Below are 57,671 nucleotides of genomic sequence, written 5' to 3'. Positions count from 1 at the left end.
CGCAGGCGGTCGGCGACGGGGTTGAAATCGACGCCGAACTCCGTGCCGGCCAGCGCCGTGTAAGGCGCCGTCGCGTCGGCCGCATCGGCCGCCAGGGTGGCTTTGACGGTGGCGGCGCCCGTCACGCCATTCAGGGTATAGATGCGTCCCGTGCTGCCGACGCCGTACAGCTGGCCATCGGCGGGACGGAAATCGATGCCCAGCAGGTTTTCGCCAGCTTGCAAGCCCGTGACGGTGACCGTGGTGCGGATGGTGGCTGGCGTGGCGCGGTCGAACGACAGCAGTTTATTACTGGCGGTGAGCACGAAGACGTCGCCGGGCACCACCACGGGTGGCGGTGGCGGAACAACAACATCGTCATGGTCGCTGCCGCCGCCGCAGGCGGAAAGCGACATGGCGACGGCGGAAACGAGCAGCAGCTTGGCGTATGGCAAGGTTGGCAAATGTGGCATGGTCGTGGCCCCTGTAAGAGTGAGTGAAGGTGCCGCTCATGCCGCGTTTGCGGCGAGCGCACCCCTGTACTACTTGCCATGCGCGCGTTTGGATGCAGCGGCGCAAAAAAAGTTTTGCCGTCGCAGCTGGTGGTTGTCTTTAGACAACTTAATCGGTGTATAGTCGCAGGCACGATTGAAACCGGGGTCAGGAAAGTGGCGCGCATCTATCAAACCAACAACATGGGCGAAGCCGACGTACGGGTCGCCATCGTGCAGCGTGGCAACGCCGACTTGCTGGTGCACCGCGCGGCCAGCTACGGCCTGGCGCATGGCGACGCGCAGTGGTTCATCACCCGTGAGCGCCAGGATGCGACGGCCAGCATGTACTTCACCTCGCCAGGCTTCGCGCAACTGGCCATCTGTTTTGTCGACAGCGCCAGCGAAGCGGGCTGGACCAAACCACACCGGCTGAAAGGCTGCCTGTCGTAGAAAGGCGCCAAGCCCGCAAGGCCGCTACTCTTCCAGCCCTCCCCCCAGCGCCTTGTACAGGGCCACGGCCGACTTGAACTGGTCGCGCCGCGCGTCGAGCAGGATTTGCTGCGCCGCATACGACTGGCGCTGCGCATCGAGCAATTCCAGACGGCTGTCCTGGCCCGCGTCGTAGCGCAGCTGCGACAACCGCTGACGCTGCCGCGCCGCCACCACCACGCGTTCTTGCGCGGCGATCTGCTGCGCATACGTGGCGCTGCCGGCCAGGCCGTCGCGCACGTCGCGGAACGCCGCCTGTATCGCCTGTTCGTACTGCAGCACGGCCACGTCCTTGCGCAGGCGCGACAGCTGCAGTTCCGCGCGCAGCTGGCCGCCCTGGAACAGCGGTTGCGTCACTTGCGGCGCGAACGACCAGCTGCGCGCGCTGCCGCGGAACAAATCACCCAGTTCCGGGCTGGCAAAGCCCAGCGACGCCGTCAGCGACAGGCGCGGGAAGAAGGCTGCGCGGGCGGCGCCGATTTCCGCATTCGCCGCCACCAGCGCATATTCGGCCTGCAGGATGTCGGGGCGACGGGCCAGCAAGTCCGATGGCAAGCCGGGCGGCAGCTGCGTCAGCACGGGCTGGCCATCGAGCGGCCGGCCTGCCGGCAAGTCCGTTGGCAGCGGCGCGCCGAGCAGCAATTCCAGGTTGTTGCGCGAAAGTAGACTGGCCCGTTCACGCGCCTGCACGTCCGCTTCCGCCGTGGCGGCCTGCCCTTCGGCTTGCGCCACGTCAAGGCCACTGCCCTGCTGCGCGCCATGCAGGCGCTGAGTCAGCACCAGGGCCTGGCGCCAGTCAAGCAGGGTTTGCCGCGCCAGCGCCAGCTGTTCCTCGGCCAGGCGCTGTTCCAGATAAGCGTCGGCCACGGCGCCGATCAGGGCCATGTGCGCGGCCCGCTGACCCTGCTGGGTGGCCAGGTAACGGGCAAAGGCGGCATCGGACAGCGAGCGCAGGCGGCCGAACAGGTCGATCTCGAACGCGCTCATGGCGATGCCCGCAGTGAACTGATTTTGCGTCACCGCATCGGCGCCGCGCTGGCGCACGCCACCCGCATTCGCGCCGATGGCCGGAGTGCGGCCCGCATCCTGGATCTGGTACTGGGCCCGCACGGCTTCCACGTTAAGGGACGCCACGCGCAAGTCGCGGTTGTTTTCCAGCGCGATGCCGACCAGGCGCTGCAGGCGCGCATCGAGCAGCATCTGGCGCCAGCCCAGGTCCGCGGCGCTACCCTGCGCAGCGAGTTCGCCATAACTGGCAGGGATCGGCGCGGCCGGCTTGACCAGCGGCGGCGTCAAGGAACACGCCGACAGGGCCAGCACGGCCAGGGGTGTGATAAAGAATAAACGCATTACAACTCTCCTTCCACCGCCTTGACGGCGATGCGGTTACTGCGTTTGTTGAAGTACGCGCCCATCTTGTCGACGGCGCCCAGCACCACGACAAAGAACACGGGCACGAAAAACACGGCCAGCACGGTGGCGGTGATCATGCCGCCGAACACGCCCGTGCCGATCGCGTGCTGCGTCTCGGCGCTGGCGCCCGTGGCCAGCATCAGCGGCACCACGCCCAGCGCAAACGCCAGTGACGTCATCAAAATCGGGCGCAAACGCAATCTAGCCGCTTCCACCGTCGCCTCGACCAGTCCACGCCCTTGCGCCTGCAGCTGGCGCGCATATTCGACGATCAAAATGGCGTTCTTCGCCGACAGGCCGATGATCGTGATCATGCCCACCTTGAAGAACACATCGTTCGGCATGCCGCGCAACATCACGGCCAGCACGGCGCCCAATAATCCCAAAGGCACGACCAGCATCACGGAGACGGGAATCGACCAGCTTTCATACAGGGCCGCCAGCACGAGGAAGACCACCAGCATCGACAGCGCCATCAGCATGGGTGCTTGCGACGCCGATTCCTTCTCTTGCAGCGACTGGCCCGTCCACGCCAGCGCGAAGCCCGGTGGCAGTTGCTTCACGAGGCGTTCCATTTCCAGCATGGCGTCGCCGCTCGATACGCCCGGTGCGGCGCTGCCGGAAATGCGCGCCGCAGGATAACCCTGGTAGCGCACCAGCTGCAGCGGCGACTCGCTCCACACGGGGCGCACCAGTTCACCCAGCGCCACCATGCCGCCCGCGTTATTACGGATGCGCAGGGCCAGCACGTCGTTCAACTGCATGCGCGACGGCGCATCGGCCTGGATGATCACCTGCTGCATGCGGCCAGCGTTGGGGAAATCGTTGACATAGGTCGAACCCATGGCCGCCGTCAGCATGTCGGCAATGGCCGTAAACGACACGCCCAGCGCTTCCGCCTTGGTGCGGTCGATGTCCAGGCGCACGCTGGCGCCCGGTGGCAAGCCGTCCGGATACACGCCCGCCACCTTGCCGCTTTGCGCGGCCAGTCCCAGCAGCTGGTTCTGCGCCGCCTGCAGGGCAGCGACACCCTGGTTGGCGCGGTCTTGCAGGCGCATGGAAAAGCCGGAAGAATTGCCCAGTTCATCGATGGCGGGCGGCATCAGGCTCATGATCACGCCCTCCTTCGCCTGCGACATGGCCGCCTGCGCCAGTGCCACTTCTTCCTGCGCCGTGGCGCCGTTGCGCTGTTTCCAGTCCTTCAGCATGGTGAACGCCAGGCCCGCGTTCGGCCCCGCGCCGGAAAAGCTGAAGCCGAGGATCGATTGATTTACCTCAATGCCGGGCCGCGTGGCCACGTGCTGCTCGTACAGTTTGACGACATCGAGCGTGCGCTCCATCGTCGCGTCGGACGGCAGCTGGATCGAGGTGATGAAGTATCCCTGGTCTTCTTCCGGCAAAAAGGCCGACGGCAGCTGCATGAAGGCCACGCCCAGCGCCGCGACGATGGCGCCATACACGACCATCGAGCGGCCGGCGCGTTTGAGCATCGCCACAACACCCTTTTCATAGCGGGCCGTCATGCGCTCAAACTGGCGGTCGAACCACAGGAAGAAGCCCTTCTTGTCATGGTCGTGCGGGCCTATCGGTTTGAGCATGGTGGCGCACAGCGCCGGCGTCAGGGTCAAGGCCAGGAACGCCGAGAACAAAATCGACACGGCCATGGCCAAGGTGAACTGGCGGTAGATCGCACCGACGGAGCCGCTGGCCAGCGCCATCGGGATGAACACGGCCGTCAGTACCAGGGTGATGCCCACTACCGCCCCCGTGATTTCACGCATGGCTTTCGACGTCGCTTCCTTCGGCGACAAGCCCTCGGTCGCCATCAGGCGCTCGACGGCTTCCACCACCACGATGGCATCGTCGACGATGATGCCGATGGCCAGCACCATGCCGAACATGGTCAGCACGTTGACGGAATAGCCGGCCATCAGCATCACCGTGAAGGTGCCCATCAGGGCAATCGGCGCGACGATGGCGGGAATCAGGGTGTAGCGTATCTTTTGCAGGAACAGATACATGACGAGGAACACCAGCACCATCGCTTCCAGCAGGGTGACGATCACCTTTTCGATCGAGATTTTCACGAACGGCGCCGTGTCGAACGGTACCGAATACTTGATCCCGGCCGGCATGGTGTGCGCCAGTTCGGCCATGCGCGCACGCACGGCGGCCGCCGTCTGCACGGCGTTGGCACCGGGCGACAGCATGATGGCAGCGCCCGACGCGGCTTGCCCGTTTTCGCGGATGCTGAAGTTGAAGCTTTGCGCGCCCAGCGACACTTTCGCCACGTCGCCGATGGTCACTTTCGAGCCATCCGCATTCGCGCGCAGCACGATGGCGGCAAATTCCGCCGGCGTTTGCAACTGGCCCTGCACCGTCAGCGGAATGGTCACGCGCTGGCCGTGCACGGCCGGCGAATCGCCCAGGCGGCCCGGCGCGATCTGCGCATTTTGCTGCGCGATGGCGGCCGTCAGCTCGCCCATGGCGATGTTGTACGACACCAGCTTGGCCGGATCGACCCAGATGCGCATGGCCCGCTCGGAACCGAACAGCTGCACCTTGCCCACGCCGGGAATGCGGCGCAGTTCTTCCGTCACGTTGCGCGCCAGGTAGTCGCCCAGCGCCACTTCATCGTGCTGACCATTCTCGGAAATCAGGCTGACGATCATCAGGAAGCCGGACGACGCCGACTCCACCGTCAAGCCGTTTTGCCGCACGGCCTGCGGCAAACGCGGTTCGATGGCCTTCAGGCGGTTCTGCACGTCCACCTGCGCCATTTCCGGATTCGTTCCCGGCTGGAAGGTGACGGTGATCGAGGCCGAGCCCGACGTGTCGGTGGACGACTCGAAATACAGCAAGTGCTTGACGCCCGACAGTTCGCGCTCGATCAGGCCCACCACGGAATCGTTCATGGTTTGCGGCGTGGCGCCAGGATAGTTGGCGCTGATGCTGACGCTGGGCGGCGCCACCGAAGGGAAGCGCGCAATCGGCAATTGCGGTATGGCGATCAGTCCGAACAGGACGATGAAGACCGCCACCACCCACGCAAAAACGGGGCGGTTGATGAAAAATTGAGGCATGTCGTTAGGCTTTCATTGTATTCAAAGTGGGCATCAACGGGCCTTGGCGGCAGCCGCCGTTGCCACGACGGCCGGCTTCCACGGCTGCGGCGCGGCGGTGGCGCCCGGCTGCAAACGTTCCTGGCCTTCGATGACGACGGTTTCGCCGGCCTTCAGGCCGCCGTTGACCACGTACTGGTGCTCGATCACGTCGCCCACGGCGATCGTTTTGAGGCTGGCTTTGTTCGTGCCATCGAGCACCCAGGCCTGCGCCTGGCCGCCGCTGCTGTGCAAGACGGCTTGCTGCGGCAACAGCACGCCATTTGCCTGCACGGCGCGGGCGATGCGGGCGCGCACGAACATGCCGGGCAGCAGCTGGCGCTGCGGATTGTCGACCAGCACGCGGATGACGGCGTCGCCCGTGCCCGCATCGACGCTGATGCCCGAGAACAGGATGCGGCCCGTGACGGGATGCGCCTGGCCGTCGGCGCCCAGGATGGTCACGGGCAGCTTGTCCGCGCCACCGTTGCTGTCCGAACCTGAGGCCCGCAGCGCGGCCAGCGCGGCGGCCGGCTGGCGCACGTCGACGTACACCTTGTCGATCTGCTGGATGCGCGCCATCGGCGTGGCATCGGCCATGCCCACGAGCGCGCCTTCCGTCACCAGTTCGGAGCCGATGCGCCCGGCAATCGGCGCCTCGATGCTGGCAAAAGCCAGGTCCAGGCGGCGGCGCGCCAGGCTGGCCCGCGCCTGCGCCACGGTGGCCACGGCTTGCTCGCGCTGGGCCACGGCATCGTCATATGCCTGGCGGCTGATGGCGTCCGCCTCGACCAGCGGTTTCAATCGGTCGGCCTGGCTGCTGGCGCGCTTCGCCGTGGCCACCGCATGCTGCAGGGCGGCGGCGGCCGAATCGACGTCCGCCTGGAATGGGGCCGGGTTCAGCTGGAACAGCTTCTGCCCCGCTTTCACTTCGGCCCCCTGCTCGAATTGGCGGCGCAGCACGATGCCGCCCACCTGCGGGCGGATATCGGCCGTGCGGAAGGCGGCCACCCTGCCCGGCAATTCATCGCTGAGGACGACGGGCGCCGCTTGCAGCTTGAGCACGGTGACGGCGGCGCGCGCCGCGGCGCCTTCTTCCGGCGCGGGTTTGGAACAGGCGGCAAGGCTGAGCAGTGCCGCGGCGATCAACATGTTTTTCTTGGTGAAATGGCTCGGATGCATGGTCTTTCTCTATGGCAGATCCCAACCGGCGGTCCGGTCGACAGATAGGCCGCAGCATAAAAGCCTTGCGTGGATGTTTCGTCAAAGAAATGTGGAGATTCGATGGAGACAGCGAAGAATGCTAGACTATTTATATGAACTATCATCACAGCGCCAGCCAGCCCTCCTTCCTTGCCACCACGCCGCCTTCCGCCCTCGTCCTGATCGCCGAAGATGAACCGCAAATCGCCCGCATCCTCGCCGGCTACCTGGAGCGCGACGGCTACCGCACGGCCTTTGCGCACGATGGCCAGGAAGCGCTGCAGCAGCACCTGGCGCTGGCGCCGGACCTGCTGCTGCTCGACGTGCAAATGCCCCGTGTCGATGGCTGGGGCGTGCTGGCGGAAGTGCGGCGGCGCGGCGAAACGCCCGTCATCATGCTCACAGCCCGCGACCAGGATGCCGACAAGCTGGCTGCCCTGCGCGTGGGCGCCGACGACTACATCATCAAACCCTTCAATCCGGCCGAAGTGGTGGCGCGCGTGGCGGCCGTGCTGCGCCGCTCGCGCGTGCGCCACCACCCGGTGGGCGGCCAGCGCCTGCGCTGCGGCCCCATCGACATCGACCAGGAAACCTATGTGGCCAGCGTGCTGCGCGAAGGCGCGTCCGTGCCCTTGACCCTGACGTTGACGGAATTTCGCCTGCTGGCCCACCTGGCGCGCACGCCGCGCCGCGTCTGCAGCCGCCTGGAATTGCTCGAGTCGTGCATGCCCGAGAGCAATTCGATGGAACGCACGGTGGATAGCCACGTCAGCAAGCTGCGCAAGAAGCTGGAGGAAGCGGGCGTGCTGAACATGCCGGCCAGCCTGCGCGGCGTGGGCTACCGCCTGGAAAGCGATCTCTGATGCGCTTCACAGGCTTGAACCGGCAAATCATCCTGTCGATGTCCGTGCTGATGGTCAGCAGCATCCTGATCATCTGGATCGGTTCCTGGACCTTCTTTGCCATCGCCTTCAAGATCGATCCCGGCATGCTGTCCGAGCCGGACGACTGGTCGCCCAGCACCGTCGAATGGCTGTGGATTTTCGCCATCACCATCTTTGGCCTGGGCCTGGCCGCGTTTTTCGCCCTCAAGCTCGCTTCGCGCATCCTCAAACCGATCAATTCCGTGATGGACAGCGTGCGCCGCGTGGCGCATGGCGACCTGTCCGCGCGCGCCTTCGCCGGCGACCGCAGCCTGGGCGAGACGGCCATGCTAGTCGACGATTTCAACAGCATGGCCGAGCGCCTGCAGCGGGGCGCCAAGGAAAGTGAAACGTGGAACGCGGCCATCGCGCACGAATTGCGCACGCCCGTGACCATCCTGCGCGGCACCTTGCAAGGCGTCGTCGATGGCGTCTTCAAGCCCGAGGAAGTGCCGTTTTCCAGCCTGCTGGCGCAAGTCGAGGACCTGGGCCGCCTGATCGAGGACTTGCGCACCCTGAGCCTGGCCGACAGCGGCCACATGCAGCTGCGCATGGCGTGGACGGACCTGACCCTGGAAATCGGCGAAGTGCGCCGCCTGCTGGCGCAAGAGATGGAAGCGGCGGGCTTTACGTTGCAACTGCACCTGTCCGACCATCCCGTCTGCTGCGACGCGGCGCGCATCCGGCAAATCGTGCTGGCCCTGCTCGACAACGCGCGCCGCTATGCGCATCCGGGCCTGCTGCGCGTGCGCACCCGCGTGCAGGCCGGCCAGTACTACCTGAGCGTCGAGGATGCGGGTCCCGGCATTGCAGAGGAACTGGCGCCGCATGTGTTCGAAGCGTTCCGCCGCGGCGACAGCGCCAGGGTCGACCTGAACGCGGGCAGCGGCCTGGGACTGGCCGTGGTTGAAGCCATCGCGCGCGCGCATGGCGGCAGCGCCGTCTGCACGCGTGGCAAGGCGGGCGGCAGCGTGTTTACCGTCAAGTGGCCGGTCGAACATGCCGCCCCGCCGCCCGCCGGCTGACTACGCCGGCGCGCGCAGCATGTCGACAAAGGCGCGCAGCACGGCCGGCATCTGCCGCCGGCTCGGGTAATACAGGAAGTAGCGCGACGGCGGCGGCATGCAGTGCTCCAGCACGCACGCCAGGCGCCCTGCCGCGATATCGGCACGCGCATCGGCTTCGTACACGTAGGCCAGCCCCGCGCCATCGCGCGCCGCGTACAGCATCAATTCATCATCGTCGAACACCAGCGGCCCGCCGACGGCGATGCTGACACCCTCCCCGTCCTGCCCGAACTCCCACGCATACTGGCGCCCGCTGGGGAAACGCCGGCCTATGCAGGCGTGTTCCAGCAAGCCGCGCGGCGTGCTTGGCGCTCCATGCGCCGCCAGGTAGGCGGGCGAGCCCACCACCACGAACGGTTGCGGCGCGCCCACGGGCACGGCGATCATGTCGGCCGCCACCTGCTCGCCGAAGCGGATGCCCGCGTCAAAACCGTCGCGCACGATATCGATCATGCCGTCATCGGTGACCAGTTCCACCTGTACGCGCGGATAACGGGCGACAAAACTGGCCAGCATGGGCGCCAGCAGCAGGCGCGCGGCCGGACGGGGCACGTTCAGGCGCAGCTTGCCTGTGGGCACATCCTGCAAGGTGCTCAAGTCCAGCAAGGCATCATCAATTTCGCGCATGGCCGGCGCCAGCCGCGCCAGCAGCATCTGCCCCGCCGCGGTCGGCGTGACGCTGCGCGTGGTGCGGTTCAGCAGGCGCACGCCCAGTCGCTCTTCCAGCGCGCGCAGCGCATGGCTGAGGGCGGAGGCGGACACGCCCCTTTCCAGGGCCGCCTTGCGAAAGCTGCGCAGGCGGGCGACGGCCGCAAAGGCCGCCAATTCGTTCAGATCAGCCATCATTCATGAGTTTCATTCAGCAATACATGCAGGATTAACCATCTTATCGCATGCTGTTGCTTCACCCATACTCCTTGCATCTTTTTTTGAAGAGGAGTGAAAAATGGAACACAGAACACTGGGCAACTCCGGCTTGCGCGTCGCCCCCATCGGCCTGGGCTGCATGGGCATGAGCTTTGCCTACGGCGGCGCGGACGAGACCAGCTCGCTGCGCGTGCTGCACCGCGCCGTGGAACTGGGCGTGACCCTGATCGACACGGCGGAAGTCTACGGCCCCTACGCCAATGAGGAACTGGTAGGCCGCGCCCTGAAGCAATTGCGCGGCAAGGTCCACATCGCCACCAAGTTCGGCTTCAGGATATTGCCCCACGGCACAGGCGTGGAACGCATGGCCGGTGTCGACAGCCGCCCCGAGCATATTCGCCAGGCGGTGGAAGCGTCGCTGTCCAGGCTCGGCATCGAATGCATCGACTTGCTGTACCAGCACCGCGTAGATCCCGCCGTGCCCATCGAAGACGTGGTGGGCGCCATGGCGGAGCTGGTGCGGGCGGGCAAGGTGCGTCACCTGGGACTGTCGGAAGTGTCGGCCGCCACCCTGCGCCGCGCCCACGCAGTGCACCCGATCGCGGCGGTGCAGTCCGAGTATTCGCTGTGGAGCCGCGACGTGGAAGCCGAGGTGCTGCCCGCCTGCGGCATGCTTGGCATCGGCTTCGTGCCCTACAGCCCGCTGGGCCGGGGATTTTTGACGGGCCAGCTAACTTCCAGCGCCGCACTGGCGCCCGACGACTACCGCCACAGCCTGCCCCGCTTCCAGCCGCCCGCGATGGCCGCCAATGCCCATCTCGTTGCCGAACTGCAGCGCCTGGCGGCCGCGCGCGGCGCCACGGCGGCCCAGCTGGCGCTGGCCTGGTTGCTGGCGCAAGGTACTGACATCGTGCCGATACCAGGCGCCCGCAGCCTGGCGCACCTCGAAGAGAACGTGGCCGCCGCGCAGATATTTCTGAGCGACACCGAGCTGGCCGCCATCGGCGCCGCCATCACGCCCGCTGCCGTGCAGGGCGCCCGCTACCCGCAACATGAGCTTGCCATGCTTGGCCTGTAGACAACCGCGCATGAGTGCGCTATACCGGTACTTTTTTGTCCAGCGCACTTGAAATGCCCGAATCCGCTATCATTTCCAATCTGAACTATTCATTATGAAAGAGATTGACATGTCCGCACTGCTCGAAACACTGCAATGGCGCTACGCCACCAAGAAGATGGATCCGACGAAAACGGTGCCGCAAGACAAGGTCGAGCGCATCCTGGAAGCCGTGCGCCTGACGGCCAGCTCCAGCGGACTGCATCCTTACGAAGTCTTCGTCGTGACGAATCCGGCCCTGCGCGAGCAGATCAAGCCGCACGCATGGAACCAGTCGCAAGTGACGGACGCCTCGCATCTGCTGGTGTTTGCCGCCTGGGACAATTACACGGTAGAACGCATCAACGCGCGCTTTGACCTGGTCAATGAAGTGCGCGGCTTCAAGAACGAAGGCTGGGAAGCGTACCGCCAGCAAATCCTGGCCACATATCCGCAGCGCGATGCGGAAACCAACTACCAGCACGCGGCGCGCCAGGCCTACATCGGCGTGGGCACGGCCCTGATCGCCGCAGCGCAGGAAAAGGTCGATTCGACGCCGATGGAAGGTTTTGATCCGGCCAAGGTCGACGAAATCCTGAACCTGCGCGAAAAAGGCCTGCGTTCCGTCGTCATGTTGCCGCTCGGCTACCGCGCCGACGCAGGCGACTGGCTCGTGGACTTGAAAAAAGTGCGCCCTGCGCGCGAGCAATTCATCACCGAGCTGGCGTAAGCGTTTTCAGCGCCTCGCCCGTGACTGAAAAGCGGATGCCCTCGCCGGCATCCGCTTTTTTTGCTTTCAGGCTGGCTGCGGGAAGCGCACCGTCACTTGCAGGCCCCGTCCCTCTTCCCCATCGGCCAGCGCGATGTCGGCCTGGTGGTGCTCGGCGATGTGGCGCACGATGGACAGGCCCAGGCCGCAGCCCCAGGCGTCGTTGCCGTCGGGACGGAAGAAGCGGTCGAACAGACGCGCATGGTGCTGCTGCGGCACGCCCGGGCCGTTGTCGGACACGCGCAGCAGCGGCCGGCCCTCTTCCAGCGCCGCCTGCAAGTCGACCCTGCCGCCCTGCTGCGTGTAGCGCAAGGCGTTGTCGATCAGGTTATTCAGCAACACTTGCAAGCCGTCGGGATCGGCCTGCACCAATACCCTGGCCGGCGGCGCTTCCACCACGCCCAGGTCGATCGCCCGGCTGTCGGCCAGCGCGCTGTGGTCGGCCACGGCCGCTTCCAGCAATTGCCCCAGGTCCACCGTGTGCAGCTGGCTGGAAGTCAACGCCGTTTCATGGCGCGCCAGACTGAGCAATTGGCGCACGAGGTGCGTGCTGCGATCCAGCCGTTCGTGCAGCCGCGCCAGGGCCACGCGGCGCTCTTCCTCGGTGCCGGCCCGCTCGGCCACCTGCAGCTGCAGTTTCAGCGCCGTCAGCGGCGAGCGCAATTCATGCGCGGCATCGGCGACAAAGGTGCGCTGCGCCGTCAGCGCCGCCTCGAACTGCCCCATCAGGCTATTCAGCGCCAAAGCCACGGGCCGCAGTTCGGGCGGCATGTCGTCGGCCGCCAGCGGCGTCAGGGCGTCCGGCGAACGGCCCGCCACGGATTCGGCCAGCCGGTGCAGCGGCGCCAGCGCGCGCCCGACCACGGCGACGATCAGCAGCGCCAGGATCAGCGCGAACACCAGCAGCGGTGCGCCAGCGCGCGTGGTCATCTGCCAGGCCAGCTGGTCGCGCACGGCCTGCGCCTGCGCCACCTGCACGTAGCGGCCGCGCCGAGTTTCGCCGTACAGGCGCCAGTCCTCGCCGTGCAGCACGACATCGGCAAAGCCGGCCAGCGCATAGCGCGGCAGTGCCGGCTGGCCCTGCAAGACGGGCAAGGGCTGGCCGTCTTCATCCCACGCCTGCAGCACGAACGCTTCTTCCGGGTCTTGCGCGGCGGCCAGGCCCGTCTGCGTCTCGAACTCGTCGGGCAAGGCCACGGCCAGCTGGCGCAGCTGCAAGTCGGCCAGTTCATTGGTTTCTTCCAGCAGAGAGCGGAACAGCGAAATGCCGGCGCCCAGCACGCACAGCAAGGTGGCGGCCAGCAAACCGAGCAGCAACTGACGGCGGATGGTCAGCATGCTGCCACCCGCATCTTGTAGCCCACGCCGCGCACGGTCTGGATGCTGTCAGCACCGAGCTTCTTGCGCAACTGGTACACGTACACGTCGACGGTATTGCTTTCCACTTCGCAATCCCAGCCGTACAGCTTTTCGCTCAGCTGGCGCTTCGACACCACCTTGCCCGGATGGTCGAGCAAGGCACGCAGCACGGAAAACTCGCGCGGCGGCAGCTTGATCAGCTCACCTTCAAACGTGACGTCGTGGCTGGCCAGGTCGAGGATCAGCGCGCCATGCTCGATGACGGAGCGCGAACGGCTGACCCGGCGCCGCAGCAAGGCGCGGATGCGCGCCAGCAGCTCGTCGAGGTCGAAGGGCTTGACCAGGTAATCGTCGGCGCCGCTGTCCAGGCCTTCCACGCGGGCCGGCGTGCCGTCGCGCGCCGTGATGATCAGCACGGGCAACTCGGCGCCCCGCGCACGCATGCTGCGCAGCACGTCCATGCCCTGCTTGCTGGGCAAGCCCAGGTCCAGCAGCATCAAATCGTAGGCGAAACCAGCCAGCGCCAGCTCCGCATCGTGGCCGTCGCGCACCCAGTCGACGGCGTAGCACTCGCCGCGCAAGCCCTCGACCAGGCTTTCCCCGATCATCGGATCGTCTTCCACTAGCAATACGCGCACCCAGGGCCTCTCAAGGTCTTGAAAATGCCACCATCTTACCTTGAGCGGCGCCGCGCCGCATGGGCGGCCGCGGCGGCCTTACTTGGAGCCGGAACCGCGGAACGGCGGGATATTGCCTTCTTGGGGATACAGCGCCACGCCATTCGATAGCGGTGCCGCCGCAGCGAGCGCCTCGCCAGGCTGGGCCGCTTGCGATACGGGCAGAAAAGCCAGCAGGGATACCGCGCCAACACAGAAAATAGCCTTGATTTTCATATCATTCCTTAAAGGTTGGGTTGGAAATATCCGATGAATATACTATTTTATATATTTACAAACAAGCAATATGTGTCAGGCCCTGCACAGCGCAAGGCCTGGTATTACGATTACTGTGCCAGGTAGCGTTCCGAACGGGGACCGTACAGCAGGCCATTCGGCACGCCGGCCGACAGCATGCGCGCATTCGCCGTGCCAGCCAGCGGATGGCTGGCGTCGGTGCTGGTGTTGATGATCTGCTTGACGGCCGCCGTCACCAGCATGCCGACCAGGCCGCCGCCACCGCTGTTGTTGCCTTCGTTGCTCGACGCGCTGGCCGCGCCCTGCCACAGCAAGGCGCCCGTCTTCAGGTCGACCAGCTTGGCATCGACCGAGACCACCGTCACGCTGTCGATCACGGCGTAGGTCGTGCCGTACTTGGAGATCGTCACGTACAGGCCCGCATCAGCGCCAAAGATCTCGTTGAGCTTTTTCGCATCGACGCCGTGGATATCGGCGGCGTTCGTCAAGCCGTTCTGCTTGAAGGTTTCACCGACCACGGCCACCGGCAGCACATAGTAGCCCGCTTCGGCCAGCGGATAGGTCACTTGCGCGTAGACGCTGTTGCCGGCATTGACTTCCGGCGAATTGTTCAACGGCGGCAAGACCACGATCGAGCGGGGCTTAGCTGCCTTGAAGGCGGTGTAATCGTATGCCGCCTGCTTGGTGGCGCAACCGACCATGAAGATGGCGGGACCCAGGCACAGGGCCATTTTCAACATGCGCGACATCATAATTTCTCGCCTTTTTTCAATTTACCCAACAGGAAGTCCATGTACGGCGTCGATTCCGGGAACAGTTTTTTCTCGTCTTCGAACTGCGCGGCGACCTGCTCCGGCTTGCCCGCGATCGAGTACAGCATGCCCAGGTGGGCGTGGTAACCCGGCGGCGCGTGATTGCCCTTGGCGCCGATCACTTGCAAGTCTTTTTCCATGGCGGCGATCTGCTGCTCCGGGCTTTCACCCTTCAGGTATTCATACACTTGCGGCTGGTAGCCTTCCCATTGGTACAGGGTCTTCGATTGCGTGGCGCAACCGGTCAGGGCGGCACAGGCGAGCAGCGCCAGCAGGGCTGCGCCCTTGTTCATCATTGTTTTCATGGGATACCTTATTGTTTGCGCAGTGCGCCCGCTTCGACGCCAGCCACCAGGCGCTCGACCGCTTCGCGCATGGCCAGGTCCAGGACTTTGCCGTTGAGGGTGGCGTCATAGCTGGCGGTGCCGCCAAAACCCAGTACTTCACGGTTCGACAGGCTGTATTCGCCGGCGCCGCCAGCCGAGTACACGACTTCCGAGGTCGCGATATTGACGACGTTCAAGGTAACCTTGGCATAGGCCACTTGCGTCTTGCCGCGGCCCATGATGCCGAACAATTGCTTGTCGCCCACTTCCTTGCGGCCGAATTCGGTCACGTCGCCCGTGACGACGAAATCGGCGCCCTTGATATTCTGGCCTTGCTTCTTGAACTCGGCTTCCTGCTTGAGTTCTGCCATGTTGTCGCGGTCGAGCACGTTGAAACGGTTGGACGTCTGCAGGTGCGCAATCAAAATCGTTTTCGACTGGCTGCCCAGGCGGTCGACGCCATCGGAAAAGATGCCGCGCATGAAATTCGAGCGATTGTCGAACTTGCCGACAGCGATCAGCGTGCGTGGACCAACGTAGGGACGGGCTGCGCTGGCAACCGTAGGGACAGCCAAAGCTTGCGAGGATTCGGAAGCGCAGCCAGCCAACGCCGTGCCAATCAGCGCTGCAATCAACAACGCGCCGGGTTTATTCTTGTTCATAGTGCCCTTATGAGATGGAAGATCAGGAGCCACCTGCAAAATTGATTTTTAGCAAGTTAATTTCCTAATGGCAATTATATGGTATTGCATGTCTCACAATTCTCTCCAAAAGTAACGATGGCAAGGATTGCATGATTGCCCGCCATACACAGGCGTGGCCCTGCTTGACTTCCCAGCGCCAATTCATTAACTTGATAGTAAAAAAGCGTGTCGTCAGCGCCCTATGCCACTGTCCCACACAGACCTCGCCCGCCGGCCTGCCCCGGCGCCAACGCCACGCTGTTCACATAGACGGATCCCAAGGCCATGCCGACACACGATCATTCCCCGGCCCATCCGCTGGCCACGGCGCTGGCGCTCTCGCTGGGCGCCGCCGTCGCCCTCGGCCTGTCGCGCTTTTCCTACGGCTTGCTGCTGCCGCCCATGCGCGCCGACCTGGGCTGGTCCTACCTGCTGGCCGGGGCCATGAACACCTTCAATGCGCTCGGCTATTTTCTCGGCGCCCTGGCCACGCCCGCCCTGATGCGCCGCCTGGGCGTGTGGCGCTTGCTGATCATCGGTTCCGTGCTGGCGAGCATCTTCATGCTGATGTCGGGCCTCGTCAGCGACACGGCCACCCTGTTCCTGCAGCGCGTGTGCGCGGGCGTGGCCAGCGCCTTCATGTTCATCGCCGGCGGCGTGCTGGCGGCGCGGCTCGGTTCCATGCACAACCAGCGCGCCGGCTTCTACATCGGGCTGTATTACGGCGGTACGGGTTTCGGCATTGCTTTGTCTGCCCTGCTGGTGCCGGCCGCATTGGCCGCTGCACAAGAGCACGGCGCTGCGCATGCCTGGCAGTGGCCCTGGCTGGCACTGGGCATCGCCTGCCTGCTCGCCACTGCCATCATGGCCTTGCCGGCGAAGGCGATCGGCGAAGCGCCGCGCGCCGTCGACACGCCGCGCCCCTTCGCCTGGCGCGACTTTGCCCCCAGCCTGGCCGGCTATTTCATGTTTGGCGTCGGCTATATCGGCTACATGACCTTCGTCATCGCCCTGCTCAAGCAGCAAGGCATGAGCGCCACCTTGATTACCGTGTTCTACACCTTGCTGGGGCTGGCGGTGGTGGCGTCGTCGCGCATCTGGGCGCGCATGCTGGACCGCTACAAGGGCGGCGAATCGCTGGCGATATTGAATGGCGTGCTGGGCGCAGTGACCATCCTGCCCGCGCTGACGAGCTTTGCGCCCGTCGTGTTCCTTTCAGGCCTCGTCTTCGGCGCAGTATTCCTGTCGGTGGTGGCGTCGACCACGGCCCTGGTGCGGCATAACCTGCCGCCACAATCCTGGACGGCTGGCATCAGCGCCTACACGACGGTGTTTGCGCTGGGCCAGATCGCCGGCCCCATCGTCGTCGGCTGGATCGCCGATGGCCCGGCCGGCCTGGAACGGGGCTTGATCGCCTCGGCCATCGCCCTCTTCATCGGCGCGGCGCTGGCCGCGCGGCAAAAGGCGCTGGCAACGGCCGCATAGTAGACTTATGGCATTAACCACCTTCGCGGAAAGAACACGATGACCAACGACGCACGAAAAATCCCTACAACGATGGATGCCGAGACGCTGGAATTCATCCAGGGCCTGTTCGCCCTGGTGCGCGAAGGCGACACGCAGCAACTGGGCGCCATGGTAGCCCAGGGCGTGCCAGTGAACTTTCGCAACGAAAAAGGCGACAGCCTGATCATGCTGGCCAGCTACCATGGCCACTTGGAAACATCGCGCCTGCTGCTCGCAGCGGGCGCCGACGCCAACGTGCCCAACGACCAGGGCCAGACGCCGCTGGCCGGCGTGGCCTACAAAGGCTACCTGGACATCGCAGAGCTACTGCTGCAGCACGGCGCCAAGGTGGAAGGCGCCAGCCCGGACGGCAAGACCCCCTTGATGATGGCCGCCATGTTCAACCGCCTGCCCATCCTCGACCTGCTGCTGCAACACGGCGCCCGCATTGATGCCGTGGACAGCCGCGGCATGAGCGCGGTTTCGCTGGCCAAGAGCATGAATGCGCAGGAAACGCTGGGCCGCCTGGTCAGTTTGGGGCAGACTGCGTAGTCCATGCAGATATCGCCAGCGGTTTTGCGACTGGCGTTTAAAAAAACTGAGAATCAGAGGCTTAGCTGCTTCATTGATCCGGTATTAGCTTACGGCGCCGGATGGGAGATTATTCCCACTCGATTGTCAATGAGGTTGCTAAGCGGTTGATTTTTCGGTGTTTTCTACGTTATTCAGTTGCCGATACCCTCAAAAATACCCTCACCAGCAAAATCCGTCATTGCCCGTTTGTCGCAGTCAGGATCGAAGAAACTGGTCCGCTCGTTCGCACTTGTCACTAGATTCTTCTGGGCGATGATCCCTTCGTGTCGGCACATCAGCAATCGCAGCGTTCCGATGCATTCAAAGATACGCCAAGGCAGCAGCGCCGCGCTGTCACACTGTCACACTGTCACTCGCGCAATATCACGCTCGCTATCGCGACAGAGACGAGGCAATGGCACGCGCTTATCTTTCAGCCGCTTTTACCATGTCCCACATCGCCGCCGCTTTTCACGTCTCGAGCAAGACAGTCAGTCGGGCCGTATCGGCATTTAATAAAGCGCAACTTGCTGTGGATCGAGACGGCAAAGGTTGAGACCGTGTACGCAAGGCGGACCTGGACCTGGCCCCTGCTCACACCTGATATACAACTAATCAATAATTTTTGCTTTACGCAAAACTCTTGGCAAAAAAATAAATGACAAAATACTAAATATAAAAAAACACGGCCCCCCAATCCAAATAAACGCAATATCTTCCTTCATACTGAATATCATGCGAAAAATAGCCGCAATAACAAAAGAATAGAAACCAGAAGTACCAAATGACACGCAAATAATTACAATGCCATTCCTCAGAAAATTATGAAAATCACCTCTTAACACCATTCCCTCCGCGCTTATCAAATTCATCAAAAATAGCTTTCCCTTTTACTCCAACACCAAACAACATGACATCTTGATTGGTTCCATTTGGGAAAGGAAGTTTTGTAATTGGAATAAGCTTTGGATTATTAAACATAGGTACTTTTACATCAAACATGGATTTTTCTCGATTCAAGCCATCGGCTTTACCAACGGTTAAAGGCACTTTTGCCTGCATTGCAGCAACCCCAAACATAAAATCAAAACTAGAATATGCCACACCGCCCCACTCAGGACTAACTTTATTAAAACCATCTTTCATGAAATTTGTTCCAATTACACCACTTCCATTATTCTGCTTATATAATCCAGTCAATCCTTCTTGTATATTTCCTGCACCAAATCCCATCATTGGTAATCCGGGGACACATCCAATTAGCGTAGTTTGACATAAAGTATAGCCTGTCGAAACAGTAAGCCCACCCGTCACAACTTTCACCCCATTCAAAATAGCAGGAACAGCTTCACCTCTCAGATCATCAATAAACTTCTCTCCACCAGAATAATTAAAATAACCATCCTCTTTTTTATTTTTAACCCACTCTGACTCCTTCCTTAAGCCCAAAACCTCTACAGCACCAACATAATTTTCGTTATATTCAGCGCTACCGATTGGATATTGTGCCCAGCACTTTACCTCGTAACACGCAGCTTTTTTTAATCTATTCTCCCCCTCAATATTTCCATTTGATTTTTTTTCAATTAATTTTTTTTCATCATCATGCAATTGCCTATTGTACAAGTCAACAACCGTAGCACTATCGCTTCCTTGCAATATATTAGCCAATACACTAGTTCCACTTTGCCCAGTAGCGCCTGTCACCACAATGCCACCGATCGCGCCCCCCAAACTTGCCATCGTCTGCTGATAAGAATTAATCAATATCTGCCGATCAACCTCACCTAACTTCAGTCGATCGGTCTCCTTCTCCGCCAATTCCTTGCCTAGTTTCTGGCCGAGATTCCCACCCACAACTCCGGAAGCGCTTCCAAGTGCGCCAGCCCCTCCGCCAGCCAATGCACCAATCAGACCCTGCGTTCCAGCGTGCAAAGCAATACGATTTGCACCATTATCCCCCCACGATTCATAGTTTTCTTTCGCTTGCGTGGCCAATTTCTCGAAGCGCGTAACTTCTTCTTCGTTACCGCTTCTCTTCGCTTCTTCAGCCAAACTTTTATTTCTGTCTAATTCTTTCTTGGCGGCGTCTTGCTTTTGTGCGCCAATGTCCCCTACCCAGTTGGCAACCAAAGGTGCCGCCGCCTTGATGAATTCCTTCGTCACCTCCATCGTCGCCTGCAAGGCGGCCTTGTCAAAGTTGTTGCCAATCTTGCCGCTGGAATCGACCCCGGTCGTCACATCGCGATTCACACCGGCAATAGCTTCATCCGCGCCCTTGCCCGTCGCCGAGCGCTGGGCCGCGTCATCTGTGATGACGAGTGTGCCGCCGCTGATGCCGCTACGCGTGGTGCTGCTGGAATTTTCGCTAGTCCCCACGATAATTGGCAAACCTGCGGTTTTGGCATCCTTCTCACCGCCGACGTTGGTGAGGTTATCGTTTTTAGGCCCCGTACCTGCGAACGACATTCCACCCGACACCCCCACACTGCTGCCCTTCGAAATCGCATGGTTGACAATGTCGCTATGCGTCAGGGTCGCGGTGGTCAAACTGCTGTTCAGCTTGCCCGCCTCCGTGGCGCTGATGACGGCTCCCTTCAAGTCCGTATTGTCGCCCACCTTGATCTGGAAGCCGCCGTCGCCCGCCTTGATGCCGCTCTGCTCCTGCACGCTGGCGTAGTCGTTGTGCATATTGCTCTGGCTATAGCTGCCGCTGACGCTGGCGCCAAAGCCCACGGTACCGCTGACGGAAAGGCTCTGGCTCTTGCTGTCAAACTTGGCCGTGTCCTGCAGGCTTTCCAGGTTCAGGTTGCCCTTGATGTCGGCAATGACCTGGTTGGCGCTGGCGACGGCGCCCTTGATGTTGGTGTCGCCACCGCTTGTGATAACCAGCTTGTCGCCCGCATTCACATGCGTATTGAGCTGCGTCGTGCCGTCGCCGTCCTCATGCCCCTTGCTGCCGCTGACGCTAGCCGTGAAGCCGAAGGACATGCCCTTGCTGCTGACGCTGGCCGCCACGCCAGCCGACGCGCTCATGCTGGAACTCTTGCTGTGCTGGCTTTCCGTATCCTGTGCCGCCAGCAAGTTGACATTGTTATCGGCATGCAGGCGGATATCGTTCTTCGCGTTCAGGTCGCTGCCCAGAATATTGATATTGCTATCCTTGCCACCGCCCAAGGCCGTGATGTTGATATTGTTACCCGTCAGCACACTGCCGCTATGCGTGGTGCTGGCCGTCGTTTGCGTCTGTATACTCTCCGAATGGCCCGCCGTCAGGCTGATGCTGATACTTGGCCCGCCTTCCTTCATCATGTCCTTGGCCGCACCGTTCGCCGCCATCGCCGTGGTCGCCGCCGCCATCGCCGTGACACGGCCATCCTTGGCCGTGCTGGCTGCCTTGCTCATGGTTTGCAGGGTCTGGATGGCGCTGATCACGCTGCCGCCCAGGGCCAGGGTCAAGCCATCCTGCGTGGTCTTGACTTCGAACTTGCCCTTCTCATTGTCCTGCCCCGGCTTAATGGTGACGCTCTTGCCGATGATGTCGAGATCGGTGGCGGCAAGAATATCGCTGCCGCCTATCGTCACGTTATTGCCTGCGACCATCGTCAACGCACCGCCCGTAGCGCCGATCGAGCTGCGCGCCTCGCCGCTTTGCAAGGTGGCGTCGCGTTCCTGGTCCACCGTCGTGGTCTTGGTGCCATAGCTGAAGCCAATGCCACCACTGCTCATGAAGCCGCTTTTCTTGGTACTCGTGTGATGCAGTTCGTATACCGTATTGGTAGCCGCGTCGATCGTGATGTTATTACCTGCGAGCAATCGTGTCGCATCGTCGCTCAAAATGCTCGACCCCGTGACTTGCAGATCGCGCCCGGCCTGCACCGTCACGCTGCTGCCGCCAAGCGAAGTGCCGATCGCCGTGGTGGTATCGACCACATCATGCTTGGTGGTGGTAGTCTTGTTCCAGAAACCCTTCTTCGTCGATTTGCTGGCGACATCGCTCACTTCGTTCTGGAAACCATTGACCAGGCTGATGTCATTGCCCGCCACCAAGCCCAACGTTCCCTGAGCCTGCACATCCGCCGCGCGCGCCAGCAGATCATGCCCCGCCTGCAAATTGACATTGCCAGCCCCCATGATCTGGCTGCCTACTTCACTGGTTTTGCTTTGCTTGCTGTAATTGTCGGCATTGCGTATCTCATTGTGGGTGGAGGCGACGGTGACGGTATTCAAGGTCAGGTTATTGCCTGCGATCACGCTGGTCTGGCCATTCACGCCCGCGTTGGCGATGACGCCGCCCGTCACCGTCACATCGCGCCCTGCCTGGACGATCAGAGCGGCACCCTCATCCGTACCCGTCACGTACATGCCTGCCGTCGTGCCGACGCTGGTGCTGGTCGACGTGTTGCCCGTCCATCTCTGGCTGGCGTTGCTGACGGTGGTGCTGACCACATTGATATCGCGGCCAGCACTGGCCAGCAACTGGGATTCGGCCACGACACTGCCGCCGCGGTTACTAATGTCATTGCCAGCGATCAGCGCCACTTTGTCGCCGTGTACTTCACCTGCCTGCTGCTCGATGCGCTTGGCCGACAAGCCGCTACCGGAGGTGGCGACCACTGTCTCCACGCTCAGGTCGCGCCCGGCAGAGATTGCCGTGACGCCGCCCTGGCCGGTATTGCTGACAATACCGCCGGCGATACTGACATCCCTTCCCGCATTCAGCACCAGACTGCCGCCACCGGCGGTATCGCCGTTGACGTACAGCCCCGCCACGCGCCCCAGGTAACGCCCGTCCTCAAGCGTGCCCGTGGAAATATTAATGTCGCGTCCGGCACTTGCCTGCAGTGCGCTATTCGCCGAGATGGTACCTCCGAGATTATTCAAGTCCTTGCGCGCCGCGATGCCGACGTTATCGGCACCGACACGGCCACCCAAATTGCTGACATTCTCGGCATTCAACAATACGACTTCACGGCCGGCAATGGTTCCGCCATTCACCAGGTCGCCCGACAGGCGGATATCGACTTCTTTGCCTGCCAGCAGACTGCCTGCGCCATCAAGGTCATCTTCACGTACGCGCACGTAAACTTGCGGCACAAGCACCTTTTGCGTGGAACCATCGGCCAAGGTCACGTCCTGCTCCACCAGCCAGACGATATCGCTGGTCAGCGCCGCCATCTGTGCCGGCGTCAGCGCCAAGCCGGGACGCAGGTCCCAGGTCTGGGCAAAGGCAGCACCGGCATCCATCAGTCCTCGATACTGCTGATCATCGGTGGAATAATCGCCGGTAAAGCGCTGCCCTGTCAGTTCCGCGATCTGCTCGCGCACCAGGCGTTGCTCGTAAAAACCATCACCCAGGCGCTTTTGAGTCACTGTCGGATCGAGCTGGACCTTGCTGGTCAGGTAATCCGACCCCGTCCAGTCCTTGTAATTGGCAAAACGGGGATCCGTTTCCACGAGGAAGCGCGACGCAGGTCCGGGACTCGTCCTGAACAGGCTGGCATTCGGAATTTGCGTGGAAGGCGACGTCGTACGCACCACCTGGGCGCGGCCGGAAGGATTCGCCAATGTAACCTGGCCGATGACCGTCATGCGTCCGGCGGAAGTGCCACTGGCCCCGGCAACATGCGATGCACCACCGGTGGCGCTCGAGACTGTGGCGCCATTCACTGCGGCCATGCCAGACTGCGTGACCGTACCCGGCCCCGTGGCGCCGGCCGCAAGCACCTGCTTGACGCCGTCCAGGCCCAGCGCCTGGCCAGCATTGCCGGCACGCTCGCTACCCTGCAAACCGCTGCTGCCGCCTACCGCTGCAGGACCGCCTTGCGCATTTTTTGCCAGCAATCCCGCATCCACCTTGCCGGCGCCAGCCACTCCGCTGACGGCATCAACGCCGCCATCTTGCACACTGCCATGCCCTCTGGCTTGACCGGCGCTGCCAAGGCGTCCGCTGCCTTGCAGGCCGCTGCCGCCGCCGACTGCGCCCGAACCGCCTTGCGCCTCGCGCGCAAGCAAGGCGGAATCGACAGCGCTGGCGTCGCCATTGCCCGTGGCCGCGCCGATGGAACCGCCCTGCACCGCGCCATGACCGGCTGTTTTCCCCGCATTGCCGATCCGGCCACTGCCATCTTGCATGCCTTGCGCGGCAACGGCGTCCGCGCTCCTGCTGTCGACGCCCACTGTGGCACGGCTAGTGTCGATGCCAGACGTTGATGTTTGTCCGCCCGCCCCGGTGGCACCAGCGACGGTCGATCCGCTGAGCGCGCCGACATTTCCCGCCTGCCCCGCATTGCCCGTCCCGCTGGCGCCGCTCAATGCCCCCGTGCCACTGGCTGTCGCGGCGCCTGTCCCGCCAGCAGCATTCACACCTGCAACGCTCCCAGGCGTGCCATTCACTGCCGTGTGCGTCACATTTGCACTGGTGGCGCCGGTGGCGCTGGTGCTGCCGTTGACGCCGCTCACGCCTGTCGATGATGGAGAGGTATAACTCGCTTTTTCATAGATCTGCTTGACGATATCCGACGAACTCTTCTCGACAGGGTCGTACCGGTATGATCCCTTGGCCATACTCATGGCACCGCCGGTAGCCGATATTGGCCCGTACAGAATATTCTGCACCGAGCCGGATTCACGAAAGTATGTCTGCAGCTTCACCTCTGGAGCAAGCAGTGTCGTTCCCTCGACTTTCAGCACTCCACCAGCGATAACGTGACTCTGGTCATTAAGAGCACTGCTGGCGTGAATCGTGATATTTCCGCCAGCCAGCAATTTCCCGGGATCTGTCTCAACGACCGTATCCTTGCGCGAGGTGCGGGTAAGCACATATCTTTTGTAATCCCTCACGTTGTTCACACCATTGACGACCAGATGGTAGTATTCACCCGTTTTATTTTCGTAGACGCCCTCAGCACCTAGCCGATACCGCTTACCTTCTTCTCCAGGGGCCAGGCTCTCAAATTCCACAACGGATTCAGGTCCGCTATCGAGCGTCTCGATCCTGAAATGCATATTTAAATTTCGGAACTGACTCGCACTCAAATCCAGACTCCCCAGCGCCTCGATCGTCGCGCTGGCATTTGTCACTGATCCCGCCCAGCCCGTGGCGATGCGGTTACCGTCCAGATAGCCGCCGATGGCCATGTCGCCGCCGCTGAAGATCAGGCCGTGTTCGCGGTTGTTCAGTGTCGTGACGCCGATATCGAGGCGCTCGCGCGCCGCGATGGTGGCTGCCACGCCGCCTTCCACGTCGTTGTTGACGGTGCCGCCCCCGATGCTCAGATGATCACCGTAGATGCGGCCCGTGCCCATGTTGTTCAGTGTGCCGACGTTAAGTTGTGTGCTGATGCCGTCGATCACGCCACGGTTGTTCAGCAGACCGCCGACGTTGACGCGCGTCGTGCCCGCGTTGATGTCGCCCGTGGCCGTGTTATCGAAATTGGCGGCGCCCAGGGTCAGCATGCTGAGCGCCTGAATTTTCCCGGCGTTGGTCAGTTGTCCCCCGATGGTGATATCGGCATTGCCGTTGGCCATCAGTTCTGCCCCGGCATTCAGCGTAAAATTGCCGGCCAGGTCCAGTGCCAAGTCCTTCTGTGACAACACCTTGCCGTCGCCGCTCAGGCTGCCCGCGCGGATGTCGGTACGCACACCACCGATGATGGTGCCGCCCGAGTTGGTCACGGCCAATCCACGGCCGGAACCGGCATCGTGCAGCGCCAGCGTGCCACCGGCGCTGAGCATGCCCAGGGTATTGTTGACGCTGCCCGCGCTGTTGATCGCCAGGTTGCCGTCCGCGCGCACCGCGCCTTGCACATTGCTGACGTTGGCACTGTTCAGGGTCACATGGATGCCTTCGATGCCTTGGTTGGCGCCCAGCGTGTTGGCATTGTCAATTGCGCCGCCTGTTAATGTTACCGCCGCGCCGGAGCGGATCAAGCCTTGCTGGTTATTAATACTGCCGCCACCCGCGTTCAGGCCGATATTGCCCAGCACCTGGATTTGCCCGCCTTGGTTTTGCAAGCCGCTCAGGGTCAGGTCCAGCGCCGACTTGCCGACGACCTGGCCGCCACGGTTATCCAGCTGGCCTACGCTGCCCGTGATGTTGCCAGCGGCGCCCAGGTAGCCACCCGCATTGTTCCAGCTGCCCGCTTGCAGGCTGAGGCCGGCGCCGCTGCTGATGCCACCAGCGCTGCCAGGATGGCGCACGGCATACGCGCCCGCATTGGTATTGAGCAAGGCGTTGCCGTGCGTATCGATGTTCATGGCGCCGCCCGACTGCAGCAAACCGCCATCGTTGTCCAGGATACCCGTCTGCAAGTTGACGGTTCCTGCACCCGCCAAGGTGCCCTGGTTGTTGTTGAATACCTGGCCATGCGTGTCGAGCGTGACGTTCGCGCCGGCAATGGTGCCTTGCCCGTTCCACAGGCCGCCATTGCGCAGGATGATGTCGCCACCCGCTTGCAGGGTGCCGCCACTGTTGATGGTGGCGCCGGTAGAGATCACCTGCAACTGGCCCTGCACCGAGGCCAGCTTGCCGCCGGCGCTGTTGTCGACACTGGCCGCGTTCACGGTCATGTTGCCCGTGGCGGCCAGCAAGCCGCCCGCATTGTTGAATGCCTGCGCCACGTTCGCCGTCAGCTGCCCGCCTGCCGTGGTGCTGCCGCCCTGGTTCAGCAGATTTCCGGCACCCAGCATGACATTGCCGCCCCCGGCGATAGCGCCGCCATGGCGGTTGTCGAGCACATTGCTTGCCGTCACCGTCAGGTTGGCCGTGCCAGCCGCCTGCAGCTTGCCGCCCTGGTTGTTAAGGGTCGGTGCGACAATCGTCGTGTTGCCGTTGCTGGCGATAGTGCCGCCGCGGTTGTCCAGGCTGGTCGTCAATTGGATGCTGGCATCACCTTTACCCAGCTGCGTCAGGTTGCCGCCCCCATTGTCCAGGGTCGCGGCCGTTATGCTCAGTTGCTGCGCGATGGTGCTGGCATTACGGTGGTCGATGGCGCCGGCTGTGACGACCAGGGCGCCATTGCCCGTGATCTGGCCGCGCAGGTCATTGAGCTGCGTGGCTTGCAGGCTCAATGTACCGCTGCCCGCGTGTTCGATCTTGCCATCCGTATTCGTCAGGGTGGCCGCTTTCAGGCCCAGATTGGCGCTGTTGACGGCGATGCGTCCGCCCGTGTTGTCCAGCACGCCGGCGGGCGCCGTCATCTCGATGGCCGTATTGCCGGCACCCGTCTGCACGATGCTGCCTTGCTGGTTGTTCAGGTTACCAACGCCAACGGCCAGCTGGCCGGCACTGATATCGCCGCGCTGGTTGTTCCAGGTCTGGCTATTCGCACTGGCCGTGATCGTCAAGGCCCCCGGCGTGGTGACCACGGCGCCGCTGGTGCTGACGTCGCCTGTCGTCGCCGTCAGGCTGATATTGCCGGCACTGCTGCGGCTGCCGCCGAGGTCGACGCTGCCGCCACCCAGGACGGCAATGCCTGCCGCCAGCACTTGCCCATGCGCTCCCAATGCCTGCTGCGCCGTGACTTGTAAGTTGCCGCTCGTTTGCAGGCTGCCATCTGCTTTCACACCCGCGCCGATCAGGCTGGCCGCGCCGCTGTTGACGCTATTGGCGCTGATCGTGTTGTTGCCCTGGGCCAGGATCACGCCGTCATTCTCCAGCGCCCCGCTCAGCTTCAGCACTTGCTCGCCACCGGCAAACAGGCTGCCGCTGTTGCGCACACTGCCCGCCGTCGTCGTCAGATTGCCGCTGGCAATGACGCTGCCCTGTGCATTGAGCAGCTCGTCCATCGTCAATTGCGCATTGCCGCCCGCTGCCTGCAATTGTCCGAGCGTATTGTCCACCTTGCCACCGGCCAACGTCAGGTCGCGCCCGGCAATGATCACGCCGCTGGTATTGTCCAGCTTGCCCGTCGCTGCCACATTGACATCTTGCGCAGACGCAATACGACCATGATCGTTGAGCAACTCGCCCGTTTCCACGCGCACGTTGCCGTTCGCTTCGATCTTGCCGCCGCTATTGTCCAGGCGCGTGCTGGCCAGTACCGTTGCCGCACTCGTGCCCAGCTGCGTGATCTGCCCCTGGCGATTGTCGAGGATGCCAGCAGAGACGCTCACCTGCTGCGCCAGCAGGCTGGCGTTGCGATGATCGATATAATTGGCCGCCACCTGCAGCGCGCCATTGCCTGTCAGCTGGCCACGTTGGCCGTACAGATTCGTGGCGCGGATGTCCAGCACACCCTTGCCCGCATGCTCGATCTTGCCGTCGATATTCGTCAGGTCGCCCGCCTGCAGGCGCAGATTGGCGCTGTTGACGGCGATGCGCCCGCCTGTATTGTCCAGCTTGCCCGTTTCGATGACCGTGTCGCCAGCGCCCGTCTGGATCAAGGTGCCCTTGGTGTTGTCCAGGTTGGCAACGCGCAGGGACAGTTGCCCGGCGCTCAGGCTGCCGCCCTGGTTCACCAGTGCCTGCCCGTTGGCGGCATTCGCCATGATGGCCAGCAAGCCGTTGGTCGACACAACGGCCTTGCTGGTCGTCACATTGCCCGTCAAGGCCGTCAAGCCGACATTCGCCGCGCTGGTCTGGCTGCCGCCCACGTCGACCGATGCGCCCGTCAGCTGCAACTGGCCCGCCGCCATGTTCTGGCCACCGGCTTGCAAGGCGCCACGGGCTGTCACCGTCAGGTCACCGGCCGAGGCAAAGCTGCCATCGGCGCGCATGCCTGCCGCCAGCAAACCGTTGCCGCTGAGCTGTCCTACCGTAATCGTCGTATTGCCCAGTGCGGCCAGCGAGCCGGTATTACTCAGCACGCCACCGACATCCAGGGTCTGGTTGCGCCCCGCATACAGCACGCCAGCGTTGAGCACGTCGCCGCTGACCTTGGCCGCGATATCCGTGCCCGCGCTGAGCGTGCCCTGCGCATTGCGCAGACTGGCCGCATCCAGTCGCAAGGCGCCAGTGCCCGCCTGCAGCAAGCCGCGCGTATTGTCGATGGCACCGCCCAAGTGCAAATCGGTCGCCGCCGCGATCACGCCGTCGGTATTGACGAGTGCGCCAGTGCTGGCGATGTCGGCGGACGTTGCCGAGGTGATCTTGCCTTTGGTGTTGTCCAGGCTGCCGGTCTGCACCGACAGCACGCCGTTGCCGGCGATTTCCCCACTCGTATTGTCGAGCTGGCCCGTGACGGCGACCGTCATGCCGCCCACGCCCGTTTGCAGCAGATGACCGCCCCGATTGCTCAAGCTGTCTGCCTGCACGTTCAGGGTATGGCCCGTGGTGGTCGCGTTGGCGTGGTCCAGCAAGCCAGCCTTGAGATCGACGGCGCCATTGCCGATGATGCTGCCGCCGGCTCCCTGCAAGTTGGCCGCCGTGATGGCCAGGGTGCCGGCCCCCGCATGCTCGATCTTGCCGCCCGTATTCGTCAAGGTGGCCGCACCCAGGGTCAAATTATTGCTATTGACAGCGATGCGCCCGGCGCTATTGTCCAGCTTGCCCGTCTGCATGACGGTATCGCCCGAGCCCGTCTGTATCACGGTACCCTTGGCGTTGTTCAGATTGCCCACGTGCAGATCGAGTTGGCCAGCCTGCAAGGTGCCTTCCGTGTTGTGCAAGGTGGCATTGCTCATGATGTTGAGCGTGCCTGGCGTCGTAACCACCGCCTTGTTCGTGCTGACATCGCCCTGTGTTGCCGTCAGGCCGATGTTGGCGGCACTGGTCTGGCTGCCTGACATATCCACGCTGGCGCCGGTCAGATTGGCGCTGCCTGCTGCCAGGACTTGGCCATGCGCAGCCAGCGTTTGTGTAGTGCTGATCGTCAGGTCACCGGCTGTGCCCAGCTTGCCATCGGCCTGCATGCCGGCGCCGATCAGGCTGCTTGCACTGCTGTCGAGGCTATTCGCCGTAAGACTGTTGTTCCCCTGCGCCGCGATCACGCCCGTGTTGACGATGGCGCCGCTGGCGTTCAGGGTGTGATTGCCGGCCGCGTACAGGTTGCCGGTATTGTTCAGGCTAGCCAGGGTAGCGTTCAGGTTGACGCCGGCAAACACGCTGCCCGCGTTGTTGTTCAACTTGCTCACGTTCAAGGTCGCATCGCCAGCCACGGCTTGCAGTTGTCCCTTGGTATTGTCGATGTCGCCACCGTTCAATGCCAGATTGCGGCCGGCGCCCACGGTGCCTTCCGTGTTGTCCAGGCTACCGAAGTTCAATGCGGCATCCTGCGCCGCCACGATGCGGCCTGTGCTGTTCAGCAAGGTTGCGGCTTTTACCAGTGCGTCGCCATTGCCCTCGATCTTGCCGCCCGTGTTGTCGAGCTGGCCTGTGGCCGCGACCGTCATCAAGCCAGTGCCCATCTGCGCCAGGCTACCACTGCGGTTGTTCAGCGTACCGGCATTGATGGTCAGCTGATTGGCCACCGTCGTCGCATTGCGATGATCAAAGGCGGCTGCCGTGATGTCGAGCTTGCCATTGCCCGTGATCTTGCCATGCTGGTTGTTGAACTGACCCGCGTTGATGGCAAGGAGGCCCGCGCCTGCGTGTTCCAACTTGCCATTGATGTTCGTCAAGACCGTGGCGTTAAGGACCAGGTTATTGCTGTTGACAGCGATGCGGCCAGCCGTGTTGTCCAGCTTGGCTGTGGTGATGACGGTGTCGCCTGCGCCCGTCTGCACGATGTCGCCGCTGGCGTTGTTCAGATTGGCCACGTTCAGCTGTAACTGCCCTGCCACCAGTTGCCCTTGGCTGTTCACCAGCGACTGGGCGTTATTCGCGTTGGCCGTAATGGCCAGCACGTTGCTGGCCGAGATAACGGCTTTATTCGTCAATACGTCGCCGCTGCGTGCGGTGATGGCGATGTTGGCGGCGCCCGTCTGGCTAGCCGAGAAATCAATGGAATCGCCCTTCAGCACGGCGCTGCCCGCCGCCAAGTTCTGTCCGCTCGCTTGCAGCACGCCATCGGCACTAACCGTGAGATCGCCCGCCGTACCCAGGCTACCGTCCGCGTTCACGCCGGCGCCCAGCAAGCCGCTGCTGGTGACTTTGCCAGCCGTAATATGGGTGTTGTTGACGGAGGCAATCGATCCCGTGTTGCTCAGCAAGCCGCCCACCGTCAGCTGCTGGTTGCGGCCCGCATACAGCAGGCCCGCATTGTTCAAGTCTGCGCTGAGGCGCGCCGTCAGGTCCTTGCCGGCGCTTACTGTCCCCTGCTGATTCAGCAAGGTTGCCGCATCAAGCTGCAAATTATCCGCCTGCAATACACCGCGCGTGTTGTCGACAGTGACGCCGCCGACGTACAAGTCGGCGACCGCAGCCAGCACGCCATCGGTATTGTTCAGCGCCGCCTTGCTGACAATTTCCGCCGATGCGGCGGACGTGATACGGCCCTTGCTGTTGTCCAGCACGCCTGCTTGCAGATCCAAGATGCCCGTACCCGCGTGCTCGATCTTGCCTTCTTTGTTGGTGACCTTGACGGCATCGATGTTCAGATTACTGCTGTTGACGGCGATGCGCCCGGCCGTGTTGTCCAGACTGCCGGTGACGATCCTCGTATCGCCCGTGCCAGTCTGCAGTACCGTGCCCTTGGCGTTGTCCAAGTTACCCACATGCAGGTTGAGCTGGCCTGCCTGCACCGTGCCGTCCATGTTATGCAGGGTCGTGGTGCTCGTCACATTCAATGTACCCGGTGTCGTCACCACCGCTTTATTCGAGCTGACGTCACCCTGGGTTGCCGTCAGGCCGATGTTGGCGGCGCTGGTCTGGCTGCCAGACAGATCCACATTAGCGCCAGTGAGATTGGCGTTGCCCGCCGCCAGATTCTGCCCATGCGCAGCCAGCGTTTGCGCGGTATTGATAATCAAGTCACCAGCCGTGCCCAGCTTGCCATCGGCCTGCATGCCAGCGCCGATCAAACTGCTTGCACTGCTATCGATGGACTTCGCCGTGATGCTGTTGTTGCCCTGCGCCGCGATCACGCCCGTGTTGACGATGGCGCCGCTGGCGTTCAAGGTCTGATTGCCGGCCGCGTACAGGCTGCCCGTATTGTTCAGGCTAGCCAAGGTGGCGTTCAGGTTGCCGCCGGCAAACACGCTGCCTGCGTTGTTGTTCAACTTGCCCACGTTCAAGGTCGCGTCACCGGCCACGGCTTGCAGTTGTCCCTTGGTATTGTCGATGTCATCGCCGGTCAATGCCAGATGACGGCCTGTTGCCACCGTGCCATCCTTGTTATCCAGGCTACCGAAGTTCAACGCGGCATCCTGCGCCGCCACGATGCGGCCCGTACTGTTCAGCAAGGTTGTGGCCTTTACCAGCGCATCGCCATTGCCCTCGATCTTGCCGTCTGTGTTGTCGAGCTGGCCCGTGGCCGCGACCGTCATCAAGCCGGTGCCCGTCTGCGCCAGGCTGCCGCTGCGGTTGTCCAGCGTACCGGCATTGATGGTCAGCTGATTTGCCACCGTCGTCGCATTGCGATGATCCAAGGTGATCGCCGTGATATCGAGCTTGCCATTGCCCGTGATCTTGCCATGCTGGTTGTTGAACTGGTTCGCGTTGATGGCAAGAACGCCAGCGCCTGCGTGCTCCAGCTTGCCGTTGATGTTCGTCAACACCGTCGCATTCAGGGCCAGGTTCGCGCTGTTGACAGCGATGCGGCCGGCCGTGTTATCCAGCTTGGCCGTGGTGATGACGGTATTGCCTGTGCCCGTCTGCACGATGTCGCCGCTGGCGTTGTTCAGATTGGCCACGTTCAGCTGCAACTGGCCAGCCACCAGCTAGCCCTGGGTATTCACCAGTGACTGGGCGTTGTTGGCGTTGGCGGTAATGGCCAGCAGATTGCTGGCGGAAATCACTGCTTTGTTCGTCTGTACGTCGCCGCTGTGTGCGGTGATATTGATGTTGCTTGCCCCCGTCTGGCTGCCCGACAGGTCCACATTCGCGCCCGTCAACACGGCGTTGCCTGCCGCCAGGTTTTGCGCGCTCGCCTGCAGCACGCCATCGGCATTGATCGTGAGATCACCAGCCGTGCCCAGGCTGCCATCGGCTTTGACGCCGGCGCCCAGCAAGCCGCTGCTGGTCACTTTGCCAGCGGTAATATGGGTGTTGTTGACGGAGGCAATCGATCCTGTGTTGTTGAGCAAGCCGCCCACCGTCAGTTGCTGGTTACGGCCCGCATACAGCAAGCCCGCGTTGTTCAAGTCTGCGCTGATGCGCCCCGTCAGATCCTTGCCTGCGCTCACCGTGCCCTGCTGGTTCAGCAAACTCGCCGCATCAAGCTGCAAATTATCCGCCTGCAATACACCGCGCGTGTTGTCGACAGTGACGCCGACGACATGCAAGTCGGCGGCCGCAGCCATCACACCCTCCGTATTGTTCAGCGCCGCCTTGCTGACAATTTCCGCCGACGCGGCGGACGTGATGCGGCCCTTGCTGTTGTCCAGCACGCCTGCTTGCAGATCCAAGATGCCCGTACCCGCGTGCTCGATCTTGCCTTCTTTGTTGGTGACCTTGACGGCATCGATGTTCAGATTACTGCTGTTGACGGCGATGCGCCCGGCCGTGTTGTCCAGACTGCCGGTGACGATCCTCGTATCGCCCGTGCCAGTCTGCAGTACCGTGCCCTTGGCGTTGTCCAAGTTACCCACATGCAGGTTGAGCCGGCCCGCCTGCAAGGTGCCGTCCGTGTTATGCAGGGTCGCGGTGGTCGTCACATTCAATGTACCCGGCGTCGTCACCACCGTTTTATTCGTGCTGACGTCGCCCTGTGTTGCCGTCAGGCCAATGTTCGCGGCGCTGGTCTGGCTGCCAGACAGATCCACATTGGTGCCGGCGAGATTGGCATTGCCCGCCGCCAGGTTCTGACCATGTGCCGCCAGCGTTTGCGCGGTGTTGATCGCCAGATCACCAACCGTGCCCAGCTTGCCATCGGCCTGCATGCCAGCGCCGATCAAGCTGCTTGCACTGCTGTCGAGGCGATTGGTTGTCAGGCTGGTATTGCCCTGTGCCGCGATGACGCCCGTGTTGACGACGGCGCCGCTGGCGTTCAGGGTCTGATTCCCAGCCGCATACAGGCTGCCGGTATTGTTCAGGCTAGCCAGGGTGGCGTTCAGGTTAGCGCCGGCAAACACGTTGCCCGCGTTGTTGTTCAACTTGCCAACGTTCAAGGTCGCATCACCGGCCACGGCTTGCAGTTGTCCCTTGGTATTGTCGATGTCGCCACCGGACAGCTGCAGATGACGTCCTGCCGCCACCGTACCTTCCGTATTGTCCAGACTACCCACCTGAAGTGCAGCATCTTGCGCCGCCACGATGCGGCCTGTGCTGTTCAGCAAAGTGATGGCCTTCACCAGCGCATCACCATTGCCCTCGATCTTGCCACCCGTGTTGTCCAGCTGGCCCGTGGTCGCGACCGTCATCAAGCCCGGGCCCGTCTGCGCCAGGCTACCACTGCGGTTGTCCAGCGTACCGGCATTAATGGTCAGCTGATTCGCCACCGTTGTCGCATTGCGGTGATCCAGAGCGGTTGCAGTGATATTGAGCTTGCCATTGCCCGTGATCTTGCCGTACTGGTTGTTGAACTGGCCCGCGTTGATGGACAGCACACCGGCACCCGCGTGCTCCAGCTTGCCATTGATGTTCGCCAAGACTGTCGCGTTCAAAGCAAGGTTATTACTGTTGACGGCGATGCGGCCACTCGTGTTGTCCAGCTTGCCAGTGGCGATGACGGTGTCGCCCATGCCCGTCTGCACGATGTCGCCGCTAGCGTTGTTCAGATTCGCCACATTCAATTGCAGCTGACCAGCCACCAACTGACCCTGGGTATTCACCAGCGACTGGGCGTTGTTCGCGTTGGCCGTGATCGCCAGCACATTGCTGGCGGAAATCAACGCCTTGTTCGTCAATACGTCGCCGCTGCGCGCCGTGATGGCGATATTTGCCGCGCCTGTCTGGCTGCCTGACAGATCAATGGAATCGCCCGTCAGCACGGCGCTGCCTGCCGCCAGGTTCTGCCCGCTGGCTTGCAACACGCCATCGGCGTTGATGGTCAAGTCGCCCGCCGTGCCCAGGCTGCCGTCCGCCTTGACGCCGGCGCCGAGCAAGCCGCTGCTGGTCACTTTTCCAGCGGAAATCGTCGTATTGTTGACGGAGGCGATGGAGCCGCTGTTGTTCAGCAAGCCACCCACTGCCAGTTGCTGGTTGCGACCCGCATACAGTAGGCCCGCATTGTTCAAGTCTGCGCTGAGGCGCGCCGTCAGGTCCGTGCCGGCGCTCACCGTCCCCTGCTGGTTCAGCAAGGTCGTCGCATCGAGATGCAAATTGTCCGCCTGCAATACGCCACGCGTGTTGTCGAGCCCAACACCCGTCAACTGCAGCGCCTGCGTAGCGGCAATCACGCCATCCGTATTGTTTAGCGCCCCCTTGCTGGTGATATCCGCCGACGCAGCCGAGGTGATGCGCCCCTTGCTGTTGTCCAGCACGCCCGCCTGTACTTGCAGGCCGCCATTGCCCGCGATGTTGCCGCGCGTATTGTCCAGCGCCTGTGCCACATCCACGCGCATCTGTCCCGGTCCCGTCTGCTGCAGGGTGCCGTCGCTATTGTCCAGCTGGCCGGCCTGCACCGCTACCTGCTGCCCGGAAGTGATGGCATGGCGGTGATCGATTGTTTCCGCCTGGATATCAACTAAACCATTGCCCGTCACCTTGCCCCGTTCGTCATCGAAGCGCACGGCATCAATATTCAGGCTGCCCGTGCCCGCGTGCTCGATACTGCCGTCGCGGTTAGTCATCTGTTCGGCGGTCAATGACAGATTGGCGCTGTTGACGGCGATGCGGCCGCCCGTGTTGTCCAGGGTGCTGCCTTGCAAGGTGGTGTCGCCATTGCCCGTCTGGATGAGGGTGCCGCCACGGTTGTCCAGCGATCCCGTTTTCAGGTCCAGCTGCCCCGCGCTCAAGGTGCCGCGCACGTTCGACAGGGCCTGGCTGCTGCGGGCCGCCGTCACGGACAGCAGGCCGGTCGTTGTCACCAGTGCGTTATCGGTGACGACATTGCCGGCACTGGCATTGAGCGCAATAGCAGCGCCGCCCGTCTGGCTGCCGCTCAGGTCGATGGCCGCAGCGTGCATGCTGGTCTTGCCAGCGGCCAGGTTCTGACCGTGCGCACTGATCGCTTGCCCAGCCTTCAGTTGCAACTGACCGCTGCCGGCCAGGCTGCCGTCGGCGCGGATGCCGGCGCCCAGCAAGCTGCCAGCCGTGCTGTCGATGCGGCTGGCGTCGATACGGTTGTCGCCCTGCGCGGCAATGACGCCGCTGTTGCTGACGGCGCCGCTGACCTGCAGCGCCTGGCTGCCGGCCGCATACACATTGCCGCTGTTCAGTACTTCGCTAGCATTGGTGGCAAGATTGCCACCGGCAAAGACGCTGCCGGCAGTGTTGTTCAGCTTAGCCAAGGATAGGCTGGCATCACCCGCCAGCGCCTGAATCTGGCCGCGCGTATTGTTGACGTCGCCGCTGTCGAGGCGCAATGTACGGCCCGCAGCCAGGGTAGCCTCGGTGTTGTCCAGCGCGCCAGTGGACAGTGCCAGGTCCGTGCCCGAGACGATACGGCCTTTCTGGTTTTGCACATTGCCTGCCTGCACGCTCAAAGCGCCATTGCTTTCGAACGCACCGCTGCGGTTGTCCAGCCCGTTGCGCACCTGCACGCGAGTGTCGCCTTGGCCGCTTTGCGCCAGGCTGCCGCCCCGGTTGTCCAAGGTGCCGGCGTTGATGCTGAGCTGCCCAGCCACCGTGCGGGCATCGCGGTGGTCGATCTGCTCGCCGCTCAGCGCCATGGCGCCATTGCTGATGATGCTGCCGCGCTGCAAGTTGATCTGCGCCGCGCCGATCTCCAGCGCGCCCGTGCCCGCATGCTGGATCGTTCCGTCCTGGTTGCTCAGGCTGCTTGCCTGCAGGCGCAAGGCCTGGCTGTTCGTGGCGATGACGCCGCGCGTATTGTCCAGGCTTCCAGGCAATTGGATATTCAAGTCGCTCGAACCAAGCTGCATGAGCTGGCCGCCCACGTTCGACAGGTCGTGCGCGTTCACGCCCAGTTGCTGGCCCGTCAGTTGTCCACCATCGCTGCGCACGGTCTGCGCCGCGTCCAGTTGCAGGCGTTCGCGTGCACTGACCTGCGCGCGGCTGGCGTCGAGGTCGCCGGCGCTGGCGCCCAGGCTGACGTTCGCGCCAGACACTTGTGCGTCGGCCAGCTCCAGCCGACGCGCGGACAGCGTGCTGTCGCCTGCTGCCACGGCCATGCCATGCACGGCCACCAGATCGCCCGCCAGCACGTTCAGCTTGCCGCTGCCCGACAGGGTGTTATCCAGGTTGAGGCCGGCCGCCAGCACGGAACCCGCCCCCGTATCGATACGCGAGGCGGCGCCCGTTGCCTGCACACTGGTATTGCCCTGCGCCGCAATCACGCCACTGTTGGCAATATTGCCCTGCGCCTGCACCTGGCTGTCACCGCCCGCATACACGGTGCCGCTGTTGGCCACGTCGCCCGCGACGGTAATGCTCGTCTGGCTACCCGCGCCCGCAGACTGGATATTGCCGTTGTTGCTCAGCCAGCCATTCGATTGCAGCACCAGGTTGCCGGCCGTGGCCGCCAACACGCCCGCATTGCGCACGCCCAGGCCCGCTTCGGTGCCGATCAGGGTGATCTTGCCTGCATACATGCCGCCCAGTTGCGCCACGTCCAGCGCGTAGGAGGGGGCCGGACCCGCGCCATTGACTGCGCCCGCCACGCCATGCGCCGCATCGATCTGATTCGCGCCCGTCACCACTTTCAATTCCTGCGCCCAGATACCGCCATTGATCTGCGCGGCGCGCGCCAAAATCGCCGTGTAGTCGCTCAGCGACGTGTCCAGTCCCCTTCCATTGATGCTGACCACGCCGCGCTGCACCATGTAGCCGTCCAGGTTGCCGCCGTTAAGGATCGGCGTGCCTGTCGTCAGCGTGACCCGGCTGGCATTGATGAAACCGCCGCCGTCAACGGCCACGCCGGCCGGGTTGGCGATGACGACTTCGGCGCGCTGGCCCGCTACCTCGACGTAGCCGCGCAGCTGACTGGGGTTTGCCGAATTGACTTCGTTCAATATCACGCGCGCGCTGCCGCCAGCCAGCCACGGATTGCCTTGTACCCAGCCGCCCGTCTGCGTCTGCACATTGCCGCGGCTATTGTTCAGGATGGCGCCATTCGCCGTCACGTCGAACTGGCTGTAGGTATTGCGCGAGACACCCGCCGCGCTCGGCGTCTGGATGTTTACTTGCGTTACGCCATTCGCGCTTTGCACCACGGTCGGACGCTGCCGGCCCGGCGCGTTCGGGTCGGCCACGATCTGCCCCATGGCCGGACCGGCCACAAAGCTCACCATGCCCAGCGCGCCGAATATCGCCAAGGCCAGCGGCCGCAACCTGGCATTGACCCCGCCGCCATCACCGCCAAATACGCCGCTGTCCAGGCCACCCTCTCCCTTGGCCGCCTTGCCTTGCGAAGAAGCATTTTCGGCGACGACCATCAGTTGGCCACGGCGTTTATTGAAGATGATGCGGTACAGGTTCTTGTTCATGAAATGTCCTAATGACAATTAAATGATGCGATAAAGGGAGATGACAACTGGTCGATGGCGGTCTTAGTAACTGGCGTTCAGGCTGAAGCCGGCCGTATGGCTGGCCGTGCGGAACAGCTCAGGTTTGCGCACTGTCCAGCCGACAAACGCGTCGTACTGCACGCCCAGCCACTGGCCGCGCAAACCGACGAAGCCGCCCGTCAGGCGCCGCGCAATCAGCCATTCGGCGGACGGTCCCGATACTTCGCCGTGGTCGAGCCCGGCATACGCCTCTTGGCCGCTACTGCCCAGCGGCATGCCGAGCTCGTTGCGCAGCAGCCAGCCACGTTCGGCCGACAGGCTGCTTTCGCCGTCATAGCCGCGCACCGTGTAACGTCCGCCGATGGCAAAGCGGTCCTGCGGCACCAGCGGCGTACGGTTGTGCTGCGTGCGCCAGCTGCCTGTGTAGCGCAGCGGCTGGCCAGCCAGCGTGAACGGCGTCGACAGGGCCGCGTCGGCCAGGAGCAGCTTGAGGCGCGAGGTGCCTTCGCCAAACGCTTCCTCGGGCGCTGCCAGCGCATCCATCGCGCCCGTACCGCGCCGGTATTGCAGATTCAGGTCCAGGGTGGCCTGGCCCAGAAATTCGCGGTGGCCGATACCCAGCTCCCAGCCCGCCATGCGGCGGCGCTGCACTTCCACTTCCGTGTCGTCGATGAAGTTTTGCGCGGCGCGCTGCCAGCCGCGCAAGGAAACCGTCGTCTTGCGCGACGCATCGCGGTACACCAGGCGCGAGAGTTTCACTTCGCGATTCTGGCTGGCGCCGCTGTAGTTGTAGTCCTGGCTGATGCCGGCCACGGACTGGTGGTAGTGGCTGTCGCTGACCGTGAAGGCCAGCAGCCAGTAGGCGTAGGGAATCGAGTAATGCGCCACCATGCCGGCCGTGCCGCGCGGACCGTTGCGGTCGCCGTCGACGTTCTGGTTCAGGCTCAGGTAAAACAGGTCGTTCAGGGTCAGCCAGTGGTCGTACGACAGGGTCACGCTGCCCTGCAGCTTGCCGGTCGAGCGCGAACCGCCATCGTCGAGGCCCAGCGCCAGGCGGAATGGCAAGCCCTGCTTCCACTGGATCTGCAGGTCGCTCTCGCCCGGCTTGGCATTGCCGCCCTCGGCCGGCATGATCTGGATATCAGCTTCGGCCGTCGGCACGCGCTTGAAATTTTCCAGCGCATGTTCCGTATCGCGCACATTGAGCAAGTCGCCGGGCCGCGCCGGCACGGCGTTCCACCAGGTGGCGCGGGGATTGGTGCCGGGCGCAAAGCCGATCTGACGGATGCGCCCTGGTATCAGGCTCAAAGCCAGGGTGCCACGGCTCAAATCCTGCGGTTCAGCCAGCACGCGCGTGGTGACATAGCCGCGCGCGATGATGGCGTTCTGCAGCCGCCCCATCAGTACATTGATGGCCTGCGTGCCCAGGCAGCGCCCCAACGCAGAGTCAGCCGCGCCCAGGTCATCGCGCCCGGCGGCAGCCAGCGCCCATTGGAACTGCGCGCTGCCCTCGCCGCGCAACACAAGCTGGTTGATGGTAAAACATGGCGACTCGCCCGCTGGCAAGCGGTTGGCGGACACGGCTGCCGGCGCCCCGAGCAGGCGCACGTCGGGATTGCGCTCCTGCTGCTGGCGCAGGAGGCGCTCACGTTCTTGCTGGCGTATCAATTCTTGGCTGGCATCGTCGCGCTGGCTGGCGCCAGGCGTGTTGGGAAGGGGCGGTGCAATTTCGGGACGGGTCTGCGCGGACACGGCGGCACACAGGGCGCCACTGAACAAAAATACACCGCACCATGGCGTCAAGCGCAGGTGCATATGTTGCCTTACGTAATTATTTTCTTAAGTAGATTATAAAATAATTATTTCCGTATAGCAATTTTATTTATTTCTTGAGAACTTTACCTGTTTGGTAACTGTCTTTCATCTATCCAATTACCACTAGTAAAAAGCCGCGCCGCCTTGTGGCAGCACAGCAGGCTATGGGAGCTGGCATCGACGGCATAAAAAAGCCCTGTAAAAACAGGGCTTTGGCTTACTCAGTCATTCCAGCATGTAAAGTTTCCTAGTGAAAACTCACTCCCACTCGATGGTCAATGACGTACCTACGCTCTTAATTTTTCAGTGCTTTCCAAACCATTCGCTAAACGATACCCTCAAAAAAACCTTCACCAGAAAAATCCGTTATTGACGGTTTGTCGCGACTGGGATGGGAGACACCAGTCCGCTCGCTCGCACGAGCCAGCCAATTCTTCTTGCGATGAAGCCTTCGTTTCGGCACATCAGCAATCGCAGCGTTCCGCAGCATTCAAACGTACGCCAAGGCAGCAGCGCCGCGCTGTTACACTGTCACTCGCGCAATATCATGCCCGCTATAGCGACAGAGACGAAACAATGACACGCGCTTATCTGTTAACCGCTTTTACTGTGTCCCACATCGCCACCGCTTTTCACGTCTCGAGCAAGACAGTCAGTCGGTCGGGCCGTATCGGCATTTAATAAAGCGCACCTGCTGCAGATCAAGACGGCCAAGGCTGAGATCGTGCACGAATGGCGGATCTGAACTTGGCTCCCATTCCCAGACCGGACTATTTAATAAGGCCAAGAACGGCTCACTTCACAGTTGGTTTAAGGGGAGGTAATTGCTCCTTACTCCATTGCCAGATGGTCGCGCCATACTGCCAATCCATGGATACAGGCATGATCTCGCCTTGTTCGAAATGACGAAGACTGTCGGCGATGGCAGGGGTAAACCAGTAGCCCGCCTGGGGGCACGGATTGCCGCCTTCAACACGCAGTTGTCTTGGTGCTAATGGCGTGGGTGGCGCTTGTTTATCGAGCTTTCTAGCATAGTCCAGCAGATCCTTGGGGTAGACAATATGATCGCGAAAACTGCGGTCGTCCAGTTCCAAAAGATATACTGCCGCAGCGGCTTCAATCGCCCAATAGCCAAAATACGCGCCACCGTCTTCTCTCATGTTCAAATGACTATCATGCCAGAATGCTTTTTTCATCGATGTGTACCATGCTTTCAGGTATTTCTGCACATCCGAAATACTTTCTTCTGGCGTATCACGATAAAAACTGTTGATGATGTCGCGATATGGCTTATCGTGGTACCACTCATCGACTTCGAAACGGTCTTTGAGCTCATAGGAAAACAAGTCTTCGTAGAGCGTATCTTTTCCGGCAAAAGCGCCGTCGAGCATTGCCGCCAATCTTGGCAATAAGTCACGGCGATGTAGCAGGTAACAAAGACTGATTAATTGCATTGCACGTTCGTAATTGTCTACTTCAGCAAAACGAAATGGAGGGAAAATCGGATCATTTGCGTATTCTTGTATATATTTCGCATGCTGCTCGTAAGCCCCTACAACCTTCGGAAGGTCGTTACGCAAAATATCTAACGATTCGCCCGCAGTATAATTCAATAAGAAAATCTTAAAGAGTTGATCTGCTATAGCTTCCGAAATACGACTTCTATCTTCTGCATTGCTGTCGCTCGCATGAAGCGCTCGTAAAAATCGGGGGAAACTCTCATCAATGGAATATTGAATTTCCAATTCATAATATCGGTCGTTCAAAAACTGCTGCCTGCGCTTTTCATGGAATTGCATTTTACTCACCAAAATTGATTTAAAAAAAATAGTTAAATATTTTAAGTTTCAATCGGCAAACAAAGTTTTGCGTTTTTATGATTAACAGCCGCTTTCACTTCTTGCTCATCGTGCCGATGTGTGGATGGGATGTCGTGATTGGCATGTTTTTCGTGCTTTTCTCGTTCATCCTCCAGCAATACCCTCTCATGTTCTGCGGCCGAAGGCAGGTAGAACGGCGTATAGAACAAGTGCCGGGAATAAACTTTAATACCGCCATCCTTAAAATCATCGACTACTGATCTCTCTAGTCCCGAGGATTTAATGTTTTTTGCAATCCAATCTCGGCTTATTTGCACGAGCGGTTGTTCAACATGACTGTTCGTCTACGGTGTTGCGGTAGTACCGGTGCCCGGCGCATCCTGCTTCGGCTGCGCTCGCTTGCCGCCACCCGAATGCTTCCCATTCCTCTTGCCTTCTTTCCCACCTGGCTTTCCGCCCGGTACCTCACCCCTCTGTTCGCTTATAACGGTAATTGCTCACTACTCCATTGCCAGATGGTCGCGCCATACTGCGAATCCATGGATACAGGCATGATCTCGCCTTGTTCAAAATGACGAAGACTGCCGGGTATAGCAGGGGTGAACCAGTAGCCGATTTGGGGGCATGGGTTGCCGCCTTCAACACGCAGCTTTTCTGGCACTGTGGACATAAGTGCAGCTTGTTTATCGAGCTTTCTGGCGTAGTCCAACAAGTCTTTTGGATACACGATATGGTCTCGGAAACTGCGGTCGTCCAGTTCCAAAAGATATACTGCTGCTGCAGCTTCGATAGCCCAATAACCAAAATAGCCCCCCCCGGTTTCTCTCATGTCCAAATGACTATCGTGCCAAGGTGCTTTTTTCATCGATGTGTACCAATTTTTCAAATATTTCTCTAAGTCCGAAATACTTTCTTCTGGCATGTCGCGATAAAAGCTGTTAATGATGTCGCGATACGGCTTGTCGTGGTACCACTCATCGACATCATAACGGCCTTTGAGTTCATAGGTAAATAAGTCCTCGTAAAGCGTATCTTTGCCTGCAAATGCGCCGTCAAGCATTGCAGCCAATCGTGGCAACAAGTCGCGGCGATGTAGCAAATAACAAAGGCTAATGAGTTGAATTGCGCGTTCGTAATCATCTATTTCGGCAAAACGAAATGGCGGAAATTTCGGTTTTTCTTCATACTCACGATCGAATTTCGTGTATTGCTCGTAAGCCGCTATGACTTTCGAAAGATCATCACGCAAAACATCTAAAGATTCACCGGCCGTATAGTTCAAAAAAAAGTTCTTGCATGTGCTATATGCGATTGCTTCTGAAACACGACTTCGGTCCTCAGCATCGCTATCAGGCGCATTAAGAACCTGCAATAGATTTGGAATACTTATATCAGTAGCATGTTGAATATCCGCCTCAAAATACTGCTTGCTCAAAAATTGTTGTCTGCGCTTTTCATGAAATTGCATAAGGCTCACCTAAAGAATTTTTATACTTGACAGGTACGCAAAGAAATTTTTTGCAAGTGCCGTTTCGCGCCTGTCTCATCCTAGTTCCGGGAACATTGAATTGAAGCCAATGTATTGAAATATTTTTCGTATTTCCAAGAATGTCGAAGTATTTTACGGCTCAAATTTCATGGAATTGCATAAGCGGGAATTGTATTCTGTACCCCATTGCCAGATGGTGGCGCCATACTGCGAATCCGCGGATACAGGCATAACCGCGCCTTGTTCGAAATGACGGCGACTGTCGGGGATGGCAGGGGTGAACCAGTAGCCGGTTTGGGGGCATGGATTGCCGCCTTCAACAAGCAGTTTTTCTGGCGCTGAGGGCGCCAGTGGTGCTTGTTTATCGAGTTCTCTCGCAAAGTCCACCAAGTCTTTTGGATAGACAATGTGGTCACGAAAACTGCTGTCGTTGATGTCGTAGAGATAAACAATTGCGGCGGCCTCAATTGCCCAGTACCCGAAATAGGTGCCACCTTCCTCTGTCATTGAAAAATGACTATCATGCCAAGGCGTCTTTTCCATCGACTTGTACCAAATTTTAAGATACTGCTGCATTTGCTCTATTTTTTCTTGGGAGCTTTCCAAGTCAGTTGCGCTGAGGAGGTGTAGATAGGGGAATTGGTGATACCAAGCCTCTAAATAAGGACGATCAGCTATATCATGGCTGACAAGTTCCTCATACATCGCATCTTGCCCGTCATAGGCCGAATTGGCAACTAAGGAATGAATGCGGGGTATCAGCTCGCGTCGATGCAACAATATGGCCAAGCCAAGTAGCTGAACAATTCTTTCAAAGTCATCGATTTCTTGGAAGGCAAACACAGGAAAATCTTCTTTTTCTTGGAAATCTCGCTTGTATCTGGCGGATATTTCATAGGCCTCGACTACGCCGACGAGCTCGTCGCGCAATAGATCTAGCGGTTCCCCGCCTGTGTATCGAAGCAAGAAAAGGTCGCAAGTTTGCCCGGCAAAATCTGCCGCAGCGAGCGATCTTGCGAGTGCTTCCGTTTCTATGTCTGGAGGAAAATTATGCTTCCAATATTCAATTGCCTTTTTTATCGAGTTACAAAAAAACGAAAAATAATGTTCGCTTAAGAATTTCTGCCTACGTTTTTCATGAAAGTGCATAGTTCTTAGCCAATAAGTAAAGATTAATCAAGCGCGCTCATGATTCGGACTTTAAGCCAAGTTTGGCATGTTTGTGATTAACTGCCGCTTTCACTTCTTGTTCAGCGTGTCGATGTGTGGATGGGATGTCGTGATCGGAGTGTTTCTCGTGCTTGTCCCGTTCGTCCTTCAGCAACGCTTTCTCATGTTCTGCGGCCAAAGGCAGGTAGAACGGCGTATAGAAAAGATGGGGCGAATAACCATTTCTCCTTATATCCTCCGCTAATTCATTTCCAACGGCGCTCTTGACTTTCTTCACAATCCAAGCGTGACTCATCTGTACAATAATTTCGCTCGATGTTCCTATGTTCGATGCCGCCGGCGCCTTTGTTGCTGGCGTGTTTTCCTTTGGTTTTACTCCAGCACGTCCAGGTCTGCCAGGGCGACCAGGCTTTTGCTGACACCTTCGATGACGCTGCTGCCAATCGAGGCATTGACCGTATTGCTCGATGCGGTAAACGTAGGTGCGTTGTGGACGGCTTCGGCGACTTTGGGATCCTTCTTTTCCGGCTTCTTTTCCGCTGGATTAACCTTGCCTTGCGGGCCGGTCGCTTGCGCCGCATTGTTGCGTTGCTCACCACGCTTCGAAGTCTAGCCGACCGCACACCTATCGGCGCGCCACCAAGCGACGAAGCGGGCGGCAATTGGGCTCCGCGATCATAGAAGGCTGTTCGGAGCTTACATCGGCCCACCGCTGCTCACCGCTCCGGCGTGTATATTATTGCTCGCTTCATCAACTCCCCCGTGGGAGAAGTTTACCAAACAGGAGTGGCCGAAAAAGTCTGGGTACCTCACCCCTCTGTTCGCTTATAACGGTAATTGCTCACTACTCCATTGCCAGATGGTCGCGCCATACTGCGAATCCATGGATACAGGCATGATCTCGCCTTGTTCAAAATGGCGAAGACTGCCGGGTATAGCAGGGGTGAACCAGTAGCCGGTTTGGGGGCATGGATTGCCGCCTTCAACACGCAGCTTTTCTGGCGCTGAGGGAGCCAGTGGTGCTTGTTTATCGAGCTTTCTTGCGTAATCCAGCAAGTCTTTTGGATACACGATGTGATCGCGGAAACTGCGGTCGTCCAGTTCCAAAAGATATACTGCCGCAGCGGCTTCAATTGCCCAATAGCCAAAATACGCGCCGCAACCTTCTGCGTTCATGCTCAAATGACTGTCGTGCCACGGCGCTTTTTTCATAGACTTGTACCAGGCCTTCAGATAGGCTTCGATGTCCCGAATGCTTTCCTCTGCCGTATCACGATAAAAGCTATTGATGATATTGCGATAGGGCGCGTCGTGGTACCACTCGTCGACTTCGTAACGATCCTTGAGTTCATAGGCAAACAAATCCTCATAGAGCGTATCTTTACCGGCAAATGCGCCGTCAAGCATCGCTGCCAATCGTGGTAATAGGTCACGGCGATGTAGAAGATAGCAAAGGCCAATGAGTTGCATTGCGCGCTCGTAATCGTCTATTTCGGCGAAGCGCAGAGGCGGAAACGCTGAGTCGTGTTGATACTCCCTAACATATTTAGTTGATTGCTCATGAACCTTTATAACTTCGGTAAGGTTCTCACGCAACACATCCAATGATTCGCCTGCGGTGTAGCGTAGCATGTGATTTCTGAATGTGCCGTCGGCAATCGCCTCCGCAATAAGACTCCGGCCAAGCGGATCAGTATCGGACGCGTGCAAAGTTTGCAAATACCCGGGATTCCCAGTATTCGTAAAGAACTGAGTCGTTATGGTAAAAGCCGTTTCGCTCAGAAATTGCTGCCTGCGTTTTTCGTGGAATTGCATAATATTCACCTGACTATTATTACGTTAGATACAAAGGCATTTTATGGTTCAAGCTCTAATCCAAGCTTCCCGTGTTTATGATTGACTGCCGCTTTCACTTCTTGTTCATCGTGTCGATGTGTTGATGGAATATCATGATTAGCGTGTTTCTCGTGTTTCTCCCGTTCATCTTCCAACAATGCTTTCTCATGTTCTGCAGCAGAAGGCAGGTAAAACGGCGTGTAGAAAAGATGACGGGAGTAAACTTCTGTTCGCTTATTAGTTATCTCATAAATAATTGACTCATCAGAGATTGCACTTCGAATATTTTTCGCAATCCATTTTTGGCTCATTTGCACAAGAGGTTGCTCCGCATTACTCTTCGATGTAGTTGACGCGACACCAACCGGCGCATCCTGCTTCGACTGCGCTTGCTTGCCGCCACCCGAAGGCTTCCCATTCCCCTTACCTCCTTTTCCACCTGCCTTTCCGCCCGGTTTGCCGCCTGGTTTCCCCGCCCCGGCGGAATCGCTGCCCTCGCTCGTATCCGGCTCCAGCAATTCCTCAGACTTTGGCAGCGCCGCGTCCCTGATCCGCTTGGCATTGTCCAACAGTTTGCCTTTCACGCCCGGCTTACGGGAGGCGTTCTTTGGTGCCTTTCCCACCCTTGACGCTTTCGATTCCACGATCGCATACGGCTTGCCGCCATTGTGCGGGTCTCCGATTTGTACTTTCCACACAGCATCAATCCCTGTGCCATGCGCGTTCAGGGCGAACAATGGATTGAGCCGGGACGCTTCGTTGAGTTTGCCAGGAAAGGTCTTGCTGGGCATTTCTTTCCATTCGCCCTGCATGCCCATGTCGTGTCGGCTCCATCCCCTGCCCCAGCCGTATTTTTCATACAGAAAATAATCGGTAATATGCTCACCGACAATGCCGGTCTGGCTTTTGCTCAAGCCCTCGATGACGTTCGTACCAATCGAGGCATTGACCGTATTGTTCGATGTGGTATGCGTGGGCGCATTGTGGCCGGCTTCGGCGACTTTGGGATCCTTCTTTTCCGGCTTCTTTTCCACCGGATTGACCTTGCCTTGCGGGCCGGTCGCTTGCGCCGCATTGTTGCGTTGCTTGGTCTTCCAGTGGGTCAACTTGAGCGTGACAAGCATCACCATGGCCGGCAACTGGGCGCGCACCGTGCTCATGCAGGTGCTCAAGGCGAGCCGTCCTTCGGCGGGCAGGTCGTCGTAAAGCCACGAACCTTCGATCGCGCTCTGGACTGTGCCAAGCTGCTTTTTCAGACCGACCGCATCGAATAATTTGTCGAGCAAGAATTCCGGGCTGGTGTGGATGCCGACCTTGTCGCAGACCATGCGCAGCACGTCGAACAGAATCGGCGCGAAGCGCTCCGGATGCTTGTTGACGATGCGGATGGTCTTCTTGACGCCGCCGCCCGCGCCCGGTATCCAGCCCACCAGCGCCAGGACCAGGTCGAATTTGGCTTCCATCTGGTCTTCCGCCGTGGTGCTGTTGTGGAGCGTCAGCATGCAGTCGATGGTGTCGTAAATATTGATCGCCTGGCCCAGGAAGGGGACGAGTCCGGTGGCGACGGCGACGCCGATCTCTTCGATGGCGCTGGTGATGGCCGCGCTGTCGGTTTGTGTCTCGCCCGCTTGAGGGGCGGTGGTCGCAGGTGCGTCGCTCATTGGATATCCCTTCCAACCATGCTGTACAGCAGTGACTCGACATCGTCTGGATCGGTGGGTTGGCCGTGTTTTTTCAAGTCGTTTTGCACGTTTTCCAAGGTGGTCTTTCCGGCGTCTTTGGGGCTGTCTGCTGTGAACGGTTTAGGGTCTTCGCCAAAATAGACCTTGACCGCGCCCTGCGGAATGTTTTCCAGGCGGGCGTGGCCTTTGGCGTCGAGCTTGCCGACACATGCGGTGCCATCAGCGAATTCGGCCCGGTACGCGCCGCCTGCGACAGGCGTCAAATCCGGCCAGTGATGGTTGAATTCGATGAAGTTCTTGATCTGATCAATCTTCGGTAGCGGTGGCAGGATGGAAGTGGCGGCAGAAGGCCCAGCCAGCTCCTTCATGCAGGCCTTGAACGTCATCGCCCCTGGTCCGTGGATCATGATGTTGCCGCCTTCGAGCTTGATATAGGCGTCTTGTGAGGTCAACAGCACATGCTCCTTGGCCGCCACGGTGACGCTCTTGGTCATGCTCGCCACCGTGATGGCCTTGTCGGCCGTGATGCGCGTCTCGTCCGACTGGCTCTGGCTGGACACCTTGCCGCTGGCCGCGTGCAGCATGATGCCCGTTTCCTGGTTCGGCTTGTCCTTGCTGTCCGCCTTGCCGTACGTGAACAGACTGATGCCGGCCTTGACCGCATACAGGCTGTTGCCCTGGGCCGCAAAGTTGATGTCCTGGCCGGCCGTAATGCTGCTGGTGTTGCCTGCGATGATGATCGCGTCGGCCGGGGTGGTCGCCGCGATGCCGGCGGGGCTCGACAACTGCAGATGCGGTTCGGCGTAGGCCGTCACCTTGCCGGAGCCGCCGGCACCGTCGCCGCTTGACGTGTTGCCCTCCATCGTTTCGATGACGCTGACGCTGTGCGCCATCTGCGCAATCGATGGCAACTTCTCGGGCGCTGGCTCGGCCTGGCCCTTGTCGTCCTTGAGCGTGGCATTGTGCTTTTGCGCCGTTGTCGCAAGCGCCGTCTGCAATTGCAGGCTTTGCTCGATCTGTACCTTGGCCTCGCCCGAATCGAGTTGGCTACCGTTGGCATTGAGCCGTGCGTCGGTAGACAGCAGCAGGCCGGAACCGGCTCGAATGGCGGCGCCGTGTTCCGTTTTGAGCTCGGCACCGAATCCGACAGGGCTGAGACGCTGGTTGTCGCTCTGGTGACGCAAATGCCCCATGTTCAATTCGGCAGTGCCTTGGTGCGGGTTGGCGTGGCGTTGCAGCGCCACGCGCGACTGACCCGCCGTATCGTCAAATACCAGTTGGCTGTAGGCACCTGCGCCATTTTGACTGGTGTTCATTGCCTGTGTCTTGAATCCCGACAGCACAGCTGGATGCGCGTGCGCGCCAGAGTCGCCCGGGAACCATGCTGGCGCGTTGCCAGTCGAAACGCCGGCACCCTGTGCCACCTGATTGTGCTGGGCGTTGTCCTGGCCTTTGCCGTTGTACAGGCTGCCAATGACCACTGGACGGTCAATGTCGCCGTCAAGGAAATCGATCACCACTTCACTGCCGATGCGTGGCACGGCGACCGAGCCCCAGTTGGCGCCCGCGACCGGCGCCATCGGCGTGGATATGCGCACCCATGTGCCGGCCTTTTCGCTTGCGGGCGCACCTGCCTGCCCCTCGGGCGAAGGATGGTTCAGGCGGCTGTGGCTCAGATCGCTCTCACCCGTTCCACGTTGCCAATGGAACTGCACCTTGATGCGATGATCACGATCCGTGTAGGTTGCCGCGCCGGCTGGTCCGACCACGATTGCGGTCTGCTGTCCATGGACGGTGGGCCGCGGATTCAGGAGTTGGCCATGTCCATCCTGCCCGCTGCTGCGATAGGGTGTCTTGCTGCGGATGGCGTCGATGCGGTTGCGGTAGACGGGACGTTCGCCCTTCTCCGCGCCCACTGCATGCAGACTATGCTTGCGCTCTTTCTGAATAAGGACGTCGAGTACGCTCTGGCCCAGTCGTTCGGTGATTTCTGTCTTCGCCCCGGTACACAGGTTATTGTGGGCGAGGTGCACCACGCGCACGATGACGAAGGTGCGTGCGTCGTCGCCGCCGCTGACACTGGCAGCATCGAGTTGCGATTGCCCATGGAGAGTGATGGTCGTGCCTGCAGAGAGCGTGCGCACGGTACCTGCGCCGATGTGCGTCTCACGCATCGCGTCCAGCGCCTGCATCTGGTTGTCCGCGATACGCTGGCCCTGCTTCATCGACTCGTAGGCGTATGCGCCGGGAGTGTCGCGGCTGACCAGCGGGTTTCCGCCATCACCATTGGCGCTGACCGAGCTCACCGGGCGCGATCCGGTCGTGCGGTAATCCCAACTCGACAACTCGATGGCGTTCGTTTGCTGGCGCACGCTGGTGCGCCAGCGGTCCATGCTGTCCTCTTTCATCACGGCGCCAGGCTGCGTGAAATTGATCGAGGCCTGAGCATTTGGTTTGAAACTGCCATTATGGTCGGCGATGACCATGGTGTGGGAGCCAAGGATGGCGCTTTCAGCATTGCCGATGTGCTCGAAATAGTAGAACAAGCCCTCTTCCCGCATCAGGCGTTCGGCGAACGCCATATTACTTTCCTGATACTGGCAAGTCAGCGATCTGATCGGATACACGTCTCTGTCGAGTATGTCGTAGCGCCACGCCGGCACCAAGGATCCCACGTTCTGCCAACCACCGAAGATCGCATCGAGGATGTCGAATACAGTTTTGTCTTGGAATATTCGGCTATCGCGGCCATGAGCCAGGAATGCGTACCAGGGGCCAATTGTGAACACGTAGCGCGCGAAACCGCCGTCAGCACCGGCCCGTTCGGCCGACGTGATATGGCCATGGAATGGGCGTTTGTCATCGCGACTCGTGGCCGTGAGCAGTTCAAGCAGAACCGGCTGCCCGTGCAACGATTTGAGAGACATTCCCGCGTCGGTCGAGAGCGCAGTGACCTTGAATTCATAGCACTCGCTAAGTCCTTCCTCGCCACGAAAGCATTCGGCAAGAAGCTTGTCGCGGCCAATAGGCGTGCTGAACGCAAGCACGCGTGTATCTTGAGTGAAGCTGTTGAGCAGCGCTGACATAGGGGGAGATGCTCCTGGGATGCGAATCGATCGCATCTTGATATTGGGGTCGAAAAATCCAAGTTTGCATTAGATCACAGAAATGTTATCTTTCTAATTACAATTAGGCGATCCAGTTTGCTTGGCGTCAAGAACATTGCGTATTGGCCCACATGCAACTAGAGAACGCGAACAGGTGCCCAGACAACGGATCTTGGTGCATGACATGTTTCACTAGGGCGTGGAGACCGTCGAACGACAGGCACGTGTTGACCGGCTGGCGTCGCATACGGAACGCAACTCGTTGTGCGTAATCTCATGCAGCAGGAGACTGCCAAATGGGCGTTTCAGATCGCGTTCGTACGCCAAGTGAGTCCCCTTAAAATACCCACGAAAAAGCGTGCTTGGTTCTGCCATGGGATGCTTGGGTTTGCCAAACAAAATAAAAAAAGCCCCTGAAAAATCAGGGGCTTAGCTGTTTCAATGACCCGGCGTTACCTTACGCTGCCGGATGGGAGATTATTCCCATTCGATGGTCGCCGGCGGTTTGCCCGAGATATCGTAGACGACGCGGTTGATGCCGCGCACTTCATTAATGATGCGATTGGAGACCTTGCCCAGCAAGCTGTGCGGCAGGTGCGCCCAGTGGGCCGTCATGAAGTCTTGCGTTTGCACGGCGCGCAGGGCCACCACGTATTCGTAGGTGCGGCCATCGCCCATCACGCCCACCGATTTGACGGGCAGGAAGACGGCAAACGCCTGGCTCGTCGCTTCGTACCAGTTGGTCGGCACGCTATCCTGGTCGAAGCCAGGAACGACGACCGGCTCATATGGCGTGTTGCGCAGTTCTTCGATGAAGATGGCGTCGGCGCGGCGCAGCAGGTCGGCGTAGTCTTTCTTGACTTCGCCGAGGATGCGCACGCCCAGGCCTGGGCCCGGGAATGGGTGGCGGTAGACCATGTCATGCGGCAAGCCCAGGGCTACGCCGAGTTTGCGCACTTCGTCCTTGAACAGTTCGCGCAAGGGTTCCAGCAACTTGAGCTTCATGGTGTCCGGCAAGCCGCCCACGTTGTGGTGGCTCTTGATGGTCTGGCCTTTCTTGCCCTTGCCGGCCGATTCGATGACGTCCGGGTAAATCGTGCCTTGCGCCAGCCATTTGGCATTGACCAGCTTGCCCGATTCGACCTGGAACACTTCGACGAATTCGCGGCCGATGATCTTGCGCTTCTGCTCTGGGTCGGTCACGCCGGCCAGGTGGCCCATGAACTGCTCTTCCGCATCGACGCGGATGACTTTCACGCCCAGGTTCTTGGCGAACATGTCCATTACCATCTTGCCTTCGTCCAGGCGCAGCAGGCCGTGGTCGACGAAGACGCAGGTCAGCTGATCGCCGATGGCGCGGTGGATCAGCGCTGCCGCGACGGACGAATCGACGCCGCCGGACAGGCCCAGGATGACATCGTCGGTGCCCACTTGCGCGCGGATTTTTTCCACCGCTTCGCTGATGTAATCAGGCATGTTCCAGTCCGACTTGCAGCCGCAGATTTCATGCACGAAACGGCCGAGCATGGCCTTGCCCTGCACCGTGTGCGTCACTTCCGGATGGAATTGCACGCCGTAGAACTGGCGCTCTTCATCGGCCATGGCGGCGATCGGGCAGCTCGGGGTGTTGCCCATCAGCTTGAAGCCTGGCGGCATTTCCAGCACCTTGTCGCCATGGCTCATCCACACTTTCAGCATGCCGTGGCCTTCGTCGGTGACGAAGTCGGCGATACCATTGAGCAACTTCGTATGGCTGCGGGCGCGCACTTCGGCGTAGCCAAATTCGCGCACCAGACCGTTTTCCACCTTGCCGCCCAATTGAGCCGCCATGGTTTGCATGCCGTAGCAGATGCCCAGCACGGGCACGCCCAGCTCGAACACGGCTTGCGGCGCGCGCGGCGAGTCGCCGTCCAGCGTGGAATTGTGGCTGCCCGACAGGATCACGCCGGCGGCGCCATAGTTGCGCACGAATTCGTCGCTGACGTCATACGGGAAGACTTCGGAAAACACGCCGGAATCGCGCACGCGGCGGGCGATCAACTGGGTGACTTGGGAGCCGAAATCGAGAATGAGGATTTTAGAATGCATGGTCGGAGCTTTATTCAAGGTCAATTGCAAAACCGGCGCACTGGGCGCCGGTCTGGACTTTCGTTACCGCTTACTCGGAGCGATAATTTGGCGCTTCTTTCGTGATCTGCACATCATGGACATGCGACTCGCGCATGCCGGCCGAGGTGATTTCCACGAATTCCGCTTTTTCGCGCAGTTCGTCGATGGTGGCGCAACCGCAGTAACCCATCGATTGACGCACGCCGCCCACCAGCTGGAAGATGATCGCCAGCACGCTGCCCTTGTAAGCAACGCGGCCTTCGATACCTTCAGGCACGAACTTGTCGGCCTTCATGGTGGCGTCCTGGAAATAGCGGTCAGCCGAACCATCGGACATCGCGCCCAGCGAACCCATGCCACGGTACGATTTGTAGCTGCGACCCTGGTACAGGATCACTTCGCCCGGTGCTTCTTCCGTACCGGCAAACATGGAACCCATCATGACGGTCGAGGCGCCAGCGGCCAGCGCTTTCGAGATATCGCCCGAGAAGCGGATACCGCCGTCTGCGATACATGGCACGCCCGTGCCTTCCAACGCTTCGGCCACATTCGAGATGGCCGTGATTTGCGGCACGCCCACACCGGCGACGATACGCGTGGTGCAGATCGAGCCAGGGCCGATGCCGACCTTGACCGCATCGGCGCCGTATTCCACAAGCGCCTTGGCGGCAGCGGCGGTAGCGATGTTGCCGCCAATCACTTCCACTTGCGGGTACTTGGTCTTGATCCAGCGTACGCGGTCGAGGATGCCTTGCGAGTGGCCGTGGGCCGTGTCGACCACCAGCACGTCGACGCCGGCAGCGACCAGCAGGTCGATGCGTTCTTCATCCTTGGCACCGACGCCGACGGCAGCGCCGACCAGCAGTTTGCCCTGGCTGTCTTTCGACGCGAACGGGTGCGAGGTCGACTTCTGGATATCCTTGACGGTGATCAGGCCGCGCAGTTCAAACGCGTCGTTGACGACCAGCACGCGCTCGAGGCGGTGCTTGTTCATCAGGCGCTTGGCTTCGGCCGTATCGGCGTCTTCGTTGACGACCACCAGCTTTTCGCGCGGGGTCATCTTGGCGGAGGCTTCCGCGTCGAGTTCCTGCTCAAAGCGCAAATCGCGGTTGGTAATGATGCCGACGACTTCCTTGCCCTTGACGACAGGGAAACCGCTGATGCCGTATTGTTCCGTCAGCGCGATCACGTCGCGGATTTTCATTTCCGGTGGAATCGTGATCGGATCACGCAACACGCCAGCTTCGAAACGCTTCACGCGGGCCACTTCACGCGCCTGGTCCTTCGGATTCAAATTCTTGTGGATGATGCCGATGCCGCCTTCCTGGGCCATCGCGATCGCCAGACGGGCTTCCGTCACCGTATCCATGGCTGCGGACAGCAAGGGAATATTCAGGGTGATATTGCGGGTCAGGCGAGTTTTGAGGGACGTATCGGCGGGCAGAACGTTGGAGTAGGCTGGGACGAGCAGCACGTCATCGAATGTGAGTGCTTTTTGAAGTAGACGCATAGCATTTCCTATTGGCGCAAAAGCAGATTATACAGAAAAAAGCACCCTCCGTCCTTGCAGCATAGAAAAGATATTTGAAAATAGCAAAAAATGGCGCTCGGCCGGCAGCGGCCAGGCTGCCGCCACCCCTGCCCGCTCAGCCCTTGGCAGGCTTGCCGCCAGCCCGGCGCCGGCGCGCTTCTTTCGGGTCCGCTTGCAAAGGCCGGTACACTTCCACGCGGTCATGCTCGCGCAGGATGGTATCGAGCGGCTTCTTCTTGCCATAAATGCCAACCATGTTCACGGCCAGGTCGATAGAGGGGATTTCCCGCAGCAAGCCGCTCTGCTCTACCGCCTGCCCGATGGTGGTACCTGCAGGCACCGTCAAGGCACGCAGAAAGCTGCTGTCAGGCAAGGCGTGACAGACTTGTACCGTGATGCCCGCTTCAGCCATACACCGTCTCCGCGCGCTTGCAGAAGGAATCGACCATGCTGTTGGCGATCATGCCGAAGACGGGGCCGATGATCTGTTCCAGTACGCGGCTGGAAAACTCGTAGTGCAGGTCCAGTTCGATCTTGCAGGCATCTTCGCGCAGGGCCTTGAAGGTCCACACGCCGTCGAGGGTCTTGAAAGGACCGTCCACCAGCTTCATCTTGATGGAAGTCGGCGGCACGTTCTCGTTGGACGTGGTGAAGCTTTGGCGCACGCCGTGGTAATGTATGCCCACGCTGGCGACGACCGTGTTCTCGCCCCGCTCGCGAATCTCGACCGCACCGCACCAGGGCAGGAATTTGGGATAATCCTCTACCGCCGCCACCAGCGCGAACATTTGTTCGGCGCTATAGCCGAGAAAAACTGATTTATGTACTACTGCCATTGAAGAACCATTTGCTATGATGTTGGATACATTTGATTTTATCGCGCTTGCGCGAGACAGTAGTTTAACCGACCCGCGCACATTTACCATCTCATGACCATAGCAGACAACAGAAAAGCCTTCCACGACTACTTTATCGAGGATCGCTATGAAGCCGGCATCGTGCTGGAAGGCTGGGAAGTCAAAGCCATCCGCGACGCCCGCGTACAAATCAAGGAAGCCTACGTCGTCGTCCGCGGCGATGAGCTCTTCCTGTTCGGCGCGCATATCAGCGCCCTGCCGACCGCCTCCACCCACATCCACCCGGAAGCCGTACGCACGCGCAAGCTGCTGCTGCACCGCACGGAAATGGATAAACTGATCGGCAAGGTGGAACGCTCCGGCTATACCCTGGTGCCGCTCAACCTGCACTACAAGGGCGGCCGCGTGAAATGCGAAATCGGCCTGGCCAAGGGCAAGAAGCAACACGACAAGCGGGCAGCGGAACGCGACCGCGATGGGGCGCGCGAAGTCCAGGCGGCAATGAAGTCGCACCGCCGCTGATACGGCACTACGCGCAGCGTGCTGCGCCAACACCATCAAACCCGGCTATATGCCGGGTTTTATTTTGCCGGCGCCTGCGGCAAATGAAAAGCATGGCGCGACGGGATGCAAACAGGAGAAGGAAAGAGATACGGCGGAAATAAGACTGGTATGGGCGAAAATACCGGGGAGATAAGCGATGCGAATCCGCTTTGCCTGTCTGGCCAAAGACGACAAATCAGGAAAGTTCCGGATGCTTGCATGCTGCCTTGTACTACACCTGTACTACTCCACAGGACAAGCATCCGAATGAATGGCGTATTACATTACACCTTCAGCAGATCACGCGATTTGCCCGCATCGGTCCACTCTTTGACCCATTTCGGTTGACGGCCACGGCCAGTCCATTGCTGCGTCGCATCATCCGGATTGCGATAGCGTACTGCGACCGTGCCGGTTTTAGCGCGGATACCCGTGCCAACCAGATCTTTGACGGAAACGCCAACGCTTTGGGCAATTGCCAGGATTTGCTCGCGCGCTTTGGACAGATCGTCCTGTTCGCGTTTCTTCATTTGCTTCTTGATGTCGTCCTGCAAGGTACGCAGTTCGGACAGGGATAAGCTGGACAGATCCATGATATTTCCTTGTGTGAGTTGAAAAATATAACTGAACAGTTAAATTCTATCCAATTGTAACGCGACTGAGGTGATTTTTCTTCAGATTTGATTGTTTTTTACAATTCTTTTACCAAAAAACCGACTTCCCTGGCTTTCGAGCGCTGCAAACCTTCAATCCCCGGAACATCCATCGCGCGCAAACAGTCTGCGCAAGCGTCCCTGCTTTGGGCGGCGGCGATTCAATGCAGCACCATCGACAGTATTTATTTTGCAGTACTTTTTGTTTCATTGCAATTTATAGTAATTATAAATGGCAATTCAAAATATACATTGGAGCAATACTATCGCCAATTCAGCATCGGCTACCCAAACACCTCCCAAGCATCCGTCGCGGATATCGGCGCAATCATCGCCACGCATGCGCAGCAGATTCTACTTCAATCAAAAATATAAGCGTCGCACGACAGCATATAATCCCGAAAGTGCGCACAGCATAGCATAAAGAAAATATTTCAACGTTATGGATTCAAGCGCAGATACTCGAGCCCGGCTGCCGACATATATTCCAGCGGCGCAAATGAAAACTGCCCGCGATACGGCGGGCAGTTTTTGACGACAAACTTGCTACGGATTTGCTATTCACCCATCCAGCGGCAATCAGGGAATCGCCACGCCGCCTTTCGGCTTCTGCGTTTTCACCACCTGCATCGCCGTGGCGATCAAGCCGCTCATATCGCCCAGATTGGCCGGCACGATAATCGAGTTATTTGTTTTCGCCAATTGCGCGAACGCGCCCACATACTGCTCTGCCACTTTCAGATTGACGGCATCTTCCCCGCCCGGCTCACGTATGGCCGCCCCCACCTGGCGCAGCGCTTCGGCGCTGGCCTGCGCCAGCGCGACGATGGCCGTGGCCTGGCCTTCGGCACGGTTGATCGACGCCTGCTTCTCGC

The 57,671-nt window shown here is 60.3% G+C and carries 36 protein-coding genes (2 of these 36 cut by a window edge); 9 read left to right on the top strand and 27 right to left on the bottom strand.

Annotated elements, in window-relative coordinates; all coding sequences use genetic code 11:
* Nucleotides 1–452, bottom strand: partial view of a DUF4394 domain-containing protein gene (locus FG13_RS02960; protein WP_035818250.1) — the start only. Its footprint begins 1,198 nt before the window's first position; only the first 452 of its 1,650 coding nucleotides appear in the window; it begins with the start codon at nucleotides 450–452; the stop codon falls past the left edge of the window.
* Between the two features lie 195 nt (nucleotides 453–647).
* Here FG13_RS02960 and FG13_RS02955 point away from each other — a divergent pair, with 195 nt between their 5' ends.
* Nucleotides 648–923, top strand: a complete 276-nt coding sequence (locus FG13_RS02955) for a DUF6150 family protein (protein ID WP_035818247.1) — start codon at nucleotides 648–650, stop codon at nucleotides 921–923.
* A gap of 24 nt (nucleotides 924–947) precedes the next feature.
* Here the strand turns inward: FG13_RS02955 and FG13_RS02950 are convergent, their stop codons facing one another.
* Genes FG13_RS02950 through FG13_RS02940 form a run of 3 tightly spaced genes read right to left on the bottom strand, consistent with a single transcriptional unit; the run spans nucleotide 948 to nucleotide 6,658 of the window.
* On the bottom strand, nucleotides 948–2,312 hold the full coding sequence (locus tag FG13_RS02950; RefSeq protein WP_035818244.1) for an efflux transporter outer membrane subunit: 1,365 nt from the start codon (nucleotides 2,310–2,312) through the stop codon (nucleotides 948–950).
* Nucleotides 2,312–5,458 (bottom strand): efflux RND transporter permease subunit, encoded by a 3,147-nt coding sequence (locus tag FG13_RS02945; protein WP_035818241.1) that lies wholly within the window; start codon nucleotides 5,456–5,458, stop codon nucleotides 2,312–2,314. Before FG13_RS02945 ends, FG13_RS02950 begins: the two co-directional genes overlap by 1 nt.
* Nucleotides 5,459–5,491: 33 nt before the next feature.
* Entirely contained in the window at nucleotides 5,492–6,658 is a 1,167-nt protein-coding gene (locus FG13_RS02940; RefSeq protein ID WP_051958415.1) for an efflux RND transporter periplasmic adaptor subunit, read from the bottom strand.
* A gap of 134 nt (nucleotides 6,659–6,792) precedes the next feature.
* On the opposite strand from FG13_RS02940, the gene FG13_RS02935 reads away from it, so the two are divergent.
* Both FG13_RS02935 and FG13_RS02930 read left to right on the top strand, forming a co-directional pair.
* On the top strand, nucleotides 6,793–7,542 hold the full coding sequence (locus tag FG13_RS02935; RefSeq protein WP_035818239.1) for a response regulator: 750 nt from the start codon (nucleotides 6,793–6,795) through the stop codon (nucleotides 7,540–7,542).
* Nucleotides 7,542–8,627: an ATP-binding protein gene (locus tag FG13_RS02930; RefSeq protein ID WP_035818237.1), complete on the top strand. Its 1,086-nt coding sequence runs from the start codon at nucleotides 7,542–7,544 to the stop codon at nucleotides 8,625–8,627. Before FG13_RS02935 ends, FG13_RS02930 begins: the two co-directional genes overlap by 1 nt.
* On the opposite strand, the gene FG13_RS02925 is transcribed toward FG13_RS02930, so the two are convergent.
* The gene (locus FG13_RS02925; RefSeq protein WP_327062273.1) at nucleotides 8,628–9,515 is read right to left on the bottom strand and encodes a LysR family transcriptional regulator; all 888 of its coding nucleotides are present in this window, start codon (nucleotides 9,513–9,515) and stop codon (nucleotides 8,628–8,630) included. It lies immediately after the preceding gene.
* Between the two features lie 100 nt (nucleotides 9,516–9,615).
* Here FG13_RS02925 and FG13_RS02920 point away from each other — a divergent pair, with 100 nt between their 5' ends.
* The gene (locus FG13_RS02920; protein ID WP_035818235.1) at nucleotides 9,616–10,614 is read left to right on the top strand and encodes an aldo/keto reductase; all 999 of its coding nucleotides are present in this window, start codon (nucleotides 9,616–9,618) and stop codon (nucleotides 10,612–10,614) included.
* A 109-nt stretch (nucleotides 10,615–10,723) separates the two neighbouring features.
* The gene (locus FG13_RS02915) at nucleotides 10,724–11,362 is read left to right on the top strand and encodes an NAD(P)H-dependent oxidoreductase (protein ID WP_035818233.1); all 639 of its coding nucleotides are present in this window, start codon (nucleotides 10,724–10,726) and stop codon (nucleotides 11,360–11,362) included.
* Nucleotides 11,363–11,428: 66 nt separating this feature from the next.
* Here the strand turns inward: FG13_RS02915 and FG13_RS02910 are convergent, their stop codons facing one another.
* The 6 genes from FG13_RS02910 to FG13_RS02890 form a co-directional block, all read right to left on the bottom strand.
* Nucleotides 11,429–12,739 carry an ATP-binding protein gene (locus tag FG13_RS02910; RefSeq protein ID WP_035818231.1) on the bottom strand — a complete coding sequence of 437 codons (1,311 nt, stop codon included), beginning with the start codon at nucleotides 12,737–12,739 and terminating at the stop codon, nucleotides 11,429–11,431.
* Nucleotides 12,733–13,398 carry a response regulator gene (locus FG13_RS02905; RefSeq protein ID WP_035818227.1) on the bottom strand — a complete coding sequence of 222 codons (666 nt, stop codon included), beginning with the start codon at nucleotides 13,396–13,398 and terminating at the stop codon, nucleotides 12,733–12,735. The genes FG13_RS02910 and FG13_RS02905 overlap by 7 nt, the downstream gene beginning before the upstream one ends.
* A 78-nt stretch (nucleotides 13,399–13,476) precedes the next feature.
* Nucleotides 13,477–13,653 carry a hypothetical protein gene (locus tag FG13_RS30355; RefSeq protein WP_161784140.1) on the bottom strand — a complete coding sequence of 59 codons (177 nt, stop codon included), beginning with the start codon at nucleotides 13,651–13,653 and terminating at the stop codon, nucleotides 13,477–13,479.
* Between the two features lie 110 nt (nucleotides 13,654–13,763).
* Complete coding sequence (locus FG13_RS02900; RefSeq protein ID WP_034788080.1) at nucleotides 13,764–14,426, bottom strand: DUF799 domain-containing protein; 663 nt, start codon at nucleotides 14,424–14,426, stop codon at nucleotides 13,764–13,766.
* Nucleotides 14,423–14,791: a DUF4810 domain-containing protein gene (locus FG13_RS02895; protein ID WP_225240994.1), complete on the bottom strand. Its 369-nt coding sequence runs from the start codon at nucleotides 14,789–14,791 to the stop codon at nucleotides 14,423–14,425. The genes FG13_RS02900 and FG13_RS02895 overlap by 4 nt, the downstream gene beginning before the upstream one ends.
* An 8-nt stretch (nucleotides 14,792–14,799) precedes the next feature.
* Nucleotides 14,800–15,474 carry a CsgG/HfaB family protein gene (locus FG13_RS02890; protein ID WP_051958413.1) on the bottom strand — a complete coding sequence of 225 codons (675 nt, stop codon included), beginning with the start codon at nucleotides 15,472–15,474 and terminating at the stop codon, nucleotides 14,800–14,802.
* 306 nt (nucleotides 15,475–15,780) lie between these two features.
* Here FG13_RS02890 and FG13_RS02885 point away from each other — a divergent pair, with 306 nt between their 5' ends.
* Nucleotides 15,781–16,980, top strand: coding sequence for a YbfB/YjiJ family MFS transporter (locus FG13_RS02885; protein ID WP_035818224.1), 1,200 nt, complete (start codon nucleotides 15,781–15,783; stop codon nucleotides 16,978–16,980).
* Nucleotides 16,981–17,019: 39 nt separating this feature from the next.
* Nucleotides 17,020–17,553 carry an ankyrin repeat domain-containing protein gene (locus FG13_RS02880; RefSeq protein ID WP_035818222.1) on the top strand — a complete coding sequence of 178 codons (534 nt, stop codon included), beginning with the start codon at nucleotides 17,020–17,022 and terminating at the stop codon, nucleotides 17,551–17,553.
* A gap of 852 nt (nucleotides 17,554–18,405) precedes the next feature.
* On the opposite strand, the gene FG13_RS02875 is transcribed toward FG13_RS02880, so the two are convergent.
* The 14 genes from FG13_RS02875 to FG13_RS02805 form a co-directional block, all read right to left on the bottom strand.
* The gene (locus FG13_RS02875; protein ID WP_152598654.1) at nucleotides 18,406–32,331 is read right to left on the bottom strand and encodes a hemagglutinin repeat-containing protein; all 13,926 of its coding nucleotides are present in this window, start codon (nucleotides 32,329–32,331) and stop codon (nucleotides 18,406–18,408) included.
* Nucleotides 32,332–32,334: 3 nt separating this feature from the next.
* Entirely contained in the window at nucleotides 32,335–38,163 is a 5,829-nt protein-coding gene (locus FG13_RS02870) for a two-partner secretion domain-containing protein (RefSeq protein ID WP_035818216.1), read from the bottom strand.
* A 63-nt stretch (nucleotides 38,164–38,226) separates the two neighbouring features.
* Entirely contained in the window at nucleotides 38,227–39,999 is a 1,773-nt protein-coding gene (locus tag FG13_RS02865) for a ShlB/FhaC/HecB family hemolysin secretion/activation protein (protein WP_035818215.1), read from the bottom strand.
* A gap of 794 nt (nucleotides 40,000–40,793) precedes the next feature.
* Nucleotides 40,794–41,798, bottom strand: coding sequence for a PoNe immunity protein domain-containing protein (locus FG13_RS02860; RefSeq protein WP_035826965.1), 1,005 nt, complete (start codon nucleotides 41,796–41,798; stop codon nucleotides 40,794–40,796).
* A 502-nt stretch (nucleotides 41,799–42,300) separates the two neighbouring features.
* Nucleotides 42,301–43,287 (bottom strand): PoNe immunity protein domain-containing protein, encoded by a 987-nt coding sequence (locus tag FG13_RS02850; RefSeq protein WP_035818211.1) that lies wholly within the window; start codon nucleotides 43,285–43,287, stop codon nucleotides 42,301–42,303.
* 153 nt (nucleotides 43,288–43,440) lie between these two features.
* Entirely contained in the window at nucleotides 43,441–44,457 is a 1,017-nt protein-coding gene (locus FG13_RS02845; protein WP_035818209.1) for a PoNe immunity protein domain-containing protein, read from the bottom strand.
* Between the two features lie 37 nt (nucleotides 44,458–44,494).
* Nucleotides 44,495–44,755 (bottom strand): hypothetical protein, encoded by a 261-nt coding sequence (locus FG13_RS29845; protein ID WP_152598652.1) that lies wholly within the window; start codon nucleotides 44,753–44,755, stop codon nucleotides 44,495–44,497.
* A 548-nt stretch (nucleotides 44,756–45,303) separates the two neighbouring features.
* Nucleotides 45,304–46,293: a PoNe immunity protein domain-containing protein gene (locus FG13_RS02835; protein ID WP_035818205.1), complete on the bottom strand. Its 990-nt coding sequence runs from the start codon at nucleotides 46,291–46,293 to the stop codon at nucleotides 45,304–45,306.
* Between the two features lie 41 nt (nucleotides 46,294–46,334).
* Nucleotides 46,335–47,975: a hypothetical protein gene (locus FG13_RS02830; RefSeq protein ID WP_051958409.1), complete on the bottom strand. Its 1,641-nt coding sequence runs from the start codon at nucleotides 47,973–47,975 to the stop codon at nucleotides 46,335–46,337.
* Nucleotides 47,972–51,082, bottom strand: a complete 3,111-nt coding sequence (locus FG13_RS02825) for a type VI secretion system Vgr family protein (protein WP_081922392.1) — start codon at nucleotides 51,080–51,082, stop codon at nucleotides 47,972–47,974. The genes FG13_RS02830 and FG13_RS02825 overlap by 4 nt, the downstream gene beginning before the upstream one ends.
* 498 nt (nucleotides 51,083–51,580) lie before the next feature.
* Nucleotides 51,581–53,191 carry a glutamine-hydrolyzing GMP synthase gene (gene guaA, locus FG13_RS02820; RefSeq protein ID WP_035818203.1) on the bottom strand — a complete coding sequence of 537 codons (1,611 nt, stop codon included), beginning with the start codon at nucleotides 53,189–53,191 and terminating at the stop codon, nucleotides 51,581–51,583.
* Between the two features lie 70 nt (nucleotides 53,192–53,261).
* Nucleotides 53,262–54,722, bottom strand: coding sequence for an IMP dehydrogenase (gene guaB, locus FG13_RS02815; protein WP_035818200.1), 1,461 nt, complete (start codon nucleotides 54,720–54,722; stop codon nucleotides 53,262–53,264).
* Nucleotides 54,723–54,858: 136 nt separating this feature from the next.
* Nucleotides 54,859–55,155, bottom strand: coding sequence for an RnfH family protein (locus tag FG13_RS02810; protein ID WP_035818197.1), 297 nt, complete (start codon nucleotides 55,153–55,155; stop codon nucleotides 54,859–54,861).
* A complete protein-coding gene (locus FG13_RS02805; protein WP_035818194.1) occupies nucleotides 55,148–55,579 on the bottom strand; it encodes a type II toxin-antitoxin system RatA family toxin in 432 nt (143 codons plus the stop codon). The genes FG13_RS02810 and FG13_RS02805 overlap by 8 nt, the downstream gene beginning before the upstream one ends.
* A gap of 93 nt (nucleotides 55,580–55,672) precedes the next feature.
* On the opposite strand from FG13_RS02805, the gene smpB reads away from it, so the two are divergent.
* Complete coding sequence (gene smpB, locus FG13_RS02800) at nucleotides 55,673–56,122, top strand: SsrA-binding protein SmpB (protein ID WP_034752217.1); 450 nt, start codon at nucleotides 55,673–55,675, stop codon at nucleotides 56,120–56,122.
* 305 nt (nucleotides 56,123–56,427) lie between these two features.
* On the opposite strand, the gene FG13_RS02795 is transcribed toward smpB, so the two are convergent.
* Entirely contained in the window at nucleotides 56,428–56,736 is a 309-nt protein-coding gene (locus tag FG13_RS02795; RefSeq protein WP_035818192.1) for an H-NS histone family protein, read from the bottom strand.
* A gap of 87 nt (nucleotides 56,737–56,823) precedes the next feature.
* Here FG13_RS02795 and FG13_RS29840 point away from each other — a divergent pair, with 87 nt between their 5' ends.
* Nucleotides 56,824–57,171, top strand: a complete 348-nt coding sequence (locus FG13_RS29840; RefSeq protein WP_152598651.1) for a hypothetical protein — start codon at nucleotides 56,824–56,826, stop codon at nucleotides 57,169–57,171.
* A gap of 204 nt (nucleotides 57,172–57,375) precedes the next feature.
* Here the strand turns inward: FG13_RS29840 and FG13_RS02790 are convergent, their stop codons facing one another.
* A protein-coding gene (locus tag FG13_RS02790) for an SPFH domain-containing protein (protein WP_035818190.1) crosses the window boundary here: on the bottom strand, nucleotides 57,376–57,671 show its 3' end. It continues 649 nt past the right edge of the window; 296 of the gene's 945 nt are visible here — the last part of the coding sequence; the start codon falls outside the window, past its right edge; its stop codon occupies nucleotides 57,376–57,378.

The organism is Janthinobacterium sp. RA13 (assembly GCF_000745325.1).
Classification (GTDB): domain Bacteria; phylum Pseudomonadota; class Gammaproteobacteria; order Burkholderiales; family Burkholderiaceae_D; genus Janthinobacterium; species Janthinobacterium rivuli.
Note: the sequence above shows the minus strand (reverse complement) of the source record. Positions and strands in the feature narration are given on the sequence as shown.

What these genes read in the sequence shown, in the direction of transcription:
- FG13_RS02920 (WP_035818235.1), top strand. Translation starts at nt 9,616, where the DNA reads ATGGAACACAGAACACTGGGCAACTCCGGCTTGCGCGTCGCCCCCATC.
- FG13_RS02850 (WP_035818211.1), bottom strand. Translation starts at nt 43,287, where the DNA reads ATGCAATTTCATGAAAAGCGCAGACAACAATTTTTGAGCAAGCAGTAT.
- FG13_RS02945 (WP_035818241.1), bottom strand. Translation starts at nt 5,458, where the DNA reads ATGCCTCAATTTTTCATCAACCGCCCCGTTTTTGCGTGGGTGGTGGCG.
- FG13_RS02825 (WP_081922392.1), bottom strand. Translation starts at nt 51,082, where the DNA reads ATGTCAGCGCTGCTCAACAGCTTCACTCAAGATACACGCGTGCTTGCG.
- guaA (WP_035818203.1), bottom strand. Translation starts at nt 53,191, where the DNA reads ATGCATTCTAAAATCCTCATTCTCGATTTCGGCTCCCAAGTCACCCAG.
- FG13_RS02795 (WP_035818192.1), bottom strand. Translation starts at nt 56,736, where the DNA reads ATGGATCTGTCCAGCTTATCCCTGTCCGAACTGCGTACCTTGCAGGAC.
- FG13_RS02865 (WP_035818215.1), bottom strand. Translation starts at nt 39,999, where the DNA reads ATGCACCTGCGCTTGACGCCATGGTGCGGTGTATTTTTGTTCAGTGGC.
- FG13_RS02845 (WP_035818209.1), bottom strand. Translation starts at nt 44,457, where the DNA reads ATGCACTTTCATGAAAAACGTAGGCAGAAATTCTTAAGCGAACATTAT.
- smpB (WP_034752217.1), top strand. Translation starts at nt 55,673, where the DNA reads ATGACCATAGCAGACAACAGAAAAGCCTTCCACGACTACTTTATCGAG.
- FG13_RS02805 (WP_035818194.1), bottom strand. Translation starts at nt 55,579, where the DNA reads ATGGCAGTAGTACATAAATCAGTTTTTCTCGGCTATAGCGCCGAACAA.
- FG13_RS02860 (WP_035826965.1), bottom strand. Translation starts at nt 41,798, where the DNA reads ATGCAATTCCATGAAAAGCGCAGGCAGCAGTTTTTGAACGACCGATAT.
- guaB (WP_035818200.1), bottom strand. Translation starts at nt 54,722, where the DNA reads ATGCGTCTACTTCAAAAAGCACTCACATTCGATGACGTGCTGCTCGTC.
- FG13_RS02925 (WP_327062273.1), bottom strand. Translation starts at nt 9,515, where the DNA reads ATGATGGCTGATCTGAACGAATTGGCGGCCTTTGCGGCCGTCGCCCGC.
- FG13_RS02890 (WP_051958413.1), bottom strand. Translation starts at nt 15,474, where the DNA reads ATGAACAAGAATAAACCCGGCGCGTTGTTGATTGCAGCGCTGATTGGC.
- FG13_RS02915 (WP_035818233.1), top strand. Translation starts at nt 10,724, where the DNA reads ATGTCCGCACTGCTCGAAACACTGCAATGGCGCTACGCCACCAAGAAG.
- FG13_RS02830 (WP_051958409.1), bottom strand. Translation starts at nt 47,975, where the DNA reads ATGAGCGACGCACCTGCGACCACCGCCCCTCAAGCGGGCGAGACACAA.
- FG13_RS02950 (WP_035818244.1), bottom strand. Translation starts at nt 2,312, where the DNA reads ATGCGTTTATTCTTTATCACACCCCTGGCCGTGCTGGCCCTGTCGGCG.
- FG13_RS30355 (WP_161784140.1), bottom strand. Translation starts at nt 13,653, where the DNA reads ATGAAAATCAAGGCTATTTTCTGTGTTGGCGCGGTATCCCTGCTGGCT.
- FG13_RS02885 (WP_035818224.1), top strand. Translation starts at nt 15,781, where the DNA reads ATGCCGACACACGATCATTCCCCGGCCCATCCGCTGGCCACGGCGCTG.
- FG13_RS02940 (WP_051958415.1), bottom strand. Translation starts at nt 6,658, where the DNA reads ATGCATCCGAGCCATTTCACCAAGAAAAACATGTTGATCGCCGCGGCA.
- FG13_RS02935 (WP_035818239.1), top strand. Translation starts at nt 6,793, where the DNA reads ATGAACTATCATCACAGCGCCAGCCAGCCCTCCTTCCTTGCCACCACG.
- FG13_RS02810 (WP_035818197.1), bottom strand. Translation starts at nt 55,155, where the DNA reads ATGGCTGAAGCGGGCATCACGGTACAAGTCTGTCACGCCTTGCCTGAC.
- FG13_RS02880 (WP_035818222.1), top strand. Translation starts at nt 17,020, where the DNA reads ATGACCAACGACGCACGAAAAATCCCTACAACGATGGATGCCGAGACG.
- FG13_RS02835 (WP_035818205.1), bottom strand. Translation starts at nt 46,293, where the DNA reads ATGCAATTCCACGAAAAACGCAGGCAGCAATTTCTGAGCGAAACGGCT.
- FG13_RS02910 (WP_035818231.1), bottom strand. Translation starts at nt 12,739, where the DNA reads ATGCTGACCATCCGCCGTCAGTTGCTGCTCGGTTTGCTGGCCGCCACC.
- FG13_RS02900 (WP_034788080.1), bottom strand. Translation starts at nt 14,426, where the DNA reads ATGATGTCGCGCATGTTGAAAATGGCCCTGTGCCTGGGTCCCGCCATC.
- FG13_RS02895 (WP_225240994.1), bottom strand. Translation starts at nt 14,791, where the DNA reads ATGAAAACAATGATGAACAAGGGCGCAGCCCTGCTGGCGCTGCTCGCC.
- FG13_RS02870 (WP_035818216.1), bottom strand. Translation starts at nt 38,163, where the DNA reads ATGAACAAGAACCTGTACCGCATCATCTTCAATAAACGCCGTGGCCAA.
- FG13_RS02930 (WP_035818237.1), top strand. Translation starts at nt 7,542, where the DNA reads ATGCGCTTCACAGGCTTGAACCGGCAAATCATCCTGTCGATGTCCGTG.